This window comes from Pseudomonas sp. DW-iso3 (genome assembly GCF_058725305.1).
The window spans coordinates 453171-501574 of the sequence record NZ_JBZXDZ010000001.1; the positions used below are offsets into that span (position 1 = coordinate 453171).

A 48404-nucleotide genomic window follows, 5' to 3' on the forward strand; every position below is an offset into this window, starting at 1 on the left:
AGGGCGTGGACACGCTGACCGGGTGGCTGGGGCAGTTGATGGGCACTGTGCGCCAGGATGTCGGGGCTACCACGGGTGTCGACGTGCTGGGCAACCTGGCGTGGGTGCTCGCGCAGCGGGTTTCGCCGGCCAACGTGCAGTTGCAACTGGACTTGTCAGCGTTGATGTTTGCGACGCCGCAGAGGGTGCAAAATCCGTTGGAGTTGACCCGTATCCCAGCGCCCAAGCAGTTCAAGCAGCCGGATAAATGGGGCTCCGTTCTCCGTGTGAAGGCGCTCATTCAGCAGGTTCGGCAACAGACGGATCTGCGTCTTGAAGAGTGGCAAGTGCTCTACGACGGCGCCGACAGCACGCGTGCTGAGGCTGAGAGCCGAGTGAGCGTGCTGTCCAGGCTGGTGGACAGCATTGCCGACAACCTTGCAGGTGTTGCGGCCGACCAGGTGCGTGAGCAATATCACCAGATTTTGCAGGTCAAGTTGAAGGCGCTGTCCCAGCAATTACACGCGCTCCGGCAGCTGCGCGCCCTGGCACCGCGCCTGGGCTATGAGGTGCAAGTCTGTGCGCTGCTTGAGTCTCTGGTGGGCACGGCACGCACCCTCGGTAGTCTGGAAGCACGCTACATCGCGTCACTCGATACCTCGCTGGCGTCGATGTCGCAAGAGCAAGTGAGCGAGAACCGGCGCAACCGCTTGGCCGCCTACAATGGGGCGATTCACTGGCGTGAACTGGAAAACCGTCACCTCGATGAGTTGACGGCGGTCATCGGCTGTGGCGCCGATAAGGGCCAGGCCCTCACGCTGGCCGTTGCGCCAGCCTCGGTGCTGGCACTGCAGGCGCAGCAGGTCCGGCGTTTGTGGCAGGCGGCCTGGCGCGCCGAGGATTCGGGAAGCGACGCGATGTTTGCCGGGATGCTGGCACAGACCCTTCAGCGCGTCGCGTGCGCGAGTCAGTCCCATGCAGGATTCATGGCGCTGACGCAAGCCGAGCGGATCGAGTTGTTCGACAGCGTGCTGCAGGTGTATGGCGATACCGCCGACCGGTTGGCGTTTTGCAGGGCCATTACGCCGCAAGCGTTTGATCTGGACTACCTGCATGAGCTTCAAACCTTGATCGACGAGTTGCACGCCACCGCCGAAAAAAATCTGCTGGAGGCGCTGGCGGACAACGCCCCGGCTGCAGCTGTCGGCGCGCCGCGCAACAGCCTGATTCGTACCCGCGGCGGCGACGTTTATCGGGGGCGTATCGTTGAGCCGACTCACGCACAGCCCGCGCGCATCGCTCAAGTGCATGACCGCGCGGATGAGTTGATTGCCTCCTTCAAACAGGCGGCCGATGGTTTGTGGGACCCGCTGGAGCGAGCACCCGCCACGCTCGGCTGTGCAAGGGCCGGCACCCTGGTTGAGATGATCGAGCACGGCAAGCAAACGGTGGCCGGTGTCGAGCGCATGATCGCCCAGGTGTTGAGGATGGTCCCCACGGCCAAAAGGGCTCATTCGCTGCAAGACGTCCTCGCAGTGCCGGCGTTTTTCTTGCTTGAGTGCGCCGAAGCGATGCGTCGCAAGTTGGCGCAAGCGAGCGCTGCCCGCTGGCCGGTGAAGCACCGCAGCACGGCGCAACGCATTGAAGCGGATTGGCGCGCGGCGGCGGCCCGTTTGTATGAACAGGGGGTGCATGCCAGGATCGCGGTGATCAAGGCACGCGCACCGGTCCAGGCCGGGGTCGACGCGCTCCTGGCGGGCCATGAGGTGCAGTTGGTCAACCGACCGGGGCGGTATCGGGTGGACGACGCTGCGGATGATTACGTGCAGTTCTGCCAGGTCGTGGACGTTCATACCCGACAGCCAGAGGGGTATATCCACCTGTACTATCAGCAGGCTGTCGGTCGGGACGACTTGTTTACCGCTGCGTATCTGAAGACCCCCGAGCAGCACCACGCGACCCGGCAAACCGAGCTGCCGCTGTCATTTTCGCGCTGGATGACCCCGACGGCGGCGACAATACTGGCCGACCATCGGCGTCAGGTCAGCCGGTCCCAGACCTGTCGCTGGATGGCCGATGCCGATACCCGCTGAGCAACGAGGGCAGGCGCGAACATGCTCGCGCCTGCACTGGCCTCACTGTGTGGGCAGAGGCTCGCGGTTACGGCGCAGGTGCGCCTTTTTCAGCGCCTCGCGTGTCAGGCCGCGCATCCATTCCTTCTCGTTGTAGCCCAGGTCATTGAGCAGGCGGTTGTACAGCGCGTCGCTGATCGGCGTGTCGGCGAACACCACGCTTTCCTGCGTGTGCAGTTCGTCGGCCAGGGCCTTGAGCTGTTCCCTGAGCCGGGCTTTCTGCTGCGGCTCCTGTTCGGCATGCCATTGCGACTGCAGGGTTTGAAGGTCGTCCAGGCGGTAGAACTTCTCGGTGTATTCGGTGAGATTCTGTTGATAAAGGCTGTCGTAGGTTTCCTGCAGGAAGGTCTCCCAGTACGGCTCCAGTAACATCTGGTTGACCAGGCCATCGCCCCGGCCCAACTCCATGACGCTGATGCGCGCCTGTTGGATACGGCTCGCGCTGACGTCGGCGGTGTCGCGGTAGAGCATATGGTCCGACAGCCAGGGCAGGTCCAGCTCGTTGGCCAACGAGGTCTGGTAGGCCAAATGGATGTCCACTTCGTCCACCTCGCCCGCTTCGCCGTTCAGCACTTCTGAGCGCAGGCGCTGGCCTTCGCCGCCGCCCGCTTTGGGTCGCAGACGCCGGGCGACTTCTTCCTGGGCCACCTGATTGAGCTGCTTGAGCCGCGCCGCGCCCTTGGCCAGGGTCACCAGGCGGCCTTCGAGTTCAGGCAAGGTCGTTGAAAAACGCCGCGCTTCGCTGGCCATGACCTCGATCCCCATTTCATTGAAAATTTGCGCGCCGCCATCGCCACACAAGCCGGGGAAGCTCGACAGCTTGAACAGGCGCTCGCGCAGGGCGCTGTCGGCGTGGGCGGCGTTGATCAAGCGCCAGACCCGCTGGGTCAACCCGGCCTGGTTGGCGGCGTGGCGCTGCCGGTCTTGGGGGTTTTCAAAGAACTCGGGGGGCTCCAGGTACTTGATAACCTCAAAAAAGCCTTGGGAGCCGTGCTCGTCTTCGACGGCGTCCCACAGGTGCTCGCGCACCACGCGGGTGCCCGCATCGGCGTCTACCAGCCACGGGTCGCTGTTGCCCTGCGGTTCATAGGTGCGATACGGGTCCAGCCCGGCCTCGGTGCGGTAGCGTTCGTACAGGGCGCGCTGATCGTCGTTCAGCGTGTGGCGGTCCAGCCGCGTGCGCGCCACGGTGCGCGCGGCCGTCGGCTCGGCGGTCAGTGCGGGCAGGGTGGTGATCGGGTTGCCGCTCAGGTTCAGGTCGAACAGCTCGTTCCTGGCGTGCGCGAACAGGCCGATGGGCCATTGGTGGATTTGCGTGTGGTTCAAGTCGAGGCGGCGCAGGTTGGGCATGCGCGTGATATCCGGTGCGGCGGTGAGGGGGTTGTGGTCCAGAATCGCAATGTGCAGGCGCCGCAGATTGCGCAGGCGCGTCACGTCTTCTGGGAACAGCACCATGCGGTTGTTCGACAGGTTCAGGTTGCGCAACTGCCGCAGCGCCGTCAGTTCGACCGGCAAGCTCGTCAGGTGGTTGTGGCTCAGGTCCAGGGAGCGCAGCGCCGGGAAGTGTTTGAGCAAACCGCAATGGGATTGCCCGACGCTGCTCTGGCTCAGATTCAGGAACGTCACATGTTCAAAATTGACGGTCAGCGCGGGCAGCGACTCGGGTAACGGCATGCCGTCCAGATCGACCCGCGCGCCGGATTGGGTCCTGCCCCAATCGTCGGTGTATTCGGCGTAGCGTTCGCCCCAGCACTGTTCCAGCAGGAGGGCCAGGCGTCTGCGGGCGGCCAGTTGTTGCCGTTCCTGGGCGCTGCCTTTGGGGTGATGGGTGGGCGATTGCTTCCAGGTGTGCAGCTGGGTGTTCAGGGTGTGTTTCTGCAAGGTCAGTTCGTTCAGGGTGCTGCTCAATTGGTCGGCGGGGATGTCCTCGATAAAGCGGTTCAGGCGTTGCTCGCTGAGGCTCGGAAACAGGCGTTGCAGGACGTCCCTGGCAAACGCCGTGTGGTTCTCGGCCGGGGCGGGGCGGCAGCGGCTGAGCAGCGGGCCGCCGAGCAATTGCGCGGTTTCCCGCTCCATGACGCGGTGGGTGTCGGGCCCGGCGAGGACCTTGCGTCGCTCGGCCAGGGGTTCAAGGTGGGTCATCAGCCAGTGCTTGAAGTCTTCGCCCTCGCCGGGTTGGTAGCCCAGGGCGGTGCGTGGCTCGCTGGGCAGTGCGAGCAACACGGCTTCATACAGGCTGGCCGGGCGGTGTAACGGTTGGCCGGCATTGTCGTAGACCGAATAGCCCAGGCGGGTGTGAACCAGCACCCGGCGTGTGGCAGCCGTGTCCGAACCGGCCTGGCTGCGCAGGGAGCCCGTGACCGTGGCTTCGCGGATTTCAAGGTGCAGATCGGTGAGCGCATCGGTATTGAACAGCAGGCTCTTGAGCAGCAGGTGTTCAGTCGCCGGGTTGGGCATGGCCGGTGGATAAAAGCCTTCGTAGGCATGCACCGAGTCAGCCGCCAGCTGCAATTCGCTGGCTTGATTGCGCAGGCGCAGGGGCGCATGCCGGTCGTTCGCCAAGGCCTCGCGTTCGTGGGGACGGGCGCGCTCCAGCAGGCGGCGGGCCAGGCTCAGGTCGAGGTCGGGATGGTCCCGGCGCAGGCCGATGATGCCGGGGGCGTCGCTCTGTTCGCGGGCGCGGTAGACCGCCGGGGCGATATCGCGGCTCTGGCTCAGTACGTAGTTGGCCAGCAGATCGCGCAATGCTTGTACCCGCTGCGATTCCGGCACTTCGGCGCCGAGCAGGAGGGTGATCGCCGCTTCATCGAGAAAGCCCAGCACCCGCTCCGGCAAGTGCCCGGACAGCACGTCGCCGAGGCTGATGCGCAAGGTGTCGGCGGGGCCGGCTTGCGCGGCGCCGTAGCGGTGCGAGCTGCCGCTCAGGTCGGGCTTGAGGAACACTTGCAGCGCTTTGTCCTGGGGCCAGCCATCGAGTTCGGTGACCATTTGCTCGAACCAATCCGAGCTGGGGTCGGCGCTCAAGGCTTGCCCCGCACGGATTCTGTCACTGGCGACCTGGATCGATTCGGCCGCTTCGAGGCGTTTGAGGCCGGCATCGAGGAGCGGCGGCAGCGCTTCGTTGTGCTCGTACACACGACGCAACGCGCCGTCTTCGGTGGCGCTGGCGACCCTGAGCTGTTCCAGTTGGGTGTCACTGAACGGTTGCACCCGATGCCCGAGACGCCGCAGCAGCCGCGGGCGCTCCCAGGTGCGCGGGCGTTCGCCCTCGTGGGTCACGGCGCCGTCGCCATTCAATTGCAGGCGCGGCCGGTAGGCGTCCGCGCGTTCGGGGTGGACCACGCGGTGCACGTCGCTGAGCGGGTCGTAATGCACCTCCAGGTGATGGCCGTCCAGCGCCAGCAGGGTTTTGCCTTGGTGTGTGTGCAAGCCCGAGGGCGCGGGAGTCGAGCCTTCGGGGATCAGGTCTTGCTGGGCGAACGCGCTGATATCCGGGTTCCACAAGCGCCGTGAGCCGTCGGCCCGTTGCACCGGCACCAGGCCCTCGACAAACGGCGAGAGCTTGAGCCGCGCCAACTGACCGATGCTGGCGCCCGCCGCGAACAGGGCGAACTGGATCACGCTGTCGGCCACCCCCACCACATGTTCCCAGGCTTCGGTGCGCAGGCCTTCGCTCCAATCGACGATGCCTTCGAACACCTCGTCCATGACCTGGTACGCGCTGTAGACCAGCATCAATTCGCCGAGTACCGGCACGAAGGGCGTGACCACCAGCAACGCCGCGTTGAGGATGTCGGCGAGCATCTGCTCCAGGTTGTCCCACCAGGCCCAGCGGGCACGGCGGTCGACGTCGACGGTGGACAGCGCGATGTTGCGTGCGTCGTTGACGATTTTGTTCAGTTGGGTGCGAAACAGGTAGTCCCACAGCGTATCGGCGGCCGGCGAAGGCGGGCGTTGGCGATAGTCGTCCTGCCAGGCGTGCAGGCTGAAGTGCAGGTTGGGATCGCTGATCGGCGTGTCTTGCCAGCTCGGCCCGCTGTCGGTGGGCTGTTTCTGATGCCATTGGATGTGGCTCAGGCGCGCATTGATCCCGGCGAAAAAGGCCGCGCGTTTGGCATGGGGCACGAACTGGCTGAAGAACACTTGGTAGCGCGCCTTATCCCGCAATTGGCGGGTCAGTTCCTGCATGAACGCCTGGGGCGAAGGGTATTCCTTGAGCGGGTGCGCGGGGTCTTCGGCGACGTAGGCGATCACCCGCGGGCTGGGCGCGGCGATAAACAGCACGATGCCCACCAGGGCGATGTTCATCACGCTGAGGGTGTAGGCCTGGAGCGCGGCGCCGTCGAGCCGCGGGGTCGGCTGGTCGTCCACCAGATTGAGCATCGCGGCATGGGCATCGGGCTTCAGGTCGGCCTTGGCCAGGGCCAGGTGCGCGGCGCTTTTCAGCGCGGCCTTGTGGCGTGCCGTGACTTCGCCGTGCAGGGTGCGGGCGAGTGCCGGGTTCTTGAAACCGAGGGCCTGGCTGAGCTTGAGTTGATACTGCGCGCCGATATCCAGCTGGCGGCAAATGTCTTTGAACTGTTGCGCGGTGAGCCGCGTGCCGCTGCGGCGGTGGGTGATCGAGAGCACGTCGCGTTGCCCGCGCGCATCGGTCGGACCGAGGAAGGCGAAGTCGAGAAAAGTCTGGTCGGCGGCGAAGTTGTACAGCGCCGCATCGAGCAACGAAAAGGTCTTGCTCACCTGGGCGCCGGTCACATTGAGCTTCCACCCACTTGTCTTGGCGTCGACGTAGAGGCGCAGGTAGGTGTTGCGTACATCCAGGTTGCCGTAGTCGCGCAGGGCGTGTTTGAGCAAGGGTTCGGCGAAGGCGTACACGTCGTTCAAGCCGGCGAGGCGTTGGTCCAGGCGGTTTTGTTGTTGCCAATGCTCGGCAATGGCGGCCTTGAGCGGGGCTGGCGCGGTCAGGTGTTTGACGCCTGCGGCTTTCAGTGCGCCGAGGCGTCCCGGCGTGGCGTGGGTGAGCCAGTCTGGCAGGGCGTCGCGGATGTGTGTGTAGTGGGCGCCGTGGAAGGCGCTGTTGGGTTGGGGTAATTCGGGCACGGATCAGGTCCTGTCAAAGGGTGATCCAGGAGTGTGTTCAACGCTGCCGCGCTGGGGTGGCAGATAGGTAGTGCAGCCGCGCGTCAGTGTTTGCCCGCCAGGCACAACGCCGGGTCGCCCGGTTGCAGCAGCGGGTTGAGCAGCGGCGCCATGCCCTTGAGCACCTGCACCGGCAAGGCCGAGGTGAAGGTGAAGTGCTGCGCCGACGCCCCCGGCACAAACGCGGTGAGGGTGCCGAAGTGATGGGCGCCGATGTAGAACACGAAGGTCGCGGTGCGGTTGATCGATTTGGAACTGAGCATGCGCCCGCCGGCCCCCATGGCTTCGATGCGGTTATCGCCGGTACCGGTTTTGCCGCCCATCGCCAGCGCAGTGCCGTCGGCCAGTTTGAAGCTGCCGGCCACGCGCTTGGCGGTGCCGGCGTCGACCACTTGCGACAGCGCGCCGCGCAACGCCGTGGCAACTTCACTGCGCAGCACCCGTTTGCCACGGTTCGGGTCGTTGGCGACGTGGGTTTCGTAGGGCGTGCCGCGGGCGAATTGCAGGCTGTCGATACGCAACACGGGCAGGCGCACGCCGTCGTTGAGGATGATCCCCATCAGTTCCGCGAGAGCGGCGGGGCGGTCGCCGGAGCTACCGATGGCGGTGGCCAGCGACGGCACCAGGTGGTCGAACGGGTAGCCCACGGCCTGCCAGCGCTGGTGGATATCGAGGAACGCTTCGATCTCCAGCATGGTGCGGATCCGGCTGTCGCGCGCACTCTGGTGACGGCTCCTGAACAACCAGCTGTAGACCTCTTGGCGCTCGAATTCACTGGCTTTGACGATCTCGTCGAAGGTCGCTTCGGGGTGGTTGAGCAGGTAGCCCAGCAACCACAGGTCCAGCGGATGCACCTTGGCGATATAGCCCTGGTCCGGCAGGTCGTAGGCGCCGGGGCCGTAGCTCTGGTAGAGCCGTTCGAGGCGCTCGTCGGTGAGCTTATCGGTGGTTTTCAGGTTTTTCAGGTGCGAGCGCACGAAGCCGTTGAAACTTTCCTGGCTGGCCTGGGGCAGCAGGTAGCGGTGGACGGCGGCCAGGCGGATCGCGGTGGGGTGCAGGCTGTCCATGAAAGTGTCGAGCCGGGCCTGGGTGTCTTTGTGGCGGTATTTTTTCCAGAACTTGAGCAGGAACGCGGTGCCTTCATGGTCGGCGAATTTGGCCAGGTATTCCTGGCGGCGCGGGTCGTTGTCGTCCTTGAGCAGGCGCGCACTGTTGTTTTCGCCAGAGTAAGTGGTGTAGCGCACCAGGTCGCGCATCAGGCGAATGAACGGCAGGTTGATCGACTCGCGCAGGGCATCGCGCAAGGTCGGGTTGCGGCCGTTGTCTTCGTTGCGAAAGTTATGGAAGCGATGCAGGCCGCCGCCGGTGAAAAACGCCTCGCCGGGGTTGGCCGAGTAGGTGCGGTCGAGGGCGGCGTCGAGCATCTTCGCCAGGTCGCGGTCGCTGTGCTGGGTCAGGTAATTCAGCGCCCAGCGCGAGAGCACATCCTGCTCGGGCAGTTCGACGTTTTTCAGCTCGGCGGGCGTGCGTGCCTGATAGCGTTCATGCAGCTCGGTGATGATTTGCAGGTAGGTGGTCAGCACCCGCAGTTTGGCGGTGGAGCCCAGTTCCAGCTTGCTGCCTTCGTTGATGTCGAACGGCTGGTCGGTGTTGTCGGTCTGCACCCGCACGCGTGCGCCATCGGGTGTCAGTTCGTAGAGGGTGAAGCTGTAGCGCACCTGCGGCGTGCTTTGTGGCGTCAGCAGGCGCGGGCCGAGCAGGCCCATTTGCGCGGCGAACGTCGGGTCGGCCAGGTGCTTGAGGTAGTCGGTGGCCTGGGTTTGCAGCGCGTAGTGCAAGGTGCTGGTGGCCGACAGGTCGAGGCGGTCGAGGTCATACAGCGAGCGGTCGAGCAGGCTGGCGAGACGGCTGCGGGCGACGTTGATGGCCTTGTTGGTTTCCACTGGCTGGACGGTCGGCTGCTGCTGCCAGTCGCGGTAGGTCACCGAGCTGGCGAGGGCGGCGGCGGACAACGTGGCGGGGATCACCTGGTTCTGCGCGAGCAGGCGCAGATGGCTGTCGGTCAATTGCGCCAGTTCTTCGCGGCCTTTGGTCAGGTAGTGCGAGGGCCGGCGTTGGGCAATCATCAGCGACAGCACCTGGCGCAGGGCCAGGCCACGTCTGGCCAGGCTCGCCGGGTCTTGCGCGCTGTCGCTCAAGGCCTGATTGACCTGGTTGAAGTCGGCGCCGTACCAGACCCGCAGGCCTTCGGCCAAGCCATGCACTTCGCCGTGGCCCGGCACGGCGGACAACGGCACGCTGTTGAGATAGTCGCGCACGATATTCTGCCGACTGACCAGGGTGTCCGGCCCGGCCTGGTAGGCCCGGACGCTGGCGGACAGCATCTGGCGAATTTTCTCGCCGCCGGACACGGTCAAGCCGTCGGGCGAATGGCGATATTTTTCCAGCTGCGTGGCCAGGGTGCTGCCGCCGGCGGTCTGCCCCGGCAATTGCACGAGCTTGGCCACTTGCGACCAGGCGGCCTTGGCAAAGCGCGGCCAGTCCACCGACGGGTTGGCCAGCGGTTGCGTGGGGTCGAGCAGGTCGCGGTCTTCAATGAACAACAGGCTCTGCACCACCAGCGGCGGGATTGCGGCGAAGCGGGTGTAGAGCTGTTGCGGGTAGGTGAAGGTGTACAGCGGCGCGGCGCGGCAATCGGTGATGCTCAGGCCCGCCTGGACTTTTTCTGCGTAGGGCACGAACAGCCCGCGCTCGGCATAGTCCATCAACGCCGGTGAGAAGCGCGTTTGTGCCTGGATCAAGTAATTGCGCTTGAGCAGGCGCGGCAGGAATTCGTTCAGCGCGCTGTAGCCCAGGCGCCGGTCGAACGGGCCGTCGCCGGGATACACGATGGCATCGCTGGCGCCGGGTTCCAGGCGATAACTGAGCGATGCGGCCAACGGGCTCAGGTAGCGGGCCTGCAGGCGCGAGGTGCGCATTTCCACGCTGGCGGCCCAGCCCAGCGCGCATAGGGCGAGCAACAGCACCAACCACACCAGTCGCCACCACGCTGTTCGCGTGCGGGCGCTGTGTGGCAATGGCGGTTGATCCGGGCTGTCAGGTGGCAGCGCAGCCTGCTTCGAATCGGTTTGCCATAAAGCGCCCATAGTCGATTGATCCATTGACGTAGATTGATCGGACTTGGGTGAAGCTTAGTCGTTAGTTGCGAAATGTGTCGGTTCACGGCGGTGGGCGTTTCACTGCGCTGCGTAGCAGGGTCAGCCAGTTGCGGTCGTTGGCGCGGCCCCAACGCTAGGTGCCGTGGTCGTTGAATAACACCGAAATGTCCGCCAGGTGCCAGGCGAATAGTTTGATGTTGAGCTCGCGAAGGTATTCGCTTGCCGGGCAGACGATGGCCGCCCAGGGTCACATATCCACAGGCCCCTCCAGCCCGCTTCGCTGAAGTCCAACGTCGAACCCAATGTCGGGGGCGTTATACCCACCACCACAAACGCGTGAGCCGGTGGGCTGGTGCCCCAAACACGCGAGGCACCGCCGTTGAAACGGATCAATTCGTTCGCCACATGGGCCATCTGGTCGCAATTGCCCGCGCCGGTCTTGAGGATCACTTCGGTGTAGCTGGGCTGCCCGGCCCGGCTGCACTGCCACATCACCTGCGATTCGGCGATGGACAGCCGTTCCAACTCGTCGACCCCCACCCCCGCGACGTTGGACGGGCCGATGCCGGTGGCCTTGACCATTGATCGAGCGCCCGAGTGGCACGCCCAAGCCCGCCAGCTCCACCAGCTGGCGCATGGTCCAGGCCTGCAAGTGTCGCTGATCAATTGGCCATCGGCGGCCAGGCGTTGCGTTCGACCTTGCTGGAGTACGTCGAAGGGGGTTGGCATGGGGAGATCCTTTCGCTGGGATTGCCGTCCTGGCAATCGGAGTGTCCCATGGTGAATGGACGTCCTGGCCGCTGATAGGGCGATGCTTCTCGTCCGACCGTGGCCGGCTTCCGCATTGCCTGCCTGATGGTCTGAAAGCATTGAAGCAGAGCCTTCCGCTGGGTATATACGGCCTAGGTAGGGGCATGACGCTGCACCAAAGCTGTGCAATACTCGGCGCGCATCAAACGGAGAAAAACCCTCCGCTATCCAGGTAATGCCCCTCCATGAAAGCGGCTTTTACCGCGACTTCTCGCTGAATCTTGGCGTTTATTGAGTGAAAAACCCTGGGTTGGGCTTTTTATACTGCACCCCCGCTGATCTGGCCGTGCCAGACGTGTTGGCCCATGAGGCCGGCACGGTGTAGGGCGTCATGGCAGACCCGCCGTGGCGCCGAGCACTCGGTGATCAATCCAATAACAAGACGAGGTTGTACCCCTATGCCAGTTGGCAACCACCTGCCCCATGGCGAGACCGCTCAGGGCGGCCCGCTGAAACGTGAACTGGGTGAGCGGCATATTCGCCTGATGGCCCTCGGCGCCTGCATCGGTGTCGGCCTGTTCCTGGGCTCGGCCAAGGCCATTGAAATGGCCGGCCCGGCGATCATGCTGTCCTACATCATTGGCGGCCTGGCGATCCTGGTGATCATGCGCGCCCTCGGCGAGATGGCGGTGCACAACCCCGTCGCCGGCTCCTTCAGCCGTTACGCCCAAGACTATCTCGGCCCGTTGGCGGGCTTTCTCACCGGTTGGAACTACTGGTTCCTGTGGCTGGTGACCTGCGTGGCAGAAATCACCGCCGTGGCCGTGTACATGGGCGTCTGGTTTCCCGACACGCCGCGCTGGATCTGGGCCCTGGCGGCCTTGATCAGCATGGGCAGCATCAACCTGATCGCGGTCAAGGCCTTTGGTGAGTTCGAGTTCTGGTTTGCCTTGATCAAGATCGTCACCATCATTGCGATGGTGATCGGCGGCGTCGGCATCATCGCGTTCGGCTTCGGCAATGACGGCGTGGCGCTGGGTATCTCCAACCTGTGGGCCCACGGCGGCTTTATGCCCAACGGCGTGCAAGGCGTGTTGATGTCCCTGCAAATGGTGATGTTCGCCTACCTGGGTGTGGAGATGATCGGCCTTACCGCCGGTGAAGCGAAGAACCCGCAGAAGACTATTCCGAGTGCCATCGGCTCGGTGTTCTGGCGCATCCTGCTGTTCTACGTGGGGGCGTTGTTCGTGATCCTGTCGATCTACCCGTGGAATGAAATCGGCACCCAGGGCAGCCCGTTTGTGATGACGTTCGAACGGCTTGGCATCAAGACCGCCGCCGGCATCATCAACTTTGTCGTGATCACCGCCGCGCTGTCGTCTTGCAACGGCGGCATTTTCAGCACCGGGCGCATGCTTTACAGCCTGGCGCAGAACGGCCAGGCACCGGCCACGTTCGCCAAGACCTCCAGTAATGGCGTGCCGCGCAAAGCGCTGCTGTTGTCGATCTTCGCGTTGTTGCTGGGGGTGTTGCTCAACTACCTGGTGCCGGAGAAAGTCTTCGTCTGGGTGACGTCCATCGCCACCTTCGGCGCGATCTGGACCTGGCTGATGATCCTGCTGGCGCAGCTCAAGTTCCGTAAGAGCCTGAGCCCGGCGGAACAGGCGGGACTGAAGTACCGCATGTGGCTGTACCCGGTCAGTTCCTACCTGGCGCTGGCGTTCCTGTTGCTGGTCGTGGGCCTGATGGCGTACTTCCCGGACACCCGCATCGCGCTGTATGTCGGCCCGGTATTCCTGGTGCTGCTGACGGTGCTGTTCTACGTGTTCAAGTTGCAACCGACCCAGGTTGCTCAGGGCGAAGCCCGCCCGGTCTAATGGCAAACACTGTGTGGCGAGGGAGCAAACTCCCTCGCCTCCTTTTGCAAGTGCCCGATTCGGGAAAGCGCCGCACCACCAACGCGGCTGCCTGGGTTAACCAGTGGATGACGGCATGGCTAAGACGCGGCGGTCTTGCAGTGACTTATCCAGCCGCTTGTTGAACTCCAGCCAGGCTGCCAGCAGCCCCATCAGCACCACGCCCACTGTTGCACTGAACAACTGCATGGCCAGCGCATCGCCCGCGAGGGCATTGAGCATGTCCGCCAACGGCGCCAGCAGCACACCGAGGCAGAACACCTCCAGGGAATAGCGGCCCATGCGGCAACTTTGTTGCGCCAGCCAGTGGCGGGTCCAGCCCATGCCAGGCAAAAGCTTGGCGGTAACATAGGCCAGGGCCAGGAAGTGCAACAGGCGCACGGGTGACAGGTCCGTCTTGCTGATGGGATACAACAGGTCGCTGAGCGGCGATGGCATCCACGCGTCATGCACCTCGGGCCAGCGCCAGGAAATCGTGATGATCCCGGCCATGACCGAGTAGACCGCCGCTGCGACGAACAACGGCTGGCGCAGCAGCCCACGCGTCTCGACAGGACGTGGCTGGCGCGCATGAATCGCCGCCGCGCCGCCGAGCACGAACAGCAATTGCCAGGTGACGGGATTGAAATACCACACGCCATCGGCAATCGCCCGCAGGTTCCAGCCCATCCACGGTGCCAGCAGGTACACAGTCAACGAAACGCCCACCACCGCCCAGGTCTTGCGCAGCAGCAGCGGCAGCACCAACGGCAAACCGCTCAACAGCACGATGTACAGCGGTAGCGGGTCCATCAGGTTGGGCTTGAAGCGCAGCAGCAACTCATCGGTGAGCGCCTGTTGCGGGTGGGTGACGAAGTGCGTCAGTCCCATCTCCTCGACAAGGTCGCGGGTTTCCACATGACTGTTGGCGAAGAACACGATGCCCATCAGCATCGCCAGCAGGAAGATATGCACCACGTACAGCACCCAGGCGCGCCGCAGGATCTTCAACGAGGCAATCCAGTAGCCGTCGCGCTGCAGGATCTTGCCGTAGGCCAGTACGGCGGCGTAGCCGGCGAGAAAAACAAACACCTCCGCGGCATCGCTGAAACCGATGTTGCGCAAGGTGATCTGGCCGAGGGGGTTGTGGGGGACGTGATCCCAGAAAATGAAGATCAACGCCAGGCCCCGAAAAAAATCGATGCGTGGGTCGCGTCCGTTCAGCATGGCAGCGGGCTCTTGTACGAAAGGTTTAGTAATGACAGGCGAACGCGGGTGAAGTCGTACGCCGCACGTCGGGCGGGGGCAGGTTGGCGTTATTCGTAAGTAATTGCAAAGGTTGGGTATTACTGGATGTCTCTAGACATCCAGGGTAACCAGAGTGCCTTGGCTGCCTGCATGCACGGCATGGGCGGTGCCGGCTTCCACCAGATACATCTGACCCGCGCCGACCCTGATCCGCGCCGGACCAACCTGGCCCTGGCGCGTGAATCACCTCGTTTCAACGATGCCGTCGGTGGTCCGGTTCAGCAAACAGGGAGGGTTTATTGATCAGGCGGCAGCCGCTTCATGGGGTTCAAAGCTGTCGGCCCGTGCCATCTGCCACATGCGCGAATAGAACTCGCCATTCACCTCACCGGTGAGCAACTCGCCAGGTTTGAGGAACACATGCAATTGCGAAAACAGCTTGATCTCGGTCGCCGACATGCGCCGCACCAGATGCTTGGCCGACAGTTGCGATGGATGATCCAGGCCGGCAGCGGCGAGCATTTCGGCCAAGGCCTTGAGGGTGTTGCGGTGGAAGTTGAACACGCGCTGGGCTTTGTCCGGCACCACCAGGGCGCGTTGGCGCAGCGGATCTTGGGTCGCGACGCCGGTCGGGCATTTGTTGGTGTGGCAGCTTTGGGACTGAATGCAGCCAATGGCAAACATGAAGCCACGCGCCGAGTTGGCCCAGTCGGCGCCGATGGCCAGGACGCTGGCGATATCGAATGCGCTGACGATCTTGCCGCTGGCACCGAGCTTGATCTTGTCGCGCAGGTTCAAGCCCACCAGGGTGTTGTGCACAAACAGCAGGCCTTCACGCAGCGGCACGCCGATATGGTCGGTGAACTCCACTGGCGCGGCGCCGGTGCCGCCTTCCTTGCCGTCCACCACGATAAAGTCGGGGAGGATGCCGGTCTCCAGCATGGCCTTGGCGATGCCCATGAATTCCCAGGGGTGGCCGAGGCAGAACTTGAAACCCACGGGTTTGCCACCAGACAGCTCACGCAGTTGGGCGATGAAGTGCATCAGTTCGATCGGGGTGGAAAACGCGCTGTGGCGCGACGGCGAGATACAGTCTTCACCCATCAGGATGCCGCGGGTGTCGGCGATTTCCTGGGTGACCTTGTGCTTGGGCAGGATCCCACCATGGCCGGGTTTGGCGCCCTGGCTCATCTTGATTTCGATCATGCGCACTTGCGGGTTCTGCGCCTGCACGGCGAAGCGTTCCGGATCGAAGCGGCCGTCGCTGGTGCGACAGCCGAAGTAGCCGCTGCCCAATTCCCAGGTCAGGTCGCCGCCGTTCTCGCGGTGGTAGGGGCTGATGCTGCCTTCGCCGGTGTCATGGGCAAAATTGCCCAGTTTGGCGCCTTGGTTCAACGCACGAATGGCGTTGGCGCTCAACGAGCCAAAGCTCATCGCCGAGATATTGAATACCGATGCCGAATACGGCTGCGTGCATTGCGGGCCGCCGACCATCACACGAAACGCGCTGGGGTCGCTGAGCGGCGCCGGGCGCATGGAGTGGCCGATAAATTCGAAGCCCGACTGGTACACGTCGATCAGGGTGCCGAAGGGTTTGTCGGCAGTTTCATTTTTGGCGCGGGAATAGACCAGTGAACGCTGGGCCCGGGAGAAGGGCAGGGCGTCGCTGTCGGACTCCAGCAGGTACTGGCGGATTTCCGGGCGGATGGCTTCGACCAGGTAACGGATATTGCCCAGGATTGGATAGTTGCGGCGTACGGCGTGGGGGCTTTGCAGCAGGTCGAACATACCGATCAGGCTCAACACGCCCGTGACCAGGGTGATCGGCCACAGCCATTCGTGTTCGATAAAGGGGAGGCTGGCGAGGGTGAAGATGACGCACACGGCAAAGAAGGCGTAACGGCTTAGCAAGGACAGGCTCATACGGTTTCCTTGAAATCGGACTCTTACAGGTCGGTGCCGCATTCTGCGCCTGTCGGCAAACCCCAGACAACCTTTGCCGGGCGGATACGGTCCGCTCCTGCGCCCTAGGCGGCCGTCTGCCGAATCGGCAACACCACGCGAAAGGTCGTGCCTTTGCCCGGTTCGCTGCTCACGCAAATATCGCCGTGGTGCTTCTTGATAATGCCGTAGGACAACGACAATCCCAGCCCCGTGCCTTCACCCACCGGCTTGGTGGTGAAGAACGGGTCGAAGATTTTCTGCACGGTCTCCGGGGGAATGCCACAGCCGTTGTCCGCGACTTCCAGCCAGATGTTATCGCCTTGCACGCCATTGCTGATGGTGATGGTGCCGCGCTCCGGGCCCATGGCCTGGGCGGCGTTGATAACCAGGTTCATCACCACCTGGTTGAGCTGTGAGGCCAGGCATTCGATTTCAGGCAGCGGTGTGTAATTTTTCACGACGTCGGCCTTGTACTTGAGTTCGCTGGCGACGATGTTCAGCGTTGAGTCGATGCCCTGTTGCAGGTTGGCGAATTGCCAGGTCTGGTCGTTGTCGACCCGCGAGAAGTTCTTCAGGTCCTTGACTATCTGCACCACCCGGCCGATGCCTTCCTTGGATTCCCTGATCAGGATGGGGATGTCTTCCCTGAGGAAATCCAGCTCCAGTTCAGCACGCAAGGCCTTCAGCGCGGCGCACTGCTCGGCCGCGGCGGGGCTTTCTTCGAGCTGCCGGTAGGCGTCCAGCATCCGCTGCAGTTGGTTGAAGTAGCTGTCGAGGGTACTCAGGTTGGAGGAGATGAAGCCTACGGGGTTGTTGATCTCATGAGCGACGCCAGCTGCCAGTTGCCCCAGCGACGCGAGTTTTTCCGATTGCACCAGTTGGCTTTCCAGCTGCTTGCGCTCGTCGATTTCCAGTTGCAACGCCTCGCTGGCCTGGGTCAGTGCCTGGGTGCGCTGCGCCACCAGTTGCTCCAGGTGTATGGTTTGCAGCGAGGCGCGGCGGGCCATGTCCCATTTGTTGGCAAGCATGTTGGCCATCTGTTGCACCTCGATGTTATCGAAGGGCTTTTTCAGGATCAGCAACCGGTCATGGCCGTTGAGGCGATACAGCAATTCATCCCAGGAGTAATCCGTATACGCGGTGCACACCACCACTTGCAGGCCGGGGTCGACGGTCCATAGCTCTTCGATGGTCTTTGCGCCGTCCCAACCTTGCGGCATGCGCATGTCGACGAATGCCAGGGCGTAGGGGCGTTTTTCCGCCATGGCGGTGGTGAGCAATTGCAGGCCTTCTTCGCCGCCATACGCCGAATGCAGCTCGAAGGTACGCACCTCGGGCTTGCTGGTGTCGCCGAACAGCGCTGACTCCATATCGTCGAGGGCTTGGTTGGTCTCGACGGTCGGCATCAGGATTTTGCGAAAATCGTCGTGAATCGACGGCGTGTCGTCGATCAACAGGATGCGCCGATTGGGAGGCTGATTCATGCGGGACTTCCGGCAGGGGTCATAGGGATCGTCAAGGTAAACACCGCGCCCAGGCCAGGCCCGTCGCTGTGGGCACTGAGCTGACCATTCATTTCTACGGCGGCCAGCGCGCAGCTGTGCAGGCCGAAGCCGTGGCCTTCCTTGCGAGTGGTAAAACCGTGGGTGAAGATCCGCGTCATGTTTTCCGCGGGAATGCCCTCGCCATCGTCCTTGACGCTGATCTGCAAGGTATTGTCCTCCAGGGGCTGGACCTTCAGGGTCATCTGCCGGGGTCGGTCACTGAGGTTGGACATGGCGTACTTGGCGTTGCTGATCAGGTTGACCATGATCAATAGCAAGCGGTGTTTGTCGGCGAGGATTTCCGGCACCTGCGCATATTCCTTGACCACCGTGACGTGGTGACGACTCAGGGCTCCGGCGTTCATGCGCAATGCATCTTCCATCAGGCCGCTGATGTGCACCGGCTCCAGCAGTGTGGCGGCGCCGGCATAGGATTGCTGGGTGGAGACGATGTCCTTGATGTGGTCCACGCTTTTACTCAACTGCGCCAACTCGTCGGTCATGCCCTGCTGCTCAACGGCGATGGCGTCCACCAGTTGGTTGAGATAGCCGGGCAGCAGCTTGCCTTTCTCATCTTCGGTAAGGAAGGTGCCCAGGTCGTCCTTGTGCTCATTGATCAACTGCATGGCTTTGCCCAGCCCCAGGGCCTTGCTGCTGCGCAGCTTGCGCGTGACCAGTTCGGCGGAGATGTTCACGCTGTTGAGTACGTTGCCCACGTTGTGCAGCACATTGGTCGCGATTTCGGCCATGCCGGCCTGGCGTGCGCTGTCGAGTAATTCGCTCTGCGCATCCTTGAGCTGGCGGGTGCGTCGCTCCACGCGCTGCTCCAGGGTTTCGTTGGCGGCGTGCAACGCGCGATTGACCCGGTTGATTTCGGCAAAGCTGCGCAACAGGCGCACCGCCAGATAGAGCAGCAATCCCACCAGCAAGGTCGAGAAGATCAGCAGGTAGCGATGGTATTGGTGGTCGATCAGGTCTGCCGCTTGCTGGTCCTGGTCGAGGTGGGTGGTCAGTGCGTCCAGGTGTTCGGCGACGGGCACCGTGGCAATGCGCTCGAGCAGGTCGTTGACCACGGGCTGTTCGCGCAGGATCAGCGAAATGTGATTGCTGAGTATGTCCACCGGCCCTTGGAACTCGCTGGGCAGTTGCTCCTTATTGATCGCCAGTTTGCCCAGCCCCACCAGGATATCGGCGGCGCGATCGTCGCTGGTGACTTGGGCGAACTCCAGGCTGCTGAGCAACAGGTCATAGGTGTCGGTGGCCACGTCTTGCAATTGCAGGCGGCCTTCAGCGTCAAGGCGGTTGAACTGCGCCTGGATGTCGTCTTCGGCGGTCGGCAGGAACGCCAGTGAATTACGCAGCAGCGCGTTGTGGGATTTGAATTGGTCCACCAGGCGGGCTTTTTCCTGGATCGCCGTCTGGTAAGCCGTTTGCGTGGCCTGCCAGCCGCTCAGGTTGGACGGGTTGTGGTAGGTGTCGCGGCTGTTCAGTTCGGCCCATATTCGGGTCATCTGCGTGAGTGGCGTGACCAGCGGGTCGTAGTTGTGGGTGATCGCGATCCGGGCCTTGAGGACCTCGCTGTCCCACTGCGCATTGAGCTGCTGCAGTTGGCGGATCAGATCCCGCGACTGGGTGTAGCTGGCGGTCTGATCACGGGAAGCCTTGAGGTACAAAAACACCAGGGTCGAGGCCAGCAGCAGGGTCACCAGGCCAAGTACAACCTGGGTAAAGCGGCGACGGGAGTGAGAGGTCATAGCGGCTTGCCTGCCCATTCGCCGGTCAGGGTTTTGAGAAACTGCACGATCAAGTCCCTGTCTTCCTTATTCGGATTGCGCCCCAACTGGTACTTGAACATCACATCGACGGCTTCTTCGAGGGTCTTGGCCGACGCATCGTGAAAGTACGGCGCGGTCACCGCCACGTTGCGCAGGCTGGGCACCTTGAACACATGGCGGTCCTCTTCGTCCTGGGTCACCAGATAGCGGCCCAGGTCGGCTTCGACCGGGTTGCCTCGGGCCTTGAAGTAGTCGCCCATCACACCGAATTTCTGGAACATATTACCGCCGATATTGATGCCCTGATGGCAGGCTATACAGCCGTAGTCCTTGAAGCGCTGGTAGCCATATTTTTCCTGGATTGTCAGGATATCGGTGTTACCTAGCAGGTATTGGTCGAACCGCGAGTTGGGGCTCAGCAGTGTTTGCTCATAGGTGGCCAAGGCGTCCTGCACGTTGGCGGCGGTGATGCCATCGGGGTAGGCCTGTTTGAAGGCGGTCTGGTAGGTGGGCAGGGCGGACAGGTTCTGCACTACGGTATTCCAATCGCTGCCCATTTCCAGGGGGCTGATCACTACCTGTTCGACCTGTGCTTGCAGGGTGTCCGACCGGCCATTCCAGAACTGCTTGAAGTTCAGGCTGGCGTTGAACACGGAAGGGGTGTTGATTGGCACCGGCTTGCCGTTGAAACCCAGGGAAAACGGCTGGTTGTCTGCACCTCCGGACGCCAGTCGATGGCAGCTGGCACAGGACAGTGTGTTATTGACCGACAGGCGCGGCTCATTGAACAGCTGGCGACCCAACTCGACTCTGGCCGGGTCCAATACGGGCACCGGTGGCAGTGGTTTGAGCGCTTCGTTCAACGGCGCGGCCAGCAACGGCTGGGCCAGCCCCGACCACACCACCAGCAGAACGCCGAAACGGTAACGTGAGACTTTGCTCAAGCGAGCACTCCTTGCAGGCACGCGGCTATTGGGCAGGCATCAGTGTGGCGCTGCCCACTTGCAGCAGCCGGGCGAAATCCTTCGGCGGCACCGCCTTGCTGAACAAAAAGCCCTGACCCTCTTCACACTGCTGGCTTTTCAGGAAATTCAGCTGTTCGACGGTCTCCACCCCCTCGGCGATGATGTTCAACTCCAGGCTCTTGCCCATGCCGATGATAGCGCTTATCAGCTGGGCATCCTGGTTATTCTCGTTCAGCCCACGCACGAACGACTGGTCGATTTTCAACACATCGATGGGAAAGCGTCGCAGGTAACTCAGGCTCGAGTAGCCCGTGCCGAAGTCATCCAGCGCCAGGCGCACGCCCATGGCCTTGATTGTTTGCAGGATCTGCACCGTGTCGTCGACATTCTGCATCAGTACGTTTTCGGTGATTTCCAGCTCCAGCCAGGCGGGCGGCAGGCCGGTCTGCTTGAGGATCGCGGCCAGGTTGTCGACGAAGTCATGCTGGCGAAAGTCGATGGCCGATACATTCACCGCCATGTACAGCGGTGGCAGGCCCATGCCGCGCCAGGCCTGCGCCTGTTCGCAGGCCTGGTGCAGCACCCACTGCGTCAAGGGCACGATCAGCCCGCTGTCTTCGGCCACCGGAATGAAATCGCTCGGGCTGACCCACCCCGAGCGCGGCTGAAACCAGCGTATCAGCGCCTCCGCGCCGACGATTCGCCCGGAGTTGAGGTCCAGCTTGGGTTGGTAGTGCAGTACGAATTCATCCAGCTCCAAGGCCAGGCGGATCGCGCTCTCCAGATTTTGCTGGCGCCGGGCGCGCAGGTTCATGTCTTCGGTGTAGAAACTGAAATCGTTGGGGCCGCGTTCCTTGCTGGTATGCATGGCGGTTTCGGCGTGCTTGATCAACTCCACCGTGTTGTAGCTGTCATTGGGGTAGATGCTGATGCCCAGGCTCGCCGTGATGCTCAAGTCATGCCCGGCCACATGGCGTGTGGCACTGATGGCCTTGAGCACTTTGTGCGCGATGTGCTGGGTCTGCTGCGGGTGCTGCACGTCGTGGAGCAGGATCACGAACTCATCGGAGCCGTAGCGAAACACCGAGTCGGAGCTGCGCACTGTTGCTACCAGGCTGTGGCTGACGTGTTGGAGCACCTCGTCGCCCACCGGGTAACCCAGGGCATTGTTGATGCGTTTGAAACGATCGAGCCCGATAAATATCACCGCCAGTTGCGTGTCATGCCGCCGACCAAGGGCTATGGCCTGGCTGAGGCGGTCGCCGAGCAGCGTGCTGTTGGGCAGTTCTGTCAGCGCATCGTATTGCAACAGATGCGAGACCTTCAGCAGTTCCTGCACACGTTCTTCGATGGTGCGCTCCAGTGCCACCACTTTCAGGGCGACATCCTGGGCCAGCTGCCATTTCCACGTCAGGGCACTGGCCATCTGGCGGATCTCCAGATGGTCGAAGGGTTTCTTCAGAATCAGCAACTGATCGTTGTATTTCAATCGCGCCTCGATCGCTTCGAACGAATAGTCGGAATACGCGGTGCACAGGGCGATCTGCAGATTGGGGTCGACGTTCCACAGCTGTTCGATGGTTTGCAGGCCGTCCCAGCCGGGCGGCATGCGCATATCGATGAACACCATGGCATACGGAGCGTTGGCGGCCAGGGACCGGGCTACCAGTTCCAGCGCTTCCTGGCCCTGGTAGGCCGAATCCAGCACGAATGCGTGGCGCGGGGTGGCGGTGGTGCCGAACAGGGTTTCCTCAAGACTGTCCAGGGATTTCTCGCCCTGGGCGTTGGCACACAGGATCTTGCGAAAGTCATCATGGATCGATGCGCTGTCATCGACGATCAGAATACGCCGGTTGGCCCGCGCTGAGTCCGGGGTCATGACGCACTCCGCGATTGCAAAAGGCTCGACGGCATAATGATTCCTTCCCTGATTCTGCGGCTGAGCGAAGTTGTCTACTGTGACAGCATAGTCGAGTGCCTTGAAATCGAAGGCCAGTTGGCGTCAAATCGACCCCCGCGCCGCGGTCGAGGGAAGATGGCTTGGCACGATGGTCAAATGTGGTTCCATTCAGTTCAATGTGAAGGCGCAGCAGGCATGGACGAACAACTTGCGACGAAACCCACGATATTACTGGTCGACGATGAAGAATCGATCCTCAACAGCCTGCGCCGCTTATTGCGCGGGCAGCCCTTCGATGTAGTCCTGGCCGGCAGCGGTGCCCAGGCCCTGGAGATCATGGCCGCCCAACCCATCGACCTGGTGATGAGCGACGCTCGTATGCCCGGTATGGACGGTGCGCAGCTGCTGGCCGAGGTGCATCGGCTGTATCCGGCCACCAGTCGCATTCTGCTCACCGGTTACGCCGACCTGCCGACGATCGTCAAGGCCATCAACGAAGGGCAGATCCACCGCTACATCAGCAAGCCCTGGAATGACGAGGAGCTGCAGCTGGTCTTGCGCCAGACCCTGGAGCACCAGCGCCTGGAGCGCCTGACCCAGGTGCAGAACGATCAGCTCAAGCAACTGAACGCCACCCTGGAAAAACGCGTAGCGGCGCGTACCAGTGAGCTGCAGCAGACCGCCGACATGCTCGACCTGGCCTACGACGAACTCAAGCACAGCTACGTGACCGGTACCGAAGTGTTTTCGCTGTTGGCCAACCTGCGCTTGCCCAAGAACAAGCAGACCAACCGCTCGCTGATCGAATTGGTGCGGGTCTATTGCGCCGCCCAGTCTATCGACGACGCCAGTTCGCGTGACCTGACGATGGCCGCTGCGTTGTACAACATTGGCAAACTGAGCTGGAGCGACAGCATGCTGATCGAACCGGCCGATAAGCTGCACAGCACGGATCGCGAGCGCTACCGCAGCTATCCGACCCAGAGCGAATCGTTGTTGATGACCTTGGAGCCGATGAAAGATGCGGCGCGCATCATTCGTCACCATCAGGAGCGCTGGGATGGCAGCGGTTTTCCCGACCACCTCAAGGGCGATGCGATTCCGTTCGGTTCGCGCCTTTTGAAACTGGCGGTGGACTTCATCGAGTTGCAGAAGGGGCTGATTCTTGAGCGGCAGATGAACAGTGACGAAGCGCTGCTCTATATCCGCAAATATGCCGGGCGCCTCTATGATCCCGAGCTGGTCGAGGATTTCGTTCTGGCCTGCGCCACATTCCTCAGTGATGTGACGCTGGGCGATCCCACCGTCAAGGTCCTGACCACGCGCGAACTGGCCGACGGCATGGTGCTGGCTCGCAACCTCAACGCCGACAACGGCATGTTACTGCTCAATGCCGGCAAGGTGCTGAACCTGCCGCTGGTGGACAAGCTGATTGCGTTTGAGGCGATGGAAGGGGCGAAGTACAACGTATTTATCAAGGCGCCGGACGAGGCGTAAGCCTTGCCGGTTACTTTCACTGACCCAATTCAAGGCTTTTACTGCATGTCCACGACTATCCGCATCGCCGCCGCCCTCCTGATCGGTGGCGACGGCCACACCCTGCTGGTGCGCAAGCGCGGCACCCAGGCCTTTATGCAGCCCGGCGGCAAAATCGACGCAGGCGAGCAACCCGCCGAGGCATTGGCCCGAGAGTTGTTCGAGGAACTGAACCTGCGCATCAACCCCAGCGATGCCGCTTATCTGGGCCACTTCTCGGCCCCGGCGGCCAACGAGCCCGGCTTTACGGTGGAGGCCGAATTGTTTCAGGTCACTATCGACGTGGCGGTGACCCCCGCCGCCGAGATCGAGGAAGTGCGCTGGATCGACCCGGCCGGTGACGGTGGCCTGCAATTGGCCCCGCTGACGCGCGATCTGATCCTGCCGTTTTACCGCGCCTCGCTGACGGCATGATCATTCGCACGCTGGGGGCCAGCGACGCCGAGGCTTATCGGGCGTTGATGCTTGAGGCCTATGGCGCCTATCCCCAGGCATTCACCTCCAGCGTGGCGGAGCGTGCGGCGATGCCGCTGAGCTGGTGGGAAAAACGCTTGAGCAGCCCCTTGGATTGCTTGCTCGGCGTTTTTGTCGGTGACGAACTGGCCGGCATTGTCGGCCTGGCGTATGAGCCGCGAGAGAAAGCGCGGCACAAGGTGACGCTGTTCGGCATGTACGTGAACGAGGCCTATCAGCAACAGGGCCTGGGTCGTCAGTTGGTCGAGGCCGCACTGGACGAAGCACGCAAACAGCCGCGCCTCAAAGTGATCCAGCTTACGGTCACCGCCGGCAATGACGCGGCCTTTGCCCTGTATCAACGCTGCGGCTTCGTCCAATACGGCCTGGAGCCGCTGGCAGTGCGGGTCGGGGTCGATTATTTCGACAAGATCCACATGTGGCGCGAATTGCCGGGCTCCTGCAATTAGCGCACCGCGCTGACCCCATCCAGGGTGGAAAACGACGTGTCCTTGGCCGTCAGCAAGAAATCGCGCATGTACGGTGCATCCAGCATGTCTGCACGAATCCCCGCATACAGCGTCGCAAACAACCCTTTCTCGCCCAACCGCTTGGCCTTCACATAGCCGCGCGCGCTGTACTCATGCAGCGCCCAATGGGGCATGCCGCACACACCACGGCCGCTGGCCACCAGTTGCATCATCATCACCGACAGCTCCGATGTACGCACCTGGGCCGGTTCCACATCGGCAGGCTCGAGGAAGCGGGTGAAGATGTCCAGGCGGTCGCGTTCCACCGGGTAGGTGATCAGTGTTTCGGTCAACAAGTCTTCCGGCACGATGTACGCCTTATTCGCCAGCGCATGCTGGTTGGCGACCGCGAGCATGGCTTCGTAGGTGAACAGCGGCACATAGGTGATGCCCGGCAACTCCAGCGGGTCGGAGGTCACCACCAGGTCCAGGTCGCCTCGGGCCAGAGCTGGCAGCGGGGCAAAAGCGAAGCCGGAGGCCAGGTCCAGTTCGACTTCCGGCCAGGCGTCGCGGAACTGATCGATGGTCGGCATCAGCCACTGGAAGCAACTGTGGCATTCGATGGCCATGTGCAAACGCCCGGCGGTCCCACCGACCAGGCGCGCAATATCACGCTCTGCGCCGCGCAGCAGCGGCAGCGTTGCGTCGGCCAGTTGCAGCAGGCGCAGGCCGGCGCTGGTGAAACGCAGCGGCTTGGTCTTGCGCACGAACAGCGGCACCCCCAGGCGCTCTTCCAGCTCTTTGAACTGGTGGGACAGGGCGGACTGCGTCAAATGCAGGCGTTCGGCGGCTTCGACCAGGCTGTCGGCCTCGCGCAGGGCGTGCAGGGTTTTCAGGTGACGGATTTCCAGCACCGTGGCCTCCATGAGAAATATTGATGATTAATATGAATGGAGTGAGTTTGTCTCATGTTGTGTGCGTTGTCGACATGCAGGCCTGGGCGTGATGTACCCCGCCAAAGGTTCGCCGCGCAATCTCTACACGGCAGCGAACTGAAGATCCCGCCGCAGCGCACCAAGACCCCGAAAGTCCTGGTGGCCGAGACAGCCGCGGGCCTGCGCGGCTAGAGGGCAACCCATAGCGGCCGGATATGCGACAACGCGGCGGACTGCTTGCCGATGTCCGAGAATGGCAGTGACGGGTCGTCGGCATGGGTCAAGTAGCGATGCTCCGGCAGTTTCAAGTGGGCCTTTTCGAACTCATCGAAGGTAGCCGTGCGGCGGTTGTAATGAAAGTGCGCGTACCACAAGGGACGCGGTGGGGTGGCGGTCAGGTCCCAGACTTCATATTCCTGCATGAAGTCGCGGTGCCCGTTCGCACGCCTCGCCAGCTCGGTCATCGACGCGGTTCGACGCACCTCGACCACGTGATGCCTGGCCAGATCATCAAGCATGCCGTCGGTGGGTTGGCGGCTGGCCAATGATTGGCGGGTGCGCAGGGTGCGGCCCGCGGCGGTCAGCTCGGTGGCGGTCGTGCGCAATGGCTGGATGCTCGGCTCCTCGGGGTCAAGGCGTGCGATGCGGTTCGAGCGCAGGGTGAGTTCGGCGGCTTCGCTGACCAGCATGTGTTCAAGGTCCACCGGCAACATGCCTTGGCGGGCGTAGGCTTCGACTTTAGCCTGGTACACCGGCACGGCGCGCAGGCGGCTCTGGGCTTCGTTCACCATCACCGACTTCACGTTCGCCTCGGGTGGGAGCGCCACCGGTGGTGCCGATTGGCGTTGAGCCCGACCGTTTGGGCGTTGCTCCCAGGTCTCGGTGTGGCCGCTGAGGTTGTCGATGGTGTAGCGCGTGGTGTTGGTGCGTGGGTCGGTGCTTTTTATGCCGATCAGCATCCGGTTGTCATCGGTTTCAAACACTGTTCCTCGTGGTTCGTCGGGCCGCGGGCGATGCAGGCGAGCGGGCGTGCCGATGCGCTGACGGGCCAGTTGAGTCATGCGCTCGAGGTTGTTCAGCAAGGCGCTCAGGTTATCCAGGTCAAAATGTTGCGGGTAGCCTGCGCTCAAGGTTTTAACGCTGAGGCTGAAGCGCGCGTAGGCATCGATACATTCATTGAGTATTCGCGTGCGCTGGCTGACCGTGGTGGGCGTATTTGTCAGTGCAAAATGCGTGTTCAGGGCCAGGTGGGCGTCGAGATAGACGCGATTGACCTCACTTTGCAAGTACAACCAGGAAGGATCGGTGACGTGATCGTAGCGGTTGAACGTGTCGATGCTGTGGACGGTGCGCAGGTGCGTGCGAAAGCCTTCATCGTACAGTTCGTTCCAGCGCGCCGCGTCGTCGCGAGCCTCGCCCACCATCGTGCGCGTGTTGTGAAGATCCGCGTCGATCTGTTGCGCGGTCCTGCGCGTACTTCTGCCGTGCAGGCGTATATCGGCTTCCTGCGCCATTAGGTTGATATTGGCGCTCCATTCGTTCATGACCAGGAAGAGGCGGTCGATCCGGTCGAGTGCCTGCACGATGTTCTGGCTGAGACCTTTGCGGGTTTGCAGAAACTGCAAAATGGCGGCCGGGCGCGTCGGCGGCACTTGGAGGTCGCCGAATTGCCCGGTCAACCCCTGCAGCGCGGCCGCGGCGACTTTCAAGCGCTCCACGGCTCTGCTGGTGACAATCAGGGCGGCGCGGCTCTGCATGCCTTTGAGGGCCAGGTGCTCTCTGTTGGGGGTGAAGGCGATCACGTCCTGAACGGCGTTGGCCTGCTCAATCGCCAGCTCGATGTCTTTGGCGTAGGCCTCATCCAGGGTCGGTTGCAAGGTTTTGCGGGTGGCGATGTCGCTTTGGTTGGACAGGTGTTGCAGGTTGCCGGTCGCGGCCAGTTGAGTATCGAGCCGACTGCTCAGCGTATTGATCGCATCGTTGAGCGCCAGTTGGCGGCGCAGCACATGATCGGTCCACCAGATCGGCAGCCGTTGTCGAATCGCCATCGGCCAGAGCGGTTCGAGGGTGTCCGCCAGGTGCCCGAGCACGCCGCCGCCGCCCGCCAGGCCGACCGGTTGCGTGGTGCCGTAGACGCCGAAGTGGGTGTCCCATTGGCCGGCTTCATCCAGGGCAATCGGCTGTTTGTAGGTCTTCAGCGTGTTGCCACTCAAGCGCCAATGCCCGTTCTGCAGTTCGACCTGATAGACGCTGCCCTGCCGCACAATGAAGTCGCCGTCGGTATGGCGGTAGACGTTGCGATAAACACCGTGGCTCGCCGGGGTCAGATGGGCCAGGGCGATCTCCTTGCCATATTCATACCCGCTGAAGCGCTCGGCGATGCGGCGCGCCTTGCGGCTCATGGGCGGTTGCAGGTAACGGCCACCCTTGAAGGCATTGCGCAACTGGCGCCCAAACGTGCGCGTGCGCGCTGCATTGGGTGTGATCAGCACCCCGCCGGCCACATCGATGCCGGCGTCGATCAATGATTGCAGGACTTGGGTGATGGCGTGCATGCCTTGCACATGATCACCGCGGCGAAACGCAGCCACCGCGTCATTGGCGCTGACCCAGCCATCGTAAAGGCCGATCACGCTGCCCACCACGGGGACCACGCCGAGTGCCATCTTGATATAGCTGAAGGCCTGCACGCCTTTGATGGCATAGCGTTCCAGGTACAGATCGCTGTTGGAACGGGCACTGGCGCGGTGGGCCTCCTTGACGCGGCCCATTTGCGCGTTGAGCAGATGGCTGGCCAGCGACGTGGTGACGGGCCAGGCGGTGCCGACGCCGATCAGCGCGTCGAAATGCCGGAGTACCGCTTGATTGATCCGGCTGACGTGGTTGGCCATGTTACCGAGCAAGGCGCGGCCAGCCAGGTAGTTGACCATCGCGGTGTTCAGGCACAGGCGGAACAGCGCCAGTCGCGCCGCCTCAAGGCTGTTGTAACTGCGCAGGGCCTGGCCGTCCGGGCTCTCGGGCAGATAGAGCAGGGTGCTCCCGGAATTTTTCTGACGGATGAAGGTGACCCCGGACAAGGTGCTTGAGCCGTCCTGGGTGTCTGGGCCGCCGACGCTGAGGTGAGCGGGAAGCAGCTCAATGTCATCGCCATCGGCGCGCCAGGCTTGAGCGGTGCTGGCATTCACGGCGATGTTGAAGGTGTTCAGTTCGGTGGCGGTGATGTGCTTTTGCAGGAACGCCAGGCGCCCCTGAAGGGTGAGCAGCAGGCGATGAGGTTCGAGCAGGCATTCGAGGCGATACTCACGGCTGAAGTCCGCTTCGCGATCCGAGCCTTGGTAAGCCTCGACGATCAGGTCTTCATACGCTTGGGCCAGGTCCAGTTCCGGCACCAGCCGGCGCAGGTAGTTGGCGCTGAGCCCGGCGGTGAGGGCCTGGCCTTCGGTGGCGTCCTGGGTGCTGACCTCGACCTTCATGAACGTCAAGCGTTCGGAGGTCGGTGTATCGATGTTGCTCAGCGCCAGCTCATCCAGGCTCATTTTGACCCGCGTGGCGCTGGGCACCGGTACGGTCTTGGTCGGGGTGCCGGGCGCGCCGGGGGCTTCGACGAAATGCTGTGAATGCGTGACCGATTCCGGGACGTCGAGCTGAACGTGGAACGGTTGTTTGAGCGAGAAGTCCCGGGACAGCCGTGCGTGCAGGCGTTTTTTGCAAAAGCTACTGATCAGCGGCAGCTTCAGGTTCAAGGCCTCGTCGGCGCGCTGGAACGCGAGGATGTAGCGTTCCAGCAGGGCCTTGAGTTCGACGCTATCGGCAGCCGACACCTGGCCGAGCCAGGCCGGCAGTTGTGCGGCCAGGGCGCCGCTCTGGTTCTGTTCCAGAAGCTGCGCATAGGCCAGTTCGCGCACGCTGTGGGTCGATACGCCCAGTTCCTGGATCGCTTGCACGCGCATGGGTTCCAGTTCCCGGGCTTGGCGCTCGGTGTCGTCCGGGGCACGCTGAAGCATCGCTTCGATCTGGGTGACCCAACCATCGAGTTGCACGGTGAGGCTGTACTCGAACGGGGTCTGATTGAGCAGGGCCAGTTCCAGCGACGCAGCGTCCGACGGCGTTACGCCAAGCCATTGTTCAAGCGCCTGCAGCGAGGCGAAATGCTGCAGCCCGCCCTGGCTGCCCGGCCAGTACAGCAACAGGTCCTGAGGCGTTGAAGCATCGAGCAGCGCCGCTTCCAGGGTGATCAGCAGCACGCCGTCCAGCTCTTTGCGCTGGATGTTGACCGCGCCGTTGCTGCGCTCGCTGATCGACAGGGTCAAGGTTGCCACCGACACCTTGAGTTCGGGGTCTGGCGCGTTGAGCGGGTCAAGCGCGGCCAGAAGCATGTCGTGCCCGGCCTGGCTGATCTGGTTGAGTTGACGCTGCAGGCCGGCCTCAGCAAGCAGCCCGTTCAGGCGTGCCTGGAGCAAGGTGTGGTAATCGGGGTTGGCTTGCTGGGACAGCTCCAGCAGTTGGTGCTGGGATTGACCCCACAGCGCGGTGGCAGCTTCATGGGCCTGCTGTTGCGCCTCGTGCAAGCGGTTGAGTTGGCTGCGCAATGTGGCCAGTTGCTCATCGTTCGGCGGCGGCAGCAGGGCGGACGCGTGCTCGGCACCGAAGAGCGGCTGCTGTTGCCGTGACAGTGCGTGGCGGCGCTGGGCCAGGGGCAGGTCGGCGGTCAGTCCGGCGAAGAGCATGGGGGGAGTGTCGCGGGCGACATCGCTCTCAACGGCAGTCAGTTCGGCAGCGCGCGGCAAGGCGAAAAAACCCTGGCTGTGCTGGTGCCGGTCAACCTGATCGGCCGCATCCAGCGCTCTGTGACCATGCTCGGCGAGGTCTCTGCCGTGGGGGTAGGCCAAGCTCGCCTGTTTTTCTCTGAGGCGATGTTCCAGCAGATGCGTCACGCCGGTTTGCAAGGGGTCGTTGACCTCGCGGTAGTCGATCTGGTTGTCTCGGGTGATTGCCGTCACACCGGGGAACAGCGTGGGGTGATCGAGCAACCATTGCTCCATGCTGACGCGGCTGTTGAACAGGTTCAGCGCCGGTTCCTCAGAGGGCAGGTACAACAGCTGGAGGACGATCTCGGCATCCAGGGTGATGACCAGCGCACCGGGTATCTCGGCATCGGCCAAGCCCGTGCGCTTGAGCAGCAGTTGCTCGGTGTAGATCTTCTGACCGTCAAGCTGCAGCGCGCCGCTCGGCGGGTCGAGGACCGTCAGCAACGGTTTCAATTGATCGGCGGTGATCACCCCGCAGGCACAGGCCAACTGAGCGGCCGCCTGGAGGTGGCTGCTGTACTGCGCGACCGCGTGATCACGGCGTGAAACCGACGTGCCGGGCGCGCGCGTGAACCACCAGTAGCGCACCCAGGCGGTTCGCAGGGCCTGTTGCACATTGAGCTGGGTAAAGGGTTTTAGCAGCTCGAACGGTTGCGCCGCGTACTGGGTTTTGCCCACCGGCAGGCCGATGACCCGACAACGTTGCGCGAGCGAGCTGGGGACGGGGATTTGATGAACAAAGGCGCAGGCCTGGGTCAGCGTGACGTGACGCGGTGGCTGGTCGACAGTTGCCGCGAAATGCAGCTGCACGCTGTCGCCGTCCAGGCCCAGTTGCTCTTGGATGAACGCCGTGAGGGCGGCGCGAATGCTGGGGGCGGCGGCGGTGAGCGTGAGCATGTGTTCCCGGCTGGCGTGCCAGCGGGCCGTGGCTTCCAGCAGCAGGCTTTCATTCAACGGGCGAAACGGCGCGGGGGAGAGCGGCAGGAAATCGCGCACGGCAAGGGGGGAGAGCGGGTTGGGTGTATCGGTCATGTGACGGCACTCAAAAAAAGGGGCAGAACGGTGCTTTACCGGTCGGTGCCCTATTTAAAGGTGGGGAACGCGGCGCGTAGGGATAGATAGTTAGTGGGCCGACCGTTGAGCGATATTCATCAAACTGTCACGCAACTGTGGCAGCGCGCTTGAACAAACTTCATCAGACTCGCGCTCTACTGGGGTTCTGCGTTTCGGTGTTTTTCATGCGCGTGTTGTATTTACTGGCCGCTCTGTTGTTCGGCCTGCCGTCCTTTGCGGCTTCTCGATGTGACGTCAATGTCCCGACCCAAACGGTCGACCTGGCTCAGGTGAGCATCGCCTACCAGAGTATCGGCCGTGCGTCCGACCCTGCCTTGCTGCTGGTGATGGGCTTGGGCGGGCAGCTAATCCACTGGCCGGATGAAGTGGTGGTCGCGCTGTGCGAACAGGGGTTCCGAGTGATCCGCTACGACAACCGTGATGTAGGCCTGTCCACTTGGCGCCAGGCGCCGGCCAATGCCAACCTGACCTTTGAAGTGCTGCGCTACAAGCTCGGCCTGCCGGTGGCGGCGCCTTACACGCTGACTGACATGGCCGATGACGCCATCGGCTTGATGGATGCCTTGCAGATCCAGCAATTCCACGTACTGGGCGCAAGCATGGGCGGCATGATCGCCCAGCACCTGGCGGCCATGGCACCGCAACGGGTCGAGAGCCTCACGCTGATCATGACCAGCTCCGGCGCCGAAGGCTTGCCTGCGCCGAATGCGGCGTTGGTGCAACTGCTGTCGCGGCGCAGCGCACCGAATCGTGAAGTGGCTCTGGAGCAGCAGGCCGATCTGCTGGCGGCGCTGGGCAGCCCGAACGTGACGGATGATCGCCAGGCGCTGTTGCACCAGGCGGCGCTGTCCTACGACCGTGCCTTCAACCCGGACGGCGTGAAGCGCCAGATCATGGCAATCCTCGCCGAACCGAGCCGCGTGCCGTTGCTCAATCAGCTGCGTGTGCCGACCCTGGTGGTGCACGGCACCGCCGACCCGCTGTTGCCGGTGATGCACGGCGTGCACCTGGCGGCGCATATCCAGGGCAGCCAGTTGAAATTGATTCCCGGCATGGCCCATCGTTTCCAGGAGGCGTTCAAGGCGCCGCTGCTGACGGCGGTGCTGCCTTACCTGCAAGCCCATCGCGAGGACGCGGCGCACTGGGCGCAGATTGACCGGGGCGAGCCTTCGAAGGTGTTGTGACATTGGTGTATCGTGCAACCTTTGTGGCCCATTCAAGCCAGCGAGGTTGCCTGTCATGAGTACCCCCCTGAAAATCGATTTCGTCAGCGACGTGTCCTGCCCCTGGTGCATCATCGGCCTGCGCGGCCTGACCGAAGCCCTCGACCAGCTTGGCGCCGAGGTGCAGGCTGAGATTCATTTCCAGCCGTTCGAACTGAACCCGAACATGCCCGCCGAGGGGCAGAACATCGTCGAGCACATCACCGAAAAATACGGCTCCACCGCCGAGCAATCCCAGGCCAACCGCGAACGTATCCGCGACATGGGCGCCGGGTTGGGTTTTGCCTTTCGTACCGATGGCCAAAGCCGTATCTACAACACCTTTGATGCACATCGCCTGTTGCATTGGGCCGGGTTGGAAGGCTTGCAGTACAACCTCAAGGAAGCGCTGTTCAAGGCGTACTTCACTGACGGCCAGAACCCGTCCGACCACGCCACCCTGGCGATCATCGCCGAAAGCGTCGGCTTGGATATCCAGCGTGCGGCCGAGATTCTCGCCTCCGATGAATACGCCGCTGAAGTCCGTGAACAAGAGCAGCTGTGGATCTCCCGTGGCGTGAGCTCGGTGCCGACCATCGTGTTCAACGACCAGTACGCCGTCAGCGGTGGGCAGCCGGCGGAAGCTTTTGTGGGAGCGATCCGCCAGATCATCCAAGAGGCCAAAGGCTAAGCGCTGGCCCGTCCCTTGCATTGACCCCCTAAAGCCCGTCCGGTATCCGGATGGGCGCTGCCATTAGGGGTGAAACATTACCTTGAATATTCTTGACCTTGACCACAGCCTCACCGGCCAGGCACCGATTGCCCGGCGTCTGGCCAGTGGCCGTGCCACCCGTATCGACCTGCTGGACCTGGGCCCGAAGCTGCGCCTATGGTCCACCGAGAAAACCTGGAGACGCTTCGCCGAACGCCTGGCCCAACGGCCTCGGCCCACCGATGCGCGACCGGAAATCCTGTTTGTCGGCTCTGGCGACTATCACCACCTCACGCCGGCGTTCCTCGCCGATTTGAAAGAGCCCATCAGCCTGATCCACTTCGACAATCACCCCGACTGGGTGCGCTTTGCGCCCAAGCGTCATTGCGGATCGTGGGTCAACCGCGCGCTGAAGATGCCGGCGATCAAGCGCATCGTCACCCTCGGCCCGTGCAGCGACGACCTGCATAACCCGCAACTGCGCGGTGGCAACCTTGCAGCCCTCAAGCGCGGGCACTTGCAGCTGTTTCCCTGGCAGCATCCGCCGTCGAAAGTCTGGGGCAGGGTAGGGGACGGTGCCGGTCACCAGCAGCAGGAAAATCACCTGTATTGGCGCAACCTGGCCGAGCTGGATTGGGCGGCCTTCCTCGATCAGATGATCACCAGTCTGCCCACCGAAGCCATCTGGATCACCATCGACAAAGACGTACTCGCCAGTGAAGACGCGGCCACCAACTGGGACCAGGGCGGCATGCGCCTGACCCACTTGCTGCAAGCTTTGCGGGCGTTGGCGGCGCGCAAACGCATCATCGGCATTGACGTATGTGGTGAGTTCGCCACGCCCGCCTTCAGCAATGCGTTCAAGCGCTGGGAAGCCAAGTCCGACCAGCCGCCGCCCGAGCGTTGGAGCGCCGAAGATCTGCAGCGCAACGCCGCCACCAATGAAGCCCTGATCGACCTGTTTGAGGAGTTGTTCCCGTGACGTTGACCGTGGTGTTGCTGGTGGCGTTTTCCATCGTGCTCGATGTGATCGGCCAGCTGTGTTTCAAGATCGGCCTGGACCGTTTGCCCGAGTTGGACGGCGGTTTCCGCCTGAATGCCTTCTGGGGCCAGGTGTTCAATGCGCCGCTGCTGTGGGCCGGGATCGGCGCGTATGCCATCGAGTTCTTCGTGTGGCTTGAAGCTTTGTCCCGTGCGCCGTTGAGCCTGTTGTTCCCGGCGGCGGCGCTGGCCTATTGCGGGGTGGTGTTGGCGGGCAAGGTGGTGCTGGGGGAAACCGTCAGTCGCCGTCGTTGGTTGGGCACGCTGGTGATCACCCTGGGTGTGATGTTGGTAGCGATTGCAGGGAGTCAGGCATGAGTACGCAGACGATGAACAACGGGTGGCTGCACGGGCGTTTCGGCACGGTGGTGCTGTGGGCCTTGCTGATTTGTACCGAGAGCGCCGGCCAGTTGTTTACCAAAGTGGCCGGGGACCAACTGGGGCAAATGGATCTAAGCTGGCAATGGCTGGCTGACGTGGCGCGCAACCCCGGGATCGTGGCGGCTATTGCTAGCTACATCGGCGCGTTTTTCGTGTGGATGCTGATCCTGCGGCGCAGCAGTCTGTCCCTGGCGTTTCCGCTGAGTTCGCTGGTGTTTGTGGTGGTGCTGCTGGGTTCGTGGCTGGGGCTGGGGGAACATATCAGCCCGCTGCACTGGGTGGGCGTCGCGGTGATTATCGGGGGTATTGCCCTGTTGGCCGAAGGCGAAGAAAACTGATCACGCTGGCCTGGGCTGATCGTTGTGGTGAGCGAGCTTATCTCGCGCGGGGCAAACCCGCTCACCGCAAGAGCGGGGGTCAGCCCTGGCGTTTGCGGTGTGCCACCAGGAAGCCCAGACCGTGTGATACCGAAATCTCCTTCACCCCCGCCTCACGCTGCTGCTCGGCAATCTCCCGATGAAACGCCTTCACCTTGGTCCAGTGCATCTTCGGCCGGTAGTGGTGCTCGGCGTGGTAGCCGTTGTTCATCCAGATCAGGTTGTACAGCACGCTATAGGAACTCACGCCCCAGGCGATCGGCAGGTCCGGGTTGCCGCCGAAGTGTTCGTAGTAGCCATTGAGTGATGACAGGCACTGGCCCAGGTACCAGAACGGCAACAGCCACAGCACCGCCTGCCAGTTGTAGAGCGCCAGGGCGATATAGAACGCCACAGTCACTGCGATCTCAACCTTGACCCAGCGCGCATCCGCCGGGCGCTTGCGCTTCATCTCGTCATAGAACGGCTTGGGATCGTCGCGAAAAAAACTCAGGAAGGTATAGGCCCACGGGTTTTCCGGCTGACCCTGCTTCCCGCGCTGGTAGATCGACAGCGGGTCGATGGTTTTGCCATCTGGGCCCGGCAGGTCGGCGTTGCCACGGTGATGGCGGTTGTGGATATCGCGGTAGAGCGTCTGGGAAAAACCGATGGTCACCGACAGCAGCAGGTCGAAGGCGCGGTTCATTGCGCGATGGCTGAAGTAGGCATTGTGGATCTGGTTGTGGGAGATGCTGTTGATGCTCCACGACATGCTGATCGCGTAGACCAGTGCCAGAGGCACCAGAGCCCACCAGCTCAGGCTATGGAAGGCGGCAACCAGCCAGACGACAAAGGCAAAATGCCCCAGGCCCAGGGCGATGGGCACCAGGTCCCAGAGCGAGTGATGCAGCAAACGGTAAGCAGGGCGAGCCATGAAGAGTGTCCTGGAAAAATGGATTCCAGGACCTCATTGCAAACCCCAGACCAACCTAATCGAACTTATAGCTGATGGCCGTCTGCACCTGGCCCTGGTTAACGTCGCCAGTCTGCCGGACGATGCTGCTGTCCGCCGCCGAACCCACCAGATGCACCCAGCTCGCGCTGGTCAGCAACGACCATTTGGCAGCCAGGGGAAACTCGAAACTCTGGGTCAGCGTCACGTTCTGGAAGCCGCCGCTGGCGTTGTACGGCCGAAAGCCCGACGCGGCTGCCTCGTTGTCATCCACGCCGAAAAAGGTCTGGGTTTGGCGGGCGTCGGCGAAGTGCGCCACCAGCCCGCTGCTGCCGATGATTCCGTTGCCCAGCGGGTAGCCCAGTTCGCCGCCGACCTTGCCCAGCGTGCCGCTCTGCGCGTGGCCGCCGCCGACGGCCTGGCCCAGCTGTGCATACACCCGCCAGAAATCAGCCGGTGCGTATTGGACAAAACCGCCCACCTCGGCCATGTCCGACACATTACGCAACCCCTGCAGCGAGCCGTTCGAGGTGCGCCCCTGCAGATAATTGATATACGGGCCGGCGGTAAAGCCATTGCTGTTCAACGCGCTCCAGGTCAGGCCGTCGTCGGTACTCAGGCTGACATCGCCCCAGTCCAAGTCGAAATAGGGAACGGGCCGCGTTTCGTAGCGGCTGCCGGTAGGGTCATGGGGCTGGTAGCTGACGCCTGCGCCGACTTCGCCGGTGATACCCTCGGCCTGAGCCGCGTTCGAAACGCTCCAGAGGCCCAATAAACCGGCCAGTGCAGCGCAAGTGATCCTCAACATGGTCACTGTTCCTTGATTGATTACGTGCGCATGAACGCGCAAAGCGTCGACCTCGCGCAAGCACTCATCTTGTTTGTAGCAAGCTACAAAAATTGTAGCTTCCACGACACAAATCGCCCTCCATGCCGAGCAAAGCCCCAGCCCCGCTGGGCCTGCGCCAGTTGGCACACTCCCTGCTCTACCCCTTGTTGCAAGCGCACACAGCGCGCTCTTCCAAGGTAAACAACGATGATCCAATGGCATATCGTGTGTGACTTCGACGGGACCATCACCCCCACCGATGTCATCGACAACGTCCTCCAACGCTTCGCCGGCCCCGAGTGGGAAACCATCGAACAGGAATGGCTGGATGGGCATATCGGTTCACGCGAATGCCTGAGCCGCCAACTGGCGCTGATCAAGGCGACCCCCTCCGAACTGCTGGCGTATTTCGACAGCGTCGAGATCGACCCGGACTTCCCGGACTTCGTCGACCACGTGATCGGCCTGGGCGCGTCCATCGAAGTGGTCAGTGATGGCATCGAGCAGGGCATCGCGCGAATCCTGTCGCGCAACTACGTGACCTTGCTGCCGATCCTCGCCAACCGCCTGCGCCAGGTCGATCAGAACAGCTGGCGCATCGACTTCCCGTATTCCAGCGATGCCTGCCGTGCCGCCTCCGGCAACTGCAAGTGCAAGTCCACCCCGCGCCACAAGCGCGTGCTGGTGATCGGCGACGGCAAGTCCGACATGTGCGTGGCCTCCACTGCCGACTTCGTGTTCGCCAAGGGCAGCCTCGCCGACTACTGCGCCGCCAACCACATTCCTCATGCGCGCTTCGACACCTTTGCCGAAGTGACGGCGCTGCTGGCTCAACTGCCACAAAGCCTCGCCGCCAACGCCACCACCTTTACTGCTGCTGACAATCAGGAACTCTTCCACCATGTCTGATATCCGTATCGCTACCGCCGAAGACCAGATCCTTCTGGATAAAGAAGCCAAATACTGCTCCTACGGCGACACCGTCCACTACATCGAACCGCCGCGTATTTTCAGCCGTTGCGAAGGCTCCTACGTGTGGGACACCGAAGACCAGGCCTACCTCGACCTGCAAATGTGGTACTCGGCGGTTAACTTCGGCTACGCCAACCCACGCCTGAACAATGCGCTGAAGCAGCAGATCGACACCCTGCCGCAGATCGCCAGCCAGTACTTGCACAAGGGCAAGATCGAGCTGTCGGAAATGATCGCGGTCGACGCCAAGAAGAAGTTCGGCCTCGACGGTCGCGTGCACTTCAACGTCGGCGGTTCGCAGTCCATCGAAGACTCCCTGAAGGTGGTGCGTAACGCCACCAACGGCAAGAGCCTGATGTTCGCCTTCGAGGGCGGCTACCACGGGCGTACCCTCGGCGCGTCGTCGATTACGTCCAGTTACCGCTACCGTCGTCGCTATGGCCACTTCGGCGAGCGCGCGCAGTTCATCCCATTCCCGTACCACTTCCGTGGCCCTAAAGGCATGACCAAGGAAGAATACGGCAGCCACTGCGTGCAGCAATTCGCCCGTCTGTTCGAAACCGAATACAACGGCGTGTGGGACCCGAAAGTTGGCCAGAGTGAGTACGCTGCGTTCTACGTCGAGCCGATCCAGGGCACCGGTGGTTATGTGATCCCGCCGATGAACTTCTACCGTGAGTTGAAGCACGTGCTGGATCAGCACGGCATCCTGATGGTCTCCGACGAAATCCAGATGGGCTTCTACCGCACCGGCAAACTGTGGTCGATCGAGCACTTCGACGTGCAACCGGACGTGATCGTGTTCGGTAAGGCGCTGACCAACGGCCTCAACCCACTGGGCGGCATCTGGGCCCGTGAAGAGTTGATCAACCCGAAGATCTTCCCGCCAGGTTCGACCCACTCCACCTTCGCCTCCAACCCGTTGGGCACGGCGGTAGGCTTGGAAATGTTCAAGATGACCAACGAAGTCGACTACGGCGCGATGGTCATGGCCAAGGGCAAGTTCTTCCTCGAAGGCCTGCAAGACCTGCAGAAACGCTTCCCGATCATCGGCGACGTCGACGGCCTGGGCCTGGCCCTGCGCTGCGAAATCTGCGGCCCGGATGGCTTCACACCGGACAAGGCGACCCTGGACTACATGGTCGAGGAAGGCATGAAGGGCGACATGGTGGTGGACGGTCAGAAGCTGGGTCTGATCCTCGACGTGGGCGGTTACTACAAAAACGTGATCACCCTGGCACCGTCCCTGGAAATCAGCTACCCGGAAATCGAACTGGGCCTGAAGCTGCTTGAGCAACTGCTGGTGCGGGCGACCAACCGGTGAACACAGTAGAGATCGACCTCGGTGAGGGTGATGCCGGTTTCGTTCTCGGTGATGGTCCGGTCGGGATCCTGTTGATCCACGGCCTGACCGGCACCCCGACGGAGTTGCGCCAGGTCGCCAAGGGCCTGGTCAAGGTGGGCAACTGCACGGTGTACGTGCCCACCCTGGCCGGGCATTGCGGCGACAACAGCGACCTGCAAGCCACCGGCTGGCGAGACTGGTACGAAGGCGTGCGCAAGACCTTCGCGGGCGTGAAGCAGCGCCATGAACAGGTGTTTGTCGGTGGCTTGTCCATGGGCGCGGTGATGTCGATGTATGTGGCCGCCGAGCACCCTGGGCAAGTCGCCGGGCTGCTGATGTATTCCACCACCTTGAAGTACGACGGTTGGAGCATCAACAAGCTGGCATTCCTCACGCCGTTGTTGATGAAAATCCCCTTCGGCGTGCATCTCTGCCGCTTCGAAGAGAAGCCGCCGTACGGCATCAAGAACGAGCGCCTGCGCGGCATCGTCGAGCGGCAGATGAAGGAAGGCGAGAGCAGCGAGGCGGGGTTGTTGACCATGGAGGGCATCACCGTGCGCGAATTGCACCGGATGAACGCTGTGGTCAAGAAGCGCATGCCGCAGATCAACGTGCCGGCGCTGGTGTTGCACTCCATCGAGGACGACATCACCAGCCGTTGGAACGCGGACTATGTGGAGCGCCATCTGGGCGGGCCCGTGACCAAGATCCTGTTGGACAACTGCTACCACATGATCACCGTCGACCTGCAATACCGCCGCGTGATCGAGTTGAGTGCCGACTTCGTCGAGCAGCACGCGGGCCTCAAACCCATGCAGGTCGAGGTGGGACTTCAGCGAGGCAGCGATGCAGGCGCCTCGGTCTTTCAAATGCACCGAGGTGATGCCATCGCAGCCTCGCCGGAGCTCGACAGCTCCCACGTTTGATCGGCGCTCACCCCAGAAATAAGGGAAACCTGTGATCACCACCCAAGCCTTCCCGACTATTCGGGCCATCCAGCGCAGTGCCTGGAACGACTGTTTTGCGGGTGCCCTGGAGGATTGGGACTATTACGTCGCCGTGGAGAACGCCGCCATCGAAGATTTCCAGTGGCGTTACCTGGCGGTTTACGAAGATGGAACGCTGGCGGCTGTGGCGGCGGCGTTCATCACCCATTATCGCCTCGACACGACGGTGTCGGGCGCCGGCAAGCGCGTGACCGAGCGTGTCGAGCGCTTGTGGCCGGGGCTATTGCAATTGGGGCTGTATGCCCTCGGTTCCCCGGTGGCTGAGCGTTGCGACGTCGGTTTTGCCAGTGGCGTGGCGGATGGGCGCCGACCGCTGTTGCTCAAGCACCTGCTGGCAGCCGCGCGCCAGGATGCCGATGACTTTGGTATCGGCCTGGTGGCGGTCAAGGACGCGCCGAGCAAAGACCCGGATTGGGTCGAAAGTTGCCGGGCTGCTGGCTTCCAGAGCATGCCGAGCTTGCCCACGGGGGTATTGCCGCTGCCGTACGGCTCGGTGGACGCTTACTTGGGCTCCCTGGGAAAATCCACGCGCAAGGACCTGCGCCGCAAACTGCGCGCGCCGGGGCCACGGGTGGAATGGCGGCGCAATATCGACGACGTGCTGCCGCAGGTCATGCGCCTGTACGAGGCTACGCTGACGCGTGCCGAATTGCAGTTCGAGCGGCTGCCCGCCGGCTACTTCACCGGTGTGCTCGAACGCCTTGATGAGCGCGCGGTCTGTGTTCTTTACTGGGTGGACGAGCAACTGGTGGCGTTCAACCTGATCCTGGTGGACGAACATCGACTGGTGGACAAGTTTTTCGGGCATGACGTTGAGTTCACTCGCGACTACAACCTGTACTTCCGTAGCTGGCTGACCAATGTCGACTACTGTATTCAACACAATATTGCGGTGTATGAGTGCGGCCAGGCCGGGTATGCCAGTAAGCTACGCCTGGGCTGCGAGTTCCAAGGCAACAGCGTGTTTTTCCGCCACCGCAACCGGCTGGTCAACGGCCTGCTCAAGCTTGTAAAACTGTTTATTCGACCGGATCGTTCCGACCCTGCCATGGCTGCTGCGATAAGCGAAACCTGATGATCACCAAGACCCGCCAGAAAGCCCGCCCCTTTGCCATTTCGCGTTGGAGCGTCCAGCGCAAGCTGGTGCTGGCGTTCTGGTTGGTCAGTGTGATTCCCACCATGATCGCCGCCGAACTGGCGGCCACCACGCTGTCGCAGATCTTCGACAGCAACGTGCGCATCTGGCTGCAGGAGTCGACCAAGATCGTCAAGGACGAGATCGGCGATATCCTTCATGACAACGCACGCATGGCTAAATTGTTTTTGCGCTACACCAGCCCGCCTGCGAGCAAGCAAGCGGCCAAACACGACCGGCTGACCGCCGACATTGCCGATGCCACCGATATTGATGTGGTGGCGTTGATTCGCACCAGTGACCAAAAAATCGTGTTCAGCACCGCGGCATCCGACATCGTCAAGCAGATCAGCCTGGCCAAAAATACGGTGTTGCAGACTGTGCAGGTAGGGGGCGCGTCCACCGGCATCGTGGTCTCGACTTTCGAGACCTCCCAGGACGGCGTCGATTACGAGCTGCTGGTCGGGACTTACCTGGACAGCAGTTTCCTCACCAGCGTGGCCGACGTGCATTCCCTCGACCTGCGCCTGTACCTGGCGAACCCGGAAGGTTTCTCTGAGATTTTCTCGACCCAACGTTTTGAGGATCACCCTTCGCGCATCCCCAAGAGCGTCGAAACCGCGATGCGCGCCACCAGGCAGCCCAGCGAGCAGTTCACCAACAACTACAGCGGGTTGTACTGGCCGATCTTCAACGATGCCGGTGACCTGCAAGGTGTGATCTTCAGTGGCTTGCTGCGCCACACCAGCCTGGTGGGGCTGGTAAACCAGAGCAATCTGTTTGTGTTGATCTTCCTGCTCAGCTCGGCCTTGTCGCTGGCTGCCGGGGTACTGGTGTCGCGACGTTTGACCAAGCCGCTGCGGGACCTGTCCCAGGGCGTGAGCGCGGTGATTTCTGGCGACTACGCGCACCGCGTGGTGGTCAGCGGTGGTGATGAACTGGCGCAGTTGAGCAGTACCTTCAACCATATGACCGAGCGCCTGGGTGAGTTGCATCACCTTGAAGCGCAGCTGCGTCGACGTGATCGCCTGCATGCCCTGGGTGAAGTCGCCATGGGCCTGGCCCACGAGATCCGCAACCCGCTGGGCATCATCAAGACGGCAACGCAGTTGCTGCACCGCCGCGCCGATCTGGCGGACACCGACAAGCGCCACCTGGAATACGTGATCAGTGAAGTCAGCCGTATCAACGACCTGATCACCGAATTCCTCGACTTTGCCAAGCCCAACCCGCCGTTGCGCGTATTGCTGCCGGCGCGCCCGTTGGTCGAGGAAATCCTCGGCTTCTGCGCCCCGGAGCTGGCCACGCATACTATCGATGCGCAGATCGACGACCAGGCGCCGGGAGCGACGATCTACGCAGATGCCAAACAGCTCAAGCAGGCGTGCCTCAACCTGATTCTCAACGCCATCGACGCGATGCCCGAAGGCGGGCGCCTGACCCTGGGGATTCGTGCGGACGGCGAGAACACGGTGATCAGCATCGCCGACACCGGCCAGGGTATTCCGGCGGACATGATCGAGCGCATCTTCACGCCTTTCGTTACCACCAAGGCCTCCGGCACCGGCCTGGGCCTGGCTAAAGTCTATTCGATCATGGAAAGTCACGACGGCAGCATCGAATGTGCTAGTGAAAAAGATGCCGGCGCCACCTTCAGCCTGTACATTCCGGCGAGTGGCGAAGACGACGAGGACAGTCATGACGCATAACATTCTGGTAGTCGACGACGAACCCAAGCTCTGCGACTTGCTGGCATCGGCCCTGGGGCAGAACGATGTGCAGGTGTTCATCGCCGGCAACGGCCTGCATGCGCTCAAGGTGCTGGAACAGGAAGACATCGACCTGGTGATCAGCGACTGGCGCATGCCGGGCATGGACGGTCCGGCGCTGCTGGCCGAGATCAAGGTGCGCTACCCCCATGTGCCGGTGATCGTGATGACCGCCTACAGCACGGTGAAGAACGCTGTGCAGTCGATGCGCAACGGCGCCTACGACTACATCGCCAAGCCGTTCGACATCGACGAGCTGGACATCACCGTGGCCAAGGCCCTGCAGTTTCGCGACATCATGCGCGACAACGCACGCCTGCGTGCCGAGCTGGACGAGCACGCGCAATTCGACAGCCTGGTAGGCGACAGCCCGGCGTTTCGCAAAGTGCTGCAAGCCGTGGACTCGGTGCGCGACAGCAGCGCCACCATCCTGCTGACCGGCGAAAGCGGCACCGGCAAGGAAATGGTCGCCCGCGCCATTCACAAACATGGCAGCCGTGCCGACAAACCCTTCGTGGCGGTCAATTGCGCGGCCATCCCGGAAGGGCTGCTGGAAAGCGAAATGTTCGGCCACCGCAAAGGCGCGTTCACCGGTGCCGTGGCTGACCGGGTAGGGCGCTTCCAACAGGCCGACAAAGGCACGCTGTTTCTCGATGAAGTGGGCGACATGCCCCTGGCGTTGCAGGCCAAGATCCTGCGCGCGTTGCAGGAGCGGGTGATCGAACCGGTGGGCGATCCCCGCGAGCGCAAGGTGGATGTGCGAGTGATCGCCGCGACCAACAAGAACCTGCTGGACGCGGTGGCCAACAAGGAATTTCGCGAAGACCTGTACTACCGCCTCAACGTGTTCCCGATTCCCTTGCCGTCATTGCGCGAACGGGTGGAAGACATCGCGCCCCTGGCCCGTCACTTCGCCCAGACCCTCAGCGCCACTGCCGGTAAACGCATCACCGGTTTCAGTGCTGAAGCGTTGCAGGCCATGGCGGCCTACCACTGGCCAGGCAATATCCGTGAACTGCAGAACTGCGTAGAGCGCGCGACCATTGTGGCGGCGTCGCCGGTGATCGAAGACATCGACTTGCCGGGCTACCTGTTTGCGTCCAAACCGAACCAGGGCGACGTGACGGCGATCCTCAGCGACGGGCCGGGCATTCCCCAGGACCTGGATGCGGCACTGGCGGAAGTGGAAAAGGCCTACATACTCGCGGCGTTGCAGGAGAGCAATGGCGTGCAAGCGGCGGCGGCGGCGAAGATCGGGATTTCGGAGCGCAGCTTCTGGTACCGCCTCAAGAAGCTGGGCATTCAGGTCGACAAAATAGTCCGCTGATCTTTCCGGCACACCTCAATTCAAATGTGGTGTGTCAGGTATGGACGCGTACCCAGATGCTCACTAACACGGTTGCCGCCATCAACCAGGCGACAGCCGCCACGGCCAGCGACGCCTCCAACCGCATCCGATCCACCACCACATACAACGTCGCCAAATACACAAAATACGGAATGATCGACCACATCCCGAACAGGATCGTGGTCTTCAAATCCTCCACCGAGCGGCCCTTGCCGACGATGTAATGGGCGATCAACGCAAAGGTCGGAAACAGCGGCACCAAACCAGCGATGTAGTAGTTTTTGGTCTTGGCCAGCACGGCCAGAATCAACACCACCGCCGCGCCAAGAGCGGCCTTCAACACCAGATCCATCAGTGGCTCAACCCGTATTTTTTGACTTTATCGAACAGCGTGGTCTTAGCCATCCCCAGTTCCTGACTGGCCTGGGTCAGGTTGCCGCCGCTGCGTTGCAAGGCGTCGTTGAGCAGGTTGCGTTCGAACGCTTCCACTGCCTCGGTGAAAGCCAGGCTTTGGCTGCCGCTGCTGGTGCCGCTTTTCTTGAAGGCCGGCAGGCCGAGGGCGAAGCGTTCGGCGACGTTGCGCAGTTCACGCACGTTGCCCGGCCAGTCGTGGCTCATCAGGCTCGACAGGGTCTGGTTGTCCAGCTCCGGCACACTGCGGTCAAAACGCAGCGACGACTGCTGAAGGAAATGTTCGAACAGCTGCAGGATGTCTTCGCGGCGCTCGTGCAACGGCGGCAGCTCCAGGGTCACCACGTTGAGGCGATAGTACAGGTCGCTGCGGAACTGATTGGCACGGCTCAGTTCATCGAGGTCAGACTTGGTGGCGGCGATCACCCGGCAATCCACCGCCACGCTCTGGTTCGACCCCAGGCGTTCCAGGGTACGCTCCTGCAAAACTCGCAGTAGCTTGATCTGCAGGTTGATCGGCATGCTTTCCACTTCATCGAGGAACAGCGTGCCTTCGTGGGCGTGTTCGATCTTACCGATACGACGTTTGCCGGCGCCGGTGAAGGCATTGGCTTCGTGACCGAAAATCTCGCTTTCGAATAGGTTCTCCGGTAGGCCGCCGCAGTTCAGCGCGACGAACTGGTGAGCATGACGCCGGCTGAAATCATGCAGGCAGCGCGCAACCAGTTCCTTGCCGGTGCCAGTCTCGCCTTCGATCAGCACGTTGGCCGAGGTGTCGGCCACGTTGGCGATCAGCTCGCGCAGGTTCTGCATGGCCGGTGAGCGGCCGATGATGCGGCCTTCCAGCGAATCGCGCTCGGCCAATTGGCGGCGCAGCGACCAGACTTCCCTCGCCAGTCCGCGCTGTTCAAGGGCGCGGCGGGCCACGTCCACCAAGCGTTCGGGGGAGAAGGGTTTTTCCATGAAGTCATAGGCGCCGTTGCGCATGGCGCCGACGGCCATGGAGATGTCGCCGTGCCCGGTGATCAGCACCACCGGCAAGCTTTTATCCAAAGCCTTGAGACGGGTGAGTAGCTCCAGGCCGTCAATGCCGGGCAAGCGGATGTCGCTGATCACAATGCCGGCGAAGTTCTCGCCGATGCGCTTCAACGCCTCTTCAGCGCTGCCTACGCCGACACTGGGAATGTCTTCCAGGGCCAGGGCCTGCTGGCAGCCGAGCAGTACATGGGGGTCGTCTTCGACGATCAGTACCGTGAGCTCGTCTTTAATGGCTTTAGCGTCTGTATTCATGTCGACTCAGCTTTTTGAGCGCCCGCCAACGGCAGGCACAAGACAAAGGCCGTTCCACCACTGGCCGGGTGTTCCACGGCAAGGTTGCCGCCGGTGGCCGCCGCCAGGCTGGCGGAGAGGGTCAGGCCCAGGCCCAGGCCTTGCTCGCCGGGCTTGGTGGTGAAGAACGGTTCAAACAAATGCTTGCGCGCCTCCGGGTCGATACCGTGGCCATTGTCGCGCACGTGCAGGCGGTATTTACCGTCGGCGCTGCTGCCTTCCAGCCACAGCTCGGGAGCCGGCTGAGCCTGCATAGCGTCGAGGGCATTGCCGATCAGGTTGACCAGGATCTGCTCCAGGCGCGTCTGGTCGATTTGCAATTGCGCGTGGGAAAAGTCGCGGTGCAGGGTCAGCGGTAGGCTGTCCAGGCGTGCGCCGAGTACTTGGAAAGCCGCGTCTACCGCTTTGGCCAGGCTGGCTTCGCCCTGGTCATCGCCGCGCCGGGCGAAGGAGCGCAGGCTGGCGGTGATGCGACCCATGCGGTCGATCAGTTCGTTGATGGTTTTGAGGTTGGCACTGGCGGTGTCCAGGGCGCCGCGCTCCAGGAAGCGTACGGTGTTGCCGGACAGGGTGCGCAGGGCTGCCAGGGGCTGGTTCAATTCGTGGGCGATGCTGGTCGACATCTGGCCGATGGCCGCCAGCTTGCCGGCCTGCACCAGTTCATCCTGGGCGCGGCGCAGCGTCTCCTCGGCCTGGCGCCGTTCGCGGATCTGGCCCTTGAGCCGTTCGTTGCTCGCGCGCAGGTCGGCGGTGCGTTCGGCAATCCGTCGTTCCAGCTGGCTGTTGGCTTCCTGCAGGGCTTCCCGCGCGGCGAGGCGGGTGGCGATGACTTTGCGTCGCTCGTTCCAGGCAATCAGCAAAAACGCCACCAGGCCAAACGCGACGGCCACCAAAATGCCTTGGTTGATCGCCGCACGGCGCAGGTCGTTGAGCGGGGTGAGCAGGGTGAAATTCCAGGGTGTGTCATTCAGCGGGCGGGTTTGCGCCAGGTAGCTGACTTCGTGCTCGTCGTTCACCACTTCGCTGTTGGCCGGGAAGGTCAGTTTCTCGGTACCTTCGTTGAGGCGCTCGCGGGCCAGGGGTTCCAGCTCATTCAACGTCGCCCAGTAGTATTGCAGGCTGTGGGCCAGGCGTTCCTTGACGTCATCGCTCAGCGGACGCACAGCCTTGAGGCGGCGGGCCGGGTCGCTGGAGAGGATGATGATGCCGTTCTCGTCGCTCACAAAGGCTTCGAGGCGCGCGCGTTGCCAGCGTTCCTCCAGGGCTTCGAGGCGCACCTTGACCACGGCGACGCCGATGATCTTGCCATGCTCTTCCAGGCCGTGGGCCAAGTAGTAGCCGGGTTCGCCGTTGGTGCTGCCGATGCCGTAGAAACGGCCAGGCTGGCCACGCACGGCGTTCTGGAAATAGGCGCGGAAGGACAGGTCTTCACCCTGGTAACTGTCGGCATCACGCCAGTTACTGGTGGCCAGCACGCGGCCGGTGGTGTCCATCACGTAGATGGCCCGGCTGCGACTGCGTCGGTTCAGGCCTTCGAGGTAATCGTTGACGGTCTTGCGGGTTTCCTGATTGGGGTCGGCCAGCAGCGCGGAGACGCTGGACTCCAGTTCCAACAGGCTGGGCAAGTAGGTGTATTTGCTCAGTTCGCTTTCGACGGTGCGGGCATGCAGCTCCAGCTGGCGTTCGCCAGTGTCGCTGAGGGTGCGGATGCCGTAGTACTCGCTGACCCAGAAGCCGATATAACCCAGGCCGATCATCAGGGCGATGATCAACGGCGGCAGGAACAGTTGGCGGATCAGGCGTGGTTTCACGGCAAGTGATGGCGGTGCGGCGCGAAATTGGTTGGGGTCGCATTTCATCACAGATGCCTTGGGTCAGCTACCGCTCACCCCTTCCTGTAGGAGCGAGCT

Annotated in this window: 32 protein-coding genes and 1 pseudogene (1 of these 33 only partly in view); 16 read left to right on the forward strand and 17 right to left on the reverse strand. The window is 62.4% G+C overall.

What is annotated here, in order from left to right; all coding sequences use genetic code 11:
- A protein-coding gene (locus tag AC4PS7_RS02120) for a hypothetical protein (RefSeq protein ID WP_492179045.1) crosses the window boundary here: on the forward strand, positions 1-2072 show its 3' portion. It extends 2014 nt beyond the left edge of the window; 2072 of the gene's 4086 nt are visible here — the last part of the coding sequence; its start codon lies off the left edge, out of view; it ends in the stop codon at positions 2070-2072.
- A 42-nt stretch (positions 2073-2114) separates the two neighbouring features.
- On the opposite strand, the gene AC4PS7_RS02125 is transcribed toward AC4PS7_RS02120, so the two are convergent.
- The 3 genes from AC4PS7_RS02125 to AC4PS7_RS02135 form a co-directional block, all read right to left on the reverse strand.
- A complete protein-coding gene (locus AC4PS7_RS02125) occupies positions 2115-7211 on the reverse strand; it encodes a dermonecrotic toxin domain-containing protein (RefSeq protein WP_492179046.1) in 5097 nt (1698 codons plus the stop codon).
- Between the two features lie 83 nt (positions 7212-7294).
- On the reverse strand, positions 7295-10396 hold the full coding sequence (locus AC4PS7_RS02130) for a transglycosylase domain-containing protein (RefSeq protein WP_492179047.1): 3102 nt from the start codon (positions 10394-10396) through the stop codon (positions 7295-7297).
- Positions 10397-10507: 111 nt separating this feature from the next.
- The gene (locus tag AC4PS7_RS02135; protein ID WP_047541302.1) at positions 10508-11137 is read right to left on the reverse strand and encodes a hypothetical protein; all 630 of its coding nucleotides are present in this window, start codon (positions 11135-11137) and stop codon (positions 10508-10510) included.
- A gap of 479 nt (positions 11138-11616) precedes the next feature.
- Between AC4PS7_RS02135 and AC4PS7_RS02140 the strand changes: the two genes are divergently transcribed.
- Complete coding sequence (locus AC4PS7_RS02140; RefSeq protein WP_010212811.1) at positions 11617-13035, forward strand: amino acid permease; 1419 nt, start codon at positions 11617-11619, stop codon at positions 13033-13035.
- A gap of 96 nt (positions 13036-13131) precedes the next feature.
- Here the strand turns inward: AC4PS7_RS02140 and AC4PS7_RS02145 are convergent, their stop codons facing one another.
- The 7 genes and pseudogenes from AC4PS7_RS02145 to AC4PS7_RS02175 form a co-directional block, all read right to left on the reverse strand.
- Complete coding sequence (locus AC4PS7_RS02145; RefSeq protein ID WP_021492543.1) at positions 13132-14280, reverse strand: OpgC family protein; 1149 nt, start codon at positions 14278-14280, stop codon at positions 13132-13134.
- A 132-nt stretch (positions 14281-14412) separates the two neighbouring features.
- A pseudogene (locus tag AC4PS7_RS02150) lies at positions 14413-14511 on the reverse strand (cupin domain-containing protein); the annotation flags it as partial.
- A gap of 93 nt (positions 14512-14604) precedes the next feature.
- Complete coding sequence (locus AC4PS7_RS02155) at positions 14605-16224, reverse strand: FMN-binding glutamate synthase family protein (protein ID WP_010212809.1); 1620 nt, start codon at positions 16222-16224, stop codon at positions 14605-14607.
- Positions 16225-16328: 104 nt separating this feature from the next.
- The gene (locus AC4PS7_RS02160) at positions 16329-17729 is read right to left on the reverse strand and encodes an ATP-binding protein (RefSeq protein WP_010212808.1); all 1401 of its coding nucleotides are present in this window, start codon (positions 17727-17729) and stop codon (positions 16329-16331) included.
- On the reverse strand, positions 17726-19543 hold the full coding sequence (locus tag AC4PS7_RS02165; RefSeq protein ID WP_154974585.1) for a DAHL domain-containing protein: 1818 nt from the start codon (positions 19541-19543) through the stop codon (positions 17726-17728). Before AC4PS7_RS02165 ends, AC4PS7_RS02160 begins: the two co-directional genes overlap by 4 nt.
- Positions 19540-20475: a cytochrome-c peroxidase gene (locus AC4PS7_RS02170; protein WP_226994552.1), complete on the reverse strand. Its 936-nt coding sequence runs from the start codon at positions 20473-20475 to the stop codon at positions 19540-19542. Before AC4PS7_RS02170 ends, AC4PS7_RS02165 begins: the two co-directional genes overlap by 4 nt.
- Positions 20476-20533: 58 nt before the next feature.
- The gene (locus AC4PS7_RS02175; protein ID WP_042571717.1) at positions 20534-22408 is read right to left on the reverse strand and encodes a putative bifunctional diguanylate cyclase/phosphodiesterase; all 1875 of its coding nucleotides are present in this window, start codon (positions 22406-22408) and stop codon (positions 20534-20536) included.
- 216 nt (positions 22409-22624) lie between these two features.
- Here AC4PS7_RS02175 and nosR point away from each other — a divergent pair, with 216 nt between their 5' ends.
- Genes nosR through AC4PS7_RS02190 form a run of 3 tightly spaced genes read left to right on the forward strand, consistent with a single transcriptional unit; the run spans position 22625 to position 24888 of the window.
- Positions 22625-23926: a response regulator c-di-GMP phosphodiesterase, NosR family gene (nosR, locus tag AC4PS7_RS02180; protein WP_010212802.1), complete on the forward strand. Its 1302-nt coding sequence runs from the start codon at positions 22625-22627 to the stop codon at positions 23924-23926.
- Between the two features lie 45 nt (positions 23927-23971).
- A complete protein-coding gene (locus AC4PS7_RS02185; RefSeq protein ID WP_010212801.1) occupies positions 23972-24379 on the forward strand; it encodes an NUDIX hydrolase in 408 nt (135 codons plus the stop codon).
- A complete protein-coding gene (locus tag AC4PS7_RS02190) occupies positions 24376-24888 on the forward strand; it encodes a GNAT family N-acetyltransferase (RefSeq protein ID WP_010212799.1) in 513 nt (170 codons plus the stop codon). Before AC4PS7_RS02185 ends, AC4PS7_RS02190 begins: the two co-directional genes overlap by 4 nt.
- Here AC4PS7_RS02190 and metR read toward each other — a convergent pair.
- Together metR and AC4PS7_RS02200 are read right to left on the reverse strand one after the other, a co-directional pair.
- A complete protein-coding gene (gene metR, locus AC4PS7_RS02195) occupies positions 24885-25802 on the reverse strand; it encodes a transcriptional regulator MetR (protein WP_021492540.1) in 918 nt (305 codons plus the stop codon). The genes AC4PS7_RS02190 and metR overlap by 4 nt on opposite strands.
- A gap of 209 nt (positions 25803-26011) precedes the next feature.
- Positions 26012-31663, reverse strand: a complete 5652-nt coding sequence (locus tag AC4PS7_RS02200; RefSeq protein ID WP_492179048.1) for a dermonecrotic toxin domain-containing protein — start codon at positions 31661-31663, stop codon at positions 26012-26014.
- A gap of 206 nt (positions 31664-31869) precedes the next feature.
- Between AC4PS7_RS02200 and AC4PS7_RS02205 the strand changes: the two genes are divergently transcribed.
- The 5 genes from AC4PS7_RS02205 (at position 31870) to AC4PS7_RS02225 (ending at position 35379) form a co-directional block, all read left to right on the forward strand.
- Entirely contained in the window at positions 31870-32889 is a 1020-nt protein-coding gene (locus AC4PS7_RS02205; RefSeq protein WP_010212792.1) for an alpha/beta fold hydrolase, read from the forward strand.
- Between the two features lie 55 nt (positions 32890-32944).
- Positions 32945-33598 (forward strand): DsbA family oxidoreductase, encoded by a 654-nt coding sequence (locus AC4PS7_RS02210; protein WP_010212791.1) that lies wholly within the window; start codon positions 32945-32947, stop codon positions 33596-33598.
- A gap of 82 nt (positions 33599-33680) precedes the next feature.
- Positions 33681-34601: an arginase family protein gene (locus tag AC4PS7_RS02215; protein ID WP_010212790.1), complete on the forward strand. Its 921-nt coding sequence runs from the start codon at positions 33681-33683 to the stop codon at positions 34599-34601.
- Entirely contained in the window at positions 34598-34978 is a 381-nt protein-coding gene (locus AC4PS7_RS02220; protein WP_010212789.1) for a DMT family transporter, read from the forward strand. Before AC4PS7_RS02215 ends, AC4PS7_RS02220 begins: the two co-directional genes overlap by 4 nt.
- Positions 34975-35379 (forward strand): DMT family transporter, encoded by a 405-nt coding sequence (locus tag AC4PS7_RS02225; protein WP_010212788.1) that lies wholly within the window; start codon positions 34975-34977, stop codon positions 35377-35379. The genes AC4PS7_RS02220 and AC4PS7_RS02225 overlap by 4 nt, the downstream gene beginning before the upstream one ends.
- Positions 35380-35458: 79 nt before the next feature.
- Here AC4PS7_RS02225 and AC4PS7_RS02230 read toward each other — a convergent pair whose 3' ends face one another.
- Both AC4PS7_RS02230 and AC4PS7_RS02235 read right to left on the reverse strand, forming a co-directional pair.
- Positions 35459-36331 (reverse strand): fatty acid desaturase, encoded by an 873-nt coding sequence (locus AC4PS7_RS02230; protein ID WP_042571721.1) that lies wholly within the window; start codon positions 36329-36331, stop codon positions 35459-35461.
- A gap of 55 nt (positions 36332-36386) precedes the next feature.
- Complete coding sequence (locus AC4PS7_RS02235) at positions 36387-37157, reverse strand: MipA/OmpV family protein (protein WP_010212785.1); 771 nt, start codon at positions 37155-37157, stop codon at positions 36387-36389.
- 228 nt (positions 37158-37385) lie between these two features.
- On the opposite strand from AC4PS7_RS02235, the gene AC4PS7_RS02240 reads away from it, so the two are divergent.
- The 6 genes from AC4PS7_RS02240 to AC4PS7_RS02265 are packed head-to-tail and all read left to right on the forward strand — an operon-like array spanning position 37386 to position 44733.
- The gene (locus AC4PS7_RS02240; RefSeq protein ID WP_010212783.1) at positions 37386-38087 is read left to right on the forward strand and encodes an MtnX-like HAD-IB family phosphatase; all 702 of its coding nucleotides are present in this window, start codon (positions 37386-37388) and stop codon (positions 38085-38087) included.
- Entirely contained in the window at positions 38080-39474 is a 1395-nt protein-coding gene (locus AC4PS7_RS02245; protein WP_021492534.1) for an aspartate aminotransferase family protein, read from the forward strand. The genes AC4PS7_RS02240 and AC4PS7_RS02245 overlap by 8 nt, the downstream gene beginning before the upstream one ends.
- On the forward strand, positions 39471-40421 hold the full coding sequence (locus tag AC4PS7_RS02250) for an alpha/beta hydrolase (protein WP_044286701.1): 951 nt from the start codon (positions 39471-39473) through the stop codon (positions 40419-40421). The genes AC4PS7_RS02245 and AC4PS7_RS02250 overlap by 4 nt, the downstream gene beginning before the upstream one ends.
- 31 nt (positions 40422-40452) lie before the next feature.
- A complete protein-coding gene (locus AC4PS7_RS02255; protein WP_010212776.1) occupies positions 40453-41577 on the forward strand; it encodes a GNAT family N-acetyltransferase in 1125 nt (374 codons plus the stop codon).
- Positions 41577-43346 (forward strand): sensor histidine kinase, encoded by a 1770-nt coding sequence (locus AC4PS7_RS02260; protein WP_010212774.1) that lies wholly within the window; start codon positions 41577-41579, stop codon positions 43344-43346. Before AC4PS7_RS02255 ends, AC4PS7_RS02260 begins: the two co-directional genes overlap by 1 nt.
- Positions 43336-44733 carry a sigma-54-dependent transcriptional regulator gene (locus tag AC4PS7_RS02265; protein ID WP_010212772.1) on the forward strand — a complete coding sequence of 466 codons (1398 nt, stop codon included), beginning with the start codon at positions 43336-43338 and terminating at the stop codon, positions 44731-44733. Before AC4PS7_RS02260 ends, AC4PS7_RS02265 begins: the two co-directional genes overlap by 11 nt.
- 34 nt (positions 44734-44767) lie before the next feature.
- Here AC4PS7_RS02265 and AC4PS7_RS02270 read toward each other — a convergent pair whose 3' ends face one another.
- The 3 genes from AC4PS7_RS02270 to aauS are packed head-to-tail and all read right to left on the reverse strand — an operon-like array spanning position 44768 to position 48353.
- Complete coding sequence (locus AC4PS7_RS02270; RefSeq protein ID WP_175439631.1) at positions 44768-45097, reverse strand: GlpM family protein; 330 nt, start codon at positions 45095-45097, stop codon at positions 44768-44770.
- Positions 45098-45105: 8 nt separating this feature from the next.
- On the reverse strand, positions 45106-46455 hold the full coding sequence (gene aauR, locus AC4PS7_RS02275) for a two-component response regulator AauR (protein ID WP_492179049.1): 1350 nt from the start codon (positions 46453-46455) through the stop codon (positions 45106-45108).
- Positions 46452-48353 carry a two-component sensor histidine kinase AauS gene (aauS, locus tag AC4PS7_RS02280; protein WP_010212767.1) on the reverse strand — a complete coding sequence of 634 codons (1902 nt, stop codon included), beginning with the start codon at positions 48351-48353 and terminating at the stop codon, positions 46452-46454. Before aauS ends, aauR begins: the two co-directional genes overlap by 4 nt.
- Positions 48354-48404 lie beyond the last annotated feature (51 nt).

Excerpts from the sequence above, each read along its gene's own strand:
- AC4PS7_RS02130 (WP_492179047.1), bottom strand. The coding sequence starts at position 10,396 with ATGGGCGCTTTATGGCAAACCGATTCGAAGCAGGCTGCGCTGCCACCT.
- AC4PS7_RS02135 (WP_047541302.1), bottom strand. The coding sequence starts at position 11,137 with ATGCCAACCCCCTTCGACGTACTCCAGCAAGGTCGAACGCAACGCCTG.
- AC4PS7_RS02140 (WP_010212811.1), top strand. The coding sequence starts at position 11,617 with ATGCCAGTTGGCAACCACCTGCCCCATGGCGAGACCGCTCAGGGCGGC.
- AC4PS7_RS02145 (WP_021492543.1), bottom strand. The coding sequence starts at position 14,280 with ATGCTGAACGGACGCGACCCACGCATCGATTTTTTTCGGGGCCTGGCG.
- AC4PS7_RS02155 (WP_010212809.1), bottom strand. The coding sequence starts at position 16,224 with ATGAGCCTGTCCTTGCTAAGCCGTTACGCCTTCTTTGCCGTGTGCGTC.
- AC4PS7_RS02160 (WP_010212808.1), bottom strand. The coding sequence starts at position 17,729 with ATGAATCAGCCTCCCAATCGGCGCATCCTGTTGATCGACGACACGCCG.
- AC4PS7_RS02165 (WP_154974585.1), bottom strand. The coding sequence starts at position 19,543 with ATGACCTCTCACTCCCGTCGCCGCTTTACCCAGGTTGTACTTGGCCTG.
- AC4PS7_RS02175 (WP_042571717.1), bottom strand. The coding sequence starts at position 22,408 with ATGACCCCGGACTCAGCGCGGGCCAACCGGCGTATTCTGATCGTCGAT.
- nosR (WP_010212802.1), top strand. The coding sequence starts at position 22,625 with ATGGACGAACAACTTGCGACGAAACCCACGATATTACTGGTCGACGAT.
- AC4PS7_RS02185 (WP_010212801.1), top strand. The coding sequence starts at position 23,972 with ATGTCCACGACTATCCGCATCGCCGCCGCCCTCCTGATCGGTGGCGAC.
- AC4PS7_RS02190 (WP_010212799.1), top strand. The coding sequence starts at position 24,376 with ATGATCATTCGCACGCTGGGGGCCAGCGACGCCGAGGCTTATCGGGCG.
- AC4PS7_RS02200 (WP_492179048.1), bottom strand. The coding sequence starts at position 31,663 with ATGACCGATACACCCAACCCGCTCTCCCCCCTTGCCGTGCGCGATTTC.
- AC4PS7_RS02205 (WP_010212792.1), top strand. The coding sequence starts at position 31,870 with ATGCGCGTGTTGTATTTACTGGCCGCTCTGTTGTTCGGCCTGCCGTCC.
- AC4PS7_RS02210 (WP_010212791.1), top strand. The coding sequence starts at position 32,945 with ATGAGTACCCCCCTGAAAATCGATTTCGTCAGCGACGTGTCCTGCCCC.
- AC4PS7_RS02225 (WP_010212788.1), top strand. The coding sequence starts at position 34,975 with ATGAGTACGCAGACGATGAACAACGGGTGGCTGCACGGGCGTTTCGGC.
- AC4PS7_RS02230 (WP_042571721.1), bottom strand. The coding sequence starts at position 36,331 with ATGGCTCGCCCTGCTTACCGTTTGCTGCATCACTCGCTCTGGGACCTG.
- AC4PS7_RS02235 (WP_010212785.1), bottom strand. The coding sequence starts at position 37,157 with ATGTTGAGGATCACTTGCGCTGCACTGGCCGGTTTATTGGGCCTCTGG.
- AC4PS7_RS02240 (WP_010212783.1), top strand. The coding sequence starts at position 37,386 with ATGATCCAATGGCATATCGTGTGTGACTTCGACGGGACCATCACCCCC.
- AC4PS7_RS02245 (WP_021492534.1), top strand. The coding sequence starts at position 38,080 with ATGTCTGATATCCGTATCGCTACCGCCGAAGACCAGATCCTTCTGGAT.
- AC4PS7_RS02260 (WP_010212774.1), top strand. The coding sequence starts at position 41,577 with ATGATCACCAAGACCCGCCAGAAAGCCCGCCCCTTTGCCATTTCGCGT.
- AC4PS7_RS02265 (WP_010212772.1), top strand. The coding sequence starts at position 43,336 with ATGACGCATAACATTCTGGTAGTCGACGACGAACCCAAGCTCTGCGAC.
- aauR (WP_492179049.1), bottom strand. The coding sequence starts at position 46,455 with ATGAATACAGACGCTAAAGCCATTAAAGACGAGCTCACGGTACTGATC.
- aauS (WP_010212767.1), bottom strand. The coding sequence starts at position 48,353 with ATGAAATGCGACCCCAACCAATTTCGCGCCGCACCGCCATCACTTGCC.